This is a genomic window from Rhodococcus baikonurensis (assembly GCF_040489275.1).
In the GTDB taxonomy this organism is placed as follows: domain Bacteria; phylum Actinomycetota; class Actinomycetes; order Mycobacteriales; family Mycobacteriaceae; genus Rhodococcus_F; species Rhodococcus_F baikonurensis.
In genome coordinates this window covers 115,343-171,448 of sequence record NZ_JBEUOQ010000008.1, presented here as the reverse complement: position 1 = coordinate 171,448, position 56,106 = coordinate 115,343, and the positions used below count along the sequence as shown (strand labels likewise).

The 56,106-nt window shown below is 62.9% G+C and carries 55 protein-coding genes (2 of these 55 only partly in view); 31 read left to right on the top strand and 24 right to left on the bottom strand.

Annotation, left to right across the window (positions count from 1 at the left end; genetic code table 11):
* On the bottom strand, positions 1-9 hold the 5' portion of the coding sequence (locus ABWI03_RS19925) for a peptidylprolyl isomerase (protein WP_095973603.1). 873 nt of this gene lie to the left of the window's left edge; the window shows 9 of its 882 coding nt (coding positions 1-9); it begins with the start codon at positions 7-9; the stop codon falls past the left edge of the window.
* A gap of 194 nt (positions 10-203) precedes the next feature.
* Here ABWI03_RS19925 and ABWI03_RS19920 point away from each other — a divergent pair, with 194 nt between their 5' ends.
* The 4 genes from ABWI03_RS19920 (at position 204) to ABWI03_RS19905 (ending at position 3,846) form a co-directional block, all read left to right on the top strand.
* Complete coding sequence (locus tag ABWI03_RS19920) at positions 204-884, top strand: MBL fold metallo-hydrolase (RefSeq protein WP_235172164.1); 681 nt, start codon at positions 204-206, stop codon at positions 882-884.
* A 15-nt stretch (positions 885-899) separates the two neighbouring features.
* Positions 900-2,171, top strand: coding sequence for a histidine--tRNA ligase (gene hisS / locus ABWI03_RS19915; RefSeq protein ID WP_095973605.1), 1,272 nt, complete (start codon positions 900-902; stop codon positions 2,169-2,171).
* Positions 2,161-2,790, top strand: coding sequence for a hypothetical protein (locus ABWI03_RS19910; RefSeq protein ID WP_298781612.1), 630 nt, complete (start codon positions 2,161-2,163; stop codon positions 2,788-2,790). The genes hisS and ABWI03_RS19910 overlap by 11 nt, the downstream gene beginning before the upstream one ends.
* Before the next feature lie 66 nt (positions 2,791-2,856).
* On the top strand, positions 2,857-3,846 hold the full coding sequence (locus ABWI03_RS19905; RefSeq protein WP_298781615.1) for a malate dehydrogenase: 990 nt from the start codon (positions 2,857-2,859) through the stop codon (positions 3,844-3,846).
* 33 nt (positions 3,847-3,879) lie between these two features.
* On the opposite strand, the gene ABWI03_RS19900 is transcribed toward ABWI03_RS19905, so the two are convergent.
* Both ABWI03_RS19900 and ABWI03_RS19895 read right to left on the bottom strand, forming a co-directional pair.
* Entirely contained in the window at positions 3,880-5,109 is a 1,230-nt protein-coding gene (locus tag ABWI03_RS19900) for a hypothetical protein (RefSeq protein ID WP_298781618.1), read from the bottom strand.
* Complete coding sequence (locus tag ABWI03_RS19895; protein WP_260395808.1) at positions 5,106-5,435, bottom strand: type VII secretion target; 330 nt, start codon at positions 5,433-5,435, stop codon at positions 5,106-5,108. The genes ABWI03_RS19900 and ABWI03_RS19895 overlap by 4 nt, the downstream gene beginning before the upstream one ends.
* A gap of 176 nt (positions 5,436-5,611) precedes the next feature.
* Between ABWI03_RS19895 and otsB the strand changes: the two genes are divergently transcribed.
* Positions 5,612-6,400, top strand: coding sequence for a trehalose-phosphatase (gene otsB / locus ABWI03_RS19890; RefSeq protein WP_260395807.1), 789 nt, complete (start codon positions 5,612-5,614; stop codon positions 6,398-6,400).
* Positions 6,401-6,409: 9 nt separating this feature from the next.
* On the opposite strand, the gene ABWI03_RS19885 is transcribed toward otsB, so the two are convergent.
* The 5 genes from ABWI03_RS19885 to ABWI03_RS19865 form a co-directional block, all read right to left on the bottom strand.
* Positions 6,410-7,210, bottom strand: a complete 801-nt coding sequence (locus ABWI03_RS19885; RefSeq protein ID WP_124569680.1) for an alpha/beta fold hydrolase — start codon at positions 7,208-7,210, stop codon at positions 6,410-6,412.
* 134 nt (positions 7,211-7,344) lie between these two features.
* Positions 7,345-8,136: an ABC transporter permease gene (locus ABWI03_RS19880; protein ID WP_298781637.1), complete on the bottom strand. Its 792-nt coding sequence runs from the start codon at positions 8,134-8,136 to the stop codon at positions 7,345-7,347.
* Positions 8,136-9,110, bottom strand: a complete 975-nt coding sequence (locus ABWI03_RS19875; protein ID WP_166810242.1) for an ABC transporter ATP-binding protein — start codon at positions 9,108-9,110, stop codon at positions 8,136-8,138. Before ABWI03_RS19875 ends, ABWI03_RS19880 begins: the two co-directional genes overlap by 1 nt.
* Positions 9,111-9,191: 81 nt before the next feature.
* On the bottom strand, positions 9,192-10,247 hold the full coding sequence (locus tag ABWI03_RS19870; protein ID WP_298773918.1) for a serine/threonine protein phosphatase: 1,056 nt from the start codon (positions 10,245-10,247) through the stop codon (positions 9,192-9,194).
* Positions 10,244-10,747, bottom strand: a complete 504-nt coding sequence (locus ABWI03_RS19865; RefSeq protein WP_298773916.1) for a nuclear transport factor 2 family protein — start codon at positions 10,745-10,747, stop codon at positions 10,244-10,246. Before ABWI03_RS19865 ends, ABWI03_RS19870 begins: the two co-directional genes overlap by 4 nt.
* Positions 10,748-10,905: 158 nt before the next feature.
* On the opposite strand from ABWI03_RS19865, the gene ABWI03_RS19860 reads away from it, so the two are divergent.
* The 3 genes from ABWI03_RS19860 to ABWI03_RS19850 are packed head-to-tail and all read left to right on the top strand — an operon-like array spanning position 10,906 to position 15,008.
* Positions 10,906-11,526, top strand: a complete 621-nt coding sequence (locus ABWI03_RS19860; protein ID WP_234036687.1) for a TetR/AcrR family transcriptional regulator — start codon at positions 10,906-10,908, stop codon at positions 11,524-11,526.
* Positions 11,526-13,310 (top strand): 3-oxosteroid 1-dehydrogenase, encoded by a 1,785-nt coding sequence (gene kstD / locus ABWI03_RS19855; RefSeq protein WP_298773914.1) that lies wholly within the window; start codon positions 11,526-11,528, stop codon positions 13,308-13,310. The genes ABWI03_RS19860 and kstD overlap by 1 nt, the downstream gene beginning before the upstream one ends.
* Before the next feature lie 15 nt (positions 13,311-13,325).
* Complete coding sequence (locus ABWI03_RS19850; protein WP_235172174.1) at positions 13,326-15,008, top strand: ABC-F family ATP-binding cassette domain-containing protein; 1,683 nt, start codon at positions 13,326-13,328, stop codon at positions 15,006-15,008.
* 51 nt (positions 15,009-15,059) lie between these two features.
* Here ABWI03_RS19850 and ABWI03_RS19845 read toward each other — a convergent pair whose 3' ends face one another.
* Positions 15,060-15,707, bottom strand: coding sequence for a hypothetical protein (locus ABWI03_RS19845; protein WP_298773910.1), 648 nt, complete (start codon positions 15,705-15,707; stop codon positions 15,060-15,062).
* Between the two features lie 440 nt (positions 15,708-16,147).
* On the opposite strand from ABWI03_RS19845, the gene ABWI03_RS19840 reads away from it, so the two are divergent.
* A complete protein-coding gene (locus tag ABWI03_RS19840) occupies positions 16,148-16,702 on the top strand; it encodes a LysM peptidoglycan-binding domain-containing protein (RefSeq protein WP_095970250.1) in 555 nt (184 codons plus the stop codon).
* A gap of 12 nt (positions 16,703-16,714) precedes the next feature.
* Here ABWI03_RS19840 and ABWI03_RS19835 read toward each other — a convergent pair whose 3' ends face one another.
* Positions 16,715-17,446 (bottom strand): TetR/AcrR family transcriptional regulator, encoded by a 732-nt coding sequence (locus ABWI03_RS19835; protein WP_298773907.1) that lies wholly within the window; start codon positions 17,444-17,446, stop codon positions 16,715-16,717.
* A gap of 197 nt (positions 17,447-17,643) precedes the next feature.
* Here ABWI03_RS19835 and ABWI03_RS19830 point away from each other — a divergent pair, with 197 nt between their 5' ends.
* Genes ABWI03_RS19830 through ABWI03_RS19815 form a run of 4 tightly spaced genes read left to right on the top strand, consistent with a single transcriptional unit; the run spans position 17,644 to position 22,668 of the window.
* Positions 17,644-19,203, top strand: a complete 1,560-nt coding sequence (locus tag ABWI03_RS19830) for an amino acid permease (RefSeq protein WP_298773905.1) — start codon at positions 17,644-17,646, stop codon at positions 19,201-19,203.
* 2 nt (positions 19,204-19,205) lie between these two features.
* Positions 19,206-20,039, top strand: coding sequence for an urea amidolyase associated protein UAAP1 (locus ABWI03_RS19825; protein WP_200313898.1), 834 nt, complete (start codon positions 19,206-19,208; stop codon positions 20,037-20,039).
* Positions 20,036-20,689: an urea amidolyase associated protein UAAP2 gene (locus ABWI03_RS19820; protein WP_124568667.1), complete on the top strand. Its 654-nt coding sequence runs from the start codon at positions 20,036-20,038 to the stop codon at positions 20,687-20,689. Before ABWI03_RS19825 ends, ABWI03_RS19820 begins: the two co-directional genes overlap by 4 nt.
* Positions 20,686-22,668, top strand: coding sequence for a 5-oxoprolinase/urea amidolyase family protein (locus ABWI03_RS19815; RefSeq protein WP_298773899.1), 1,983 nt, complete (start codon positions 20,686-20,688; stop codon positions 22,666-22,668). Before ABWI03_RS19820 ends, ABWI03_RS19815 begins: the two co-directional genes overlap by 4 nt.
* Positions 22,669-22,706: 38 nt before the next feature.
* Here ABWI03_RS19815 and ABWI03_RS19810 read toward each other — a convergent pair whose 3' ends face one another.
* The 4 genes from ABWI03_RS19810 to ABWI03_RS19795 are packed head-to-tail and all read right to left on the bottom strand — an operon-like array spanning position 22,707 to position 26,303.
* Positions 22,707-23,489, bottom strand: a complete 783-nt coding sequence (locus ABWI03_RS19810; protein ID WP_095970244.1) for a Fic family protein — start codon at positions 23,487-23,489, stop codon at positions 22,707-22,709.
* Positions 23,486-24,919: a putative nucleotidyltransferase substrate binding domain-containing protein gene (locus ABWI03_RS19805; protein ID WP_235172180.1), complete on the bottom strand. Its 1,434-nt coding sequence runs from the start codon at positions 24,917-24,919 to the stop codon at positions 23,486-23,488. Before ABWI03_RS19805 ends, ABWI03_RS19810 begins: the two co-directional genes overlap by 4 nt.
* Positions 24,920-24,968: 49 nt before the next feature.
* Positions 24,969-25,868 (bottom strand): DUF5995 family protein, encoded by a 900-nt coding sequence (locus ABWI03_RS19800; protein ID WP_298773935.1) that lies wholly within the window; start codon positions 25,866-25,868, stop codon positions 24,969-24,971.
* A gap of 54 nt (positions 25,869-25,922) precedes the next feature.
* Entirely contained in the window at positions 25,923-26,303 is a 381-nt protein-coding gene (locus ABWI03_RS19795; protein WP_095970242.1) for a RidA family protein, read from the bottom strand.
* Between the two features lie 98 nt (positions 26,304-26,401).
* On the opposite strand from ABWI03_RS19795, the gene ABWI03_RS19790 reads away from it, so the two are divergent.
* From ABWI03_RS19790 to ABWI03_RS19775, 4 genes are read left to right on the top strand one after another with little or no spacing between them, the layout of a single operon-like run.
* Entirely contained in the window at positions 26,402-27,439 is a 1,038-nt protein-coding gene (locus tag ABWI03_RS19790; RefSeq protein ID WP_095970241.1) for an Rv2578c family radical SAM protein, read from the top strand.
* A gap of 37 nt (positions 27,440-27,476) precedes the next feature.
* The gene (locus tag ABWI03_RS19785) at positions 27,477-28,901 is read left to right on the top strand and encodes a 3' terminal RNA ribose 2'-O-methyltransferase Hen1 (protein WP_298773891.1); all 1,425 of its coding nucleotides are present in this window, start codon (positions 27,477-27,479) and stop codon (positions 28,899-28,901) included.
* Positions 28,898-31,441, top strand: a complete 2,544-nt coding sequence (locus ABWI03_RS19780; protein ID WP_298773889.1) for a polynucleotide kinase-phosphatase — start codon at positions 28,898-28,900, stop codon at positions 31,439-31,441. Before ABWI03_RS19785 ends, ABWI03_RS19780 begins: the two co-directional genes overlap by 4 nt.
* 36 nt (positions 31,442-31,477) lie before the next feature.
* Positions 31,478-32,146, top strand: coding sequence for a class I SAM-dependent methyltransferase (locus ABWI03_RS19775; protein ID WP_298773887.1), 669 nt, complete (start codon positions 31,478-31,480; stop codon positions 32,144-32,146).
* Here the strand turns inward: ABWI03_RS19775 and ABWI03_RS19770 are convergent.
* The gene (locus tag ABWI03_RS19770; RefSeq protein ID WP_298773885.1) at positions 32,107-33,336 is read right to left on the bottom strand and encodes an MFS transporter; all 1,230 of its coding nucleotides are present in this window, start codon (positions 33,334-33,336) and stop codon (positions 32,107-32,109) included. The genes ABWI03_RS19775 and ABWI03_RS19770 overlap by 40 nt on opposite strands.
* Before the next feature lie 70 nt (positions 33,337-33,406).
* Here ABWI03_RS19770 and ABWI03_RS19765 point away from each other — a divergent pair, with 70 nt between their 5' ends.
* Both ABWI03_RS19765 and ABWI03_RS19760 read left to right on the top strand, forming a co-directional pair.
* The gene (locus tag ABWI03_RS19765) at positions 33,407-34,462 is read left to right on the top strand and encodes a LacI family DNA-binding transcriptional regulator (RefSeq protein ID WP_298773883.1); all 1,056 of its coding nucleotides are present in this window, start codon (positions 33,407-33,409) and stop codon (positions 34,460-34,462) included.
* Positions 34,459-34,914 carry a hypothetical protein gene (locus tag ABWI03_RS19760; RefSeq protein WP_283376386.1) on the top strand — a complete coding sequence of 152 codons (456 nt, stop codon included), beginning with the start codon at positions 34,459-34,461 and terminating at the stop codon, positions 34,912-34,914. The genes ABWI03_RS19765 and ABWI03_RS19760 overlap by 4 nt, the downstream gene beginning before the upstream one ends.
* Positions 34,915-35,008: 94 nt before the next feature.
* On the opposite strand, the gene ABWI03_RS19755 is transcribed toward ABWI03_RS19760, so the two are convergent.
* Positions 35,009-35,827 carry a helix-turn-helix domain-containing protein gene (locus ABWI03_RS19755; protein WP_298773880.1) on the bottom strand — a complete coding sequence of 273 codons (819 nt, stop codon included), beginning with the start codon at positions 35,825-35,827 and terminating at the stop codon, positions 35,009-35,011.
* A gap of 89 nt (positions 35,828-35,916) precedes the next feature.
* Between ABWI03_RS19755 and ABWI03_RS19750 the strand changes: the two genes are divergently transcribed.
* Positions 35,917-36,288: a cupin domain-containing protein gene (locus ABWI03_RS19750; RefSeq protein WP_095970233.1), complete on the top strand. Its 372-nt coding sequence runs from the start codon at positions 35,917-35,919 to the stop codon at positions 36,286-36,288.
* Here the strand turns inward: ABWI03_RS19750 and ABWI03_RS19745 are convergent, their stop codons facing one another.
* The 4 genes from ABWI03_RS19745 to ABWI03_RS19730 form a co-directional block, all read right to left on the bottom strand.
* Positions 36,289-37,017: an HD domain-containing protein gene (locus ABWI03_RS19745; RefSeq protein ID WP_298773876.1), complete on the bottom strand. Its 729-nt coding sequence runs from the start codon at positions 37,015-37,017 to the stop codon at positions 36,289-36,291.
* Positions 37,018-37,225: 208 nt separating this feature from the next.
* On the bottom strand, positions 37,226-37,825 hold the full coding sequence (locus tag ABWI03_RS19740) for a CHAP domain-containing protein (RefSeq protein ID WP_166810229.1): 600 nt from the start codon (positions 37,823-37,825) through the stop codon (positions 37,226-37,228).
* A gap of 15 nt (positions 37,826-37,840) precedes the next feature.
* On the bottom strand, positions 37,841-39,412 hold the full coding sequence (locus ABWI03_RS19735) for an MDR family MFS transporter (protein WP_298773872.1): 1,572 nt from the start codon (positions 39,410-39,412) through the stop codon (positions 37,841-37,843).
* A gap of 32 nt (positions 39,413-39,444) precedes the next feature.
* Positions 39,445-40,077, bottom strand: coding sequence for a TetR/AcrR family transcriptional regulator (locus ABWI03_RS19730; protein WP_124568654.1), 633 nt, complete (start codon positions 40,075-40,077; stop codon positions 39,445-39,447).
* A 113-nt stretch (positions 40,078-40,190) separates the two neighbouring features.
* On the opposite strand from ABWI03_RS19730, the gene ABWI03_RS19725 reads away from it, so the two are divergent.
* The 4 genes from ABWI03_RS19725 to ABWI03_RS19710 all read left to right on the top strand — a co-directional run bounded on the left by ABWI03_RS19725 (position 40,191) and on the right by ABWI03_RS19710 (position 43,571).
* Positions 40,191-40,535 (top strand): zinc ribbon domain-containing protein YjdM, encoded by a 345-nt coding sequence (locus ABWI03_RS19725; protein WP_296555064.1) that lies wholly within the window; start codon positions 40,191-40,193, stop codon positions 40,533-40,535.
* Between the two features lie 89 nt (positions 40,536-40,624).
* A complete protein-coding gene (locus ABWI03_RS19720; protein ID WP_298773869.1) occupies positions 40,625-41,668 on the top strand; it encodes an ABC transporter substrate-binding protein in 1,044 nt (347 codons plus the stop codon).
* Between the two features lie 51 nt (positions 41,669-41,719).
* A complete protein-coding gene (locus ABWI03_RS19715) occupies positions 41,720-42,139 on the top strand; it encodes a DUF1622 domain-containing protein (RefSeq protein WP_214886538.1) in 420 nt (139 codons plus the stop codon).
* Positions 42,140-42,170: 31 nt separating this feature from the next.
* Positions 42,171-43,571, top strand: coding sequence for a DUF2252 domain-containing protein (locus ABWI03_RS19710; protein ID WP_298773863.1), 1,401 nt, complete (start codon positions 42,171-42,173; stop codon positions 43,569-43,571).
* A 4-nt stretch (positions 43,572-43,575) separates the two neighbouring features.
* On the opposite strand, the gene ABWI03_RS19705 is transcribed toward ABWI03_RS19710, so the two are convergent.
* From ABWI03_RS19705 to ypfJ, 3 genes are all read right to left on the bottom strand, one after another.
* On the bottom strand, positions 43,576-44,292 hold the full coding sequence (locus ABWI03_RS19705) for an SRPBCC family protein (protein ID WP_298773861.1): 717 nt from the start codon (positions 44,290-44,292) through the stop codon (positions 43,576-43,578).
* A 2-nt stretch (positions 44,293-44,294) separates the two neighbouring features.
* Positions 44,295-44,906, bottom strand: coding sequence for an ArsR/SmtB family transcription factor (locus ABWI03_RS19700; RefSeq protein ID WP_298773858.1), 612 nt, complete (start codon positions 44,904-44,906; stop codon positions 44,295-44,297).
* A gap of 74 nt (positions 44,907-44,980) precedes the next feature.
* Positions 44,981-45,904 carry a KPN_02809 family neutral zinc metallopeptidase gene (gene ypfJ / locus ABWI03_RS19695; protein WP_095970224.1) on the bottom strand — a complete coding sequence of 308 codons (924 nt, stop codon included), beginning with the start codon at positions 45,902-45,904 and terminating at the stop codon, positions 44,981-44,983.
* Positions 45,905-46,067: 163 nt separating this feature from the next.
* Here ypfJ and aspS point away from each other — a divergent pair, with 163 nt between their 5' ends.
* The 3 genes from aspS (at position 46,068) to ABWI03_RS19680 (ending at position 50,233) form a co-directional block, all read left to right on the top strand.
* Positions 46,068-47,876, top strand: coding sequence for an aspartate--tRNA ligase (gene aspS, locus ABWI03_RS19690; RefSeq protein ID WP_200313930.1), 1,809 nt, complete (start codon positions 46,068-46,070; stop codon positions 47,874-47,876).
* A gap of 18 nt (positions 47,877-47,894) precedes the next feature.
* Positions 47,895-48,860, top strand: coding sequence for a DUF389 domain-containing protein (locus ABWI03_RS19685; RefSeq protein WP_124568648.1), 966 nt, complete (start codon positions 47,895-47,897; stop codon positions 48,858-48,860).
* Positions 48,861-49,051: 191 nt separating this feature from the next.
* The gene (locus ABWI03_RS19680) at positions 49,052-50,233 is read left to right on the top strand and encodes a protein kinase family protein (protein WP_037131744.1); all 1,182 of its coding nucleotides are present in this window, start codon (positions 49,052-49,054) and stop codon (positions 50,231-50,233) included.
* 71 nt (positions 50,234-50,304) lie between these two features.
* Here the strand turns inward: ABWI03_RS19680 and ABWI03_RS19675 are convergent, their stop codons facing one another.
* Complete coding sequence (locus tag ABWI03_RS19675) at positions 50,305-50,685, bottom strand: nuclear transport factor 2 family protein (protein ID WP_095970221.1); 381 nt, start codon at positions 50,683-50,685, stop codon at positions 50,305-50,307.
* A gap of 124 nt (positions 50,686-50,809) precedes the next feature.
* Between ABWI03_RS19675 and ABWI03_RS19670 the strand changes: the two genes are divergently transcribed.
* From ABWI03_RS19670 to ABWI03_RS19655, 4 genes are all read left to right on the top strand, one after another.
* Complete coding sequence (locus ABWI03_RS19670) at positions 50,810-52,222, top strand: replication-associated recombination protein A (protein ID WP_095970273.1); 1,413 nt, start codon at positions 50,810-50,812, stop codon at positions 52,220-52,222.
* A gap of 77 nt (positions 52,223-52,299) precedes the next feature.
* Positions 52,300-54,972, top strand: a complete 2,673-nt coding sequence (gene alaS, locus ABWI03_RS19665; RefSeq protein WP_124568647.1) for an alanine--tRNA ligase — start codon at positions 52,300-52,302, stop codon at positions 54,970-54,972.
* 2 nt (positions 54,973-54,974) lie between these two features.
* Positions 54,975-55,508 carry a Holliday junction resolvase RuvX gene (gene ruvX / locus ABWI03_RS19660; protein WP_003944838.1) on the top strand — a complete coding sequence of 178 codons (534 nt, stop codon included), beginning with the start codon at positions 54,975-54,977 and terminating at the stop codon, positions 55,506-55,508.
* Positions 55,505-56,106: the beginning of an endolytic transglycosylase MltG gene (locus ABWI03_RS19655; protein WP_298773848.1), read on the top strand. It continues 709 nt past the right edge of the window; 602 of the gene's 1,311 nt are visible here — the first part of the coding sequence; it begins with the start codon at positions 55,505-55,507; the stop codon falls past the right edge of the window. The genes ruvX and ABWI03_RS19655 overlap by 4 nt, the downstream gene beginning before the upstream one ends.

Sequence of the window (56,106 nt, the reverse complement as noted above, 5' to 3'; positions counted from 1 at the left end):
ACTCGGCACTGCTGTAGTCCTCCGTATCGCGGGTGGATCGTGGTCGGCCGGCCGAGCGACACCCTGGGGTCGGCTTCGGCAAGCGGCTCTACTCGTCGTCAGAGTCTCCCATTGCAACCTGAGAACTTACTGGCGGGGCAGCAGCTTAGGCTGTAACCGACACCGTGTTGTTCGTTTCCACCCTTCGAAGAGGAGTTGCCCCCGTGCTCGTCACTGGTTTTCCGGCCGGGATGTTCCAAACCAACTGCTACATACTCGCCCAGGACGACGCGTGCGAATGTGTGGTCGTCGATCCAGGGCAGGACGCGGCCGAGCCGCTCTTCGAATATCTCGACTCCAAAGACATGACGGTCAACGCGGTCCTGTTGACACACGGCCATCTCGATCACGTGTGGTCGGCCCGCGAGGTCTGTGAGCGGTACTCCGTACCCGCGTACATCCATCCCGAGGATCGCTACATGCTCAGTGATCCGGCACGGGGAATCGGCCCGACAATGAAGGAATTCATCCAGGGCATGACGTTCGTGGAGCCGGACGAGGTGATCGAACTGGCCGATGGAGACAAGATCACCGAGGCCGGAATGTCTTTTTTCGTGGACCACACACCCGGGCACACGCAGGGATCCGTGGTGTTCCGAACCCAGGCGAACACGGAGAACGGACCCGTGGACTTGGCGTTCACCGGTGACACGCTGTTCCAGGGTTCGATCGGACGCAGCGACCTGCCCGGCGGAAATCACGAGCAGTTGCTCGCCTCGATCGCCCGCAAGCTACTGGTACTCGGCGACGAGACAGTGGTCCTGCCCGGGCACGGTGGTAACAGTTCGATCGGAGCCGAGCGAAGCTCGAACCCGTTTCTCGTTGGACTCAGCGCACAAGAATAAGGAAAAGTACCTCTCGTGAGTAAAGCCAGCACCTTCTCTGCACCCAAGGGTATTCCGGACTACGTTCCGCCGCAGTCAGCCGAATTCGTCGCCGTTCGTGACGGTTTGACGCGCGCCGCCAGATTGGCCGGATACGGCCACATCGAATTGCCGATCTTCGAGGACACCGGATTGTTCGCGCGCGGCGTCGGTGAGTCGACCGACGTCGTGAGCAAAGAGATGTACACGTTCGCCGACCGTGGCGACCGTTCGGTGACGTTGCGTCCCGAGGGAACCGCCGGTGTTATGCGTGCGGTCATCGAGCACAGCCTCGATCGTGGACAGCTGCCGGTCAAGGTCAGCTACGCGGGCCCGTTCTTCCGCTACGAGCGTCCGCAGGCCGGTCGTTACCGCCAGTTGCAGCAGGTCGGCGTCGAGGCCATCGGGATCGACGACCCCGCACTCGACGCAGAGGTCATCGCGATCGCCGACGCCGGATTCCGGTCATTGGGGCTCGACGGCTTCCGCCTCGAAATCACCTCGCTCGGCGACGACACCTGCCGACCGCAGTACCGCGAACTGCTGCAGGAGTTTCTCTTTGCACTCCCGCTCGACGAGGACACGCGTCGACGCGCCGAGATCAACCCGCTCCGTGTGCTTGACGACAAGCGCCCGGATGTGCGTGAGATGACTGCGGGCGCACCGCTCATGCTCGATCACCTGTCGGAGAGCTGCAAGGCGCACTTCGACGAGGTACTCGCGCACCTGGACGCCTTGGGTGTTCCCTATGTCGTCAACCCGCGCATGGTTCGCGGCCTCGACTATTACACCAAGACGACCTTCGAGTTCGTGCACGACGGACTGGGCGCGCAGTCCGGAATCGGTGGCGGTGGTCGCTACGACGGTCTGATGGAACAACTGGGCGGACAGCCGCTCTCGGGGATCGGATTCGGAATCGGCGTCGACCGCACTGTTCTCGCGCTCGAGGCCGAGGGTAAGTCGGTAGCACCACCGGCACGTGTCGATGTGTTCTGTGTGCCGATGGGTGCCGAAGCGAAGGCAGCGCTGGTGAAGATTGCACACCAGTTGCGTGCCAACGGAATTCGAGTTGACATCGCCTACGGAAATCGTGGCGTGAAGGGCTCGATGAAAGCGGCCGACCGCTCGGGTGCCGCAATCGCGTTGGTCCTCGGCGAGCGTGAACTCGAAGAAGGCGTGATCGTCGTCAAACAGTTGGCGACAGGTGAGCAGGAGTCGGTGGCACTCGACCAGGTCGTCGACAAGCTCGGGGATCTCGTTGAGCACTGAGGCCGAACCGGTTTCGCTCGATCTGGTTCCCGTGGCGTTGATCGCGCCGCGGCTGAAGAAGTTCGCTGTCGTCGTGGTGGTGTTCGGTGTTGTCGTCGGGTTGATCGTCAGTGTTTTCTCGACGGCGACCGTGGGAGCGATCGTCGGTGCCGTCATCGCGGTGCCGACGGCGCTGGCCATTCTGATGACGTTGCGCCGACACATCACCCTGTACGGCAACAGGATTCGGGCGCAAGCCGGCTTCCGAACCAACGACGTCGACGTCGCCGAGGTACTCACGGCGGCGCTGACGGTGCGATCCGGCCGGATCAGCGAGGTCAGCCTGACGCTCGGCGACGGGCGGTCCACCGTGCGAATCCCGCTCGCGTTGTATACCGCGGGTGGCGGGCGGGAGTTGGAGATCTTTGCGCTCCGCAAACTCGCCGACGCCCTGGCAGCCAGCGAGTTGGTACCGGCGGCCGCGTTGTCTTCGGTCCTGATCGAACAGTTGCGTGCCGAAGCCCGCGGCGCCGGGCTGGAGGAGCGTCCGCTGTACCGCGCCGTCGAACTCGTGACGGCGGCGGGACGAGTGCCGAGAACCACACTGACAGACCACGAAGTGGCCGGATTACTCGACTAGCGTGGAAACCGTTCTTACAGCGTTGTAGAACGGACAGTCGTGAAAACGGCAGGTGAGGAGTCGGCAATGAGTATTGCGCCCGTAACCGTCACGGTGACCGGAGCGTCGGGTCAGATCGCATACGGAATGCTTTTCCGCATAGCTGCGGGGGAGATGCTCGGCGCTGACGTACCGATCAAACTTCGACTGCTCGAGATTCCCGCCGCCGTGTCCGCTGCCGAAGGCGTTGCGATGGAACTCGAAGACGGCGCATTTCCGTTGCTGAGCTCCATCGACATCACCGACGATCCCGATGTCGCCTTCTCCGGTGCGAACGTCGGCATGCTGGTCGGTGCGCGTCCGCGGAGCAAGGGCATGGAGCGCGCCGACTTGCTGAGCGCGAACGGCGCGATTTTCACAGCGCACGGGAAGGCGATCAACAACAACGCCGCCTCGGACGTCAAGGTGCTGGTCGTCGGAAACCCGGCCAACACCAACGCTCTCATCGCGATGAACAACGCGCCGGATGTACCCGATACTCGGTTCAGTGCGTTGACGCGTCTCGACCACAACCGAGCGATTGCGCAGGTGGTGAAGAAGACCGGCGTTCGTGCGTCGTCGGTGCACAAGGTGTCCGTCTGGGGAAACCATTCGGCGACGCAGTACCCGGACCTGTCCCACGCGACCGTCGCGGGTGAGCCTGCGCTCGCGGTGATCAACGACCGTGGCTGGGTGGAGAACGATTTCATCCCGACTGTGCAGGTACGAGGCACCGCCATCATCGCTGCGCGTGGATCGTCCTCGGCGGCAAGTGCGGCCAGCGCGTCTATCGACCACGTCCGCGACTGGGTGATCGGAACGGCCGAGGACGACTGGGTGTCCATGGCCGTGTGTTCGGACGGTTCCTACGGAGTGCCCGAAGGATTGATCTCGTCTTTCCCGGTGACCTGCGCCGATGGCGAATTCACTATCGTTCCCGACCTCGCGATCGACGACTTCTCACGCGAACGGATTGACCTGTCCGTCAGCGAATTGGAGCAGGAGCGCGCGGCGGTACGGGAGTTGGGCTTCGTCTGAGGTTGTAATGCCGCCCCGGCCGGGAAGTCCCGATCAAAGATCTCGGAACAGATACTGATCGGGATTCTCGGCACCGAGCACGGGCGGTGACACCATCGGTAGGTCGTCGACCATCGAATTCTCGTCGCCGGCAGTCACGAGATACCCCGGGGTAGTGCGTGACGACTCGTCGTCACGAGATCCGCGGGGTCCACCGCCCAACATGCCGCCCGGCGACATGCCAGCATTGGCGGCCGCCGACGATGGTGCACCCAGGCCGGGCGTTGCTATCGGGACCGGTTGAGCCGCAGTAACTCCCGCTGCGCCTCTTGCAATTCCACCGATAGTGCCGCTTCCACCCACCCATGCTCCACCGGAGCTAGTCGTCGCACTGGGTGACGGCGACCCGCCAGCTGTGAGTGACGTCGACGAATTGCCCGCGCCCCACAGCTTGTCGACGCCGGTCGCAAGTCCGGCGCCTGCCTGCGCCGCCGAGGTCCGGACTGCGTCGGTGACTGGCTGAGTGGAGTCCTGGTGGGTGGAGTACGCGTCACCGGCATCGGTTGAGGCAGACAGAGGTTGGGCGATCTGACGGGCGGCGTTGTTGATTGCCTCCGGAGTGACCAGGTTGGATAGTGCCTCACTGGTCGGTGGAGTCGGAACTGGGATCGACCCGGCAAGGGCGTTCATGGCTGCGGTGTGCCCGAGCATCTCCCCACGAGTCCGAGTCACCGACGCGACGGCTGCCTGCATGTGTTCAGCTGCCGAGGCAAGCAACATCGCCTGTCCTGGTGGTGTCCACGCGATCGGCGCAGCAGCTACAACCGTGGTGGCGAAGGACTGCGCGATTGCCGCGAGATTCGCGTTGCCTCGCTGCACCGATTCCGCGGCGGCGGCAGCAGTTTTCGATATCGCGGTTCCGCGTTCGCTCAATTCGGCGCCGCTGTTCTGGGCGGATCGCGACAGTTCGGTCGCGGCTTCACTGCCGGTGCTGTTCCAGGTCTGGCCCACCTCGGCGACCGCGCTTTGGGACAGTCCCATGGCGTGGTCGATGAGAGTGGACGCCTGATTGAAGATGCCGACGGGATCGATGCCCGCAAAAGTGCCTGTGCCGAGACTCTTCCCGAGTTCGATCAAGGGCGCGAACAGATCTTCGATTCCGGGTAGCGCCGGTACCGGTATGCCGGCGAGCATCGATTCGACCGCGTTGTTCGGCAGTACCGGGGCCGGAGCACCACCGTGAAGGAATTCGATGACGGTCGTCGAGTCGTCTTCGGTGCTCACGCGGTCGCGCCCGTCGATCCAGCCGCAGCGGTCAGATCTGTTGCGATCGCTTGATCTGTGGTGTCGTAGGCCTGCGCGGCTGCACCGGCCGTTGCGGCGTTGCCGGCGTAGAACGTGGCGAGTGCTGCAACATCTTTGGTGTGTGTGACCTGAGCGCGCGCGAATGCTTCGAGAAATTCGATCCCGACGGGGCCCACGGCCGGTGCGACTGCTGCGATGTTTGCATCCAGATCGACGGCGGCGGCCTGCGCGATGCGTCCTGCCGCTTCGGTCGACGTCGAGCCGTACTTTCGGATGTCGTCAGTGACGACAGTCAATTCGCTCATCATTACCCCCCCCAGTTTGGTAAGCGTCGTGAGAACTTTAGCGGACCACTGTGGGCCCTTGCAGGGAGAGGACGCGACCTACTCAGCGGTTCCGGACAACCTGGACGAAGTGGCAGAGATTACATTCGGCTCCGGTGTTGGTATTGCGAGTGCGATCGATTTGGCACACTCGAACCATGCGAACCGCTTCGGACGTCATCCTCCGACTCACGTCCGATCCAGCTCGTGCGGGACTGGTGATGGATTTCGACGGCGTGCTTGCACCCATCGTCGACGATCCGTCGGCGAGTGCACTCCTGCCCGGCGCCGAAGACGTGCTCGCGACCCTGGCGGAGCACCTCGGTGTGGTCGGCTTGCTCTCGGGACGGCCGGTGTCGTTCTTGCGAGAGCGGCTCAGCTTGAATTCCGTTGTGCTCATGGGTTCCTACGGTGTCGAGACCTGGACGGACGACGGAATCCAAGTGCTTCCGGCCGTCGCTGCGTTCAGTGATGCTGTCGCCGAAGCAGAAGCCGAACTGCGCCGCTTGTTCGACTCTCAGGCAGTTCCTGGCATCCACGTCGAGAGCAAAGGCCTTGCGGTAGCAGTGCATTGGCGTCGGGTCGCGGATCGAGCGGCCGCGCAGCGCCTGGTGGAAGCGGCGACAACAGAAATCGCGAGCCGGACCGGGTTGCGTCGTGAGCCCGGCAAGTTGGTCGAGGAATTGCGCCCACCCGTTGAGGAGGACAAGGGGACAGGCCTCCTTCGCGCGATCGCGGCCGCGGGGGTCGACGTCGTCGCGTATGCGGGCGACGACCGGGGTGACCTACCCGCCTTTGCTGCTGTCCTTGCCTCGGGTGGAGAAGCGTTGGTGGTCAAGGGCGATGACATTGCACCGGAGGTGGCTGCTGTCGACGGCGTCCAGTTCGACGGCCCGCAGGCGTTCCTGGAGTGGATGAAAGAGCTTGCCGCGCAACTGGAACGCTGACACGTAAGGTCAGTCTGCCAGGAACTCGGCCAGCGCGCGGTTGACCTCTTCCGGGTTGTCCTGTGTGCATTGATGTCCGACACCGCTGATCACCACCCGGCGAGTCAGGTCGGGGAGTTGTTCACTCAGCGCGTCGTAGATGCGATCGAGTTGGCGCGCCATGTCTACCTCTCCCCGCATCAGGAGGGTCTCCTTTCGGGGTGCCGTATCCACCGGGCAGAGTGACGTTAACCCGCTTGTTCCCAAATCCAGCCATGTCTGCCGTCCGGCGGCCAGCATGCAGTCGGCAACGTATCTGCGAGTTGCGGGATTTCGACTCGACCACCGACCACTGTAAAAGGCAAAGGGGCCCCACGGAATTCGTCGATACAGATGTGTGCCGATCTTGATCGCCGAGGCAGCGGCGCCACTCATTTCCCGGTGCTGTCCAGGGCTGCCGATCATGACGAGTTTGTCGACTCGATCCGGATGGCGGTGGGTGAACTCCTGCGCAATGTTTCCGCCGAACGAGTGTCCGACGATGCTTGCCCGATCGATTCCGAGCGAGTCGAACATGACCTTCACGTCGTCGATCACAGTGTCGAGAGTGGCGCGGTGTCCTTCCTTCAGGATGGACAGCCCTTGACCGCGTAAATCGGGTAGCACCAGGGAATAGGCCCCCGCGAGTTCCGCGACCTGGTCGTCGAACATTCGATGATCAACTCCGGCGCCATGCAGGAAGACCACGCATTTCCGGTCGAGCGCCGACGTGCGCCACACACGCATCTCGGTGCCCGGAGTGGAAATCGTCTGGGTTGTCAGAGTCTGCATCGCTGTCCGTTGCCTCAGTTCGTTGCCGAATCGAATAGAAGTGAGCCTATCCTAAGTTATGTGAACTTCGGTTGTGGCAACGAGAAACTGGCCGTACCGGAACCATCTCCGGTACGGCCAGTCGTGGTGTTCGGTCAGGCGTCGCGCTTGTTGACGACGGCGATGCTGATTCCGAAAACCACCAGAACAAATGCGGCGAAGTAGAACAGGCTTCCCCAAGGGCCCCAATGAAAATTGGCGCTCGAACCCGAAGAGAGGAAGTGGTCGGCGTTGGCGAACGGTAGGAACGGTGTGACGTTTCTACCGAAGGATCCGAACATGCCGAACAGGCTCTCGATGAGCAGTGGCCACAGCAGCAGTAGTGCAATAGCTCCGGCAGATTGACGGAGGAGTGCTCCGACGGCGATAGCGAGGACGACGCAGAGGAACGCGAAGATCGGTACGCCGTAGACGGCGCGCCAGGCATCGGCGTTGTCGAGTGCCAGGTTGGTGGAACCTTCAGTGCCTGCAGCAGCTTTGGTGATGAAGACTGCGCCGAGCATGAGGACAAAGGACAGCACCGCTCCGAAGGCTCCGATCAGGCCGGCTTTCGCGATCAGAACCGACGCCCGACTCGGGATGGCTTGGAAGGTCGTGCGGATGATGCCGAAGCGGTACTCGCTGGTGATCGCGAGCGCCGCCATGATCATCAGGACCATGACGCCGAAGCCGGAAACTCCTAGCCCCGCGTCGTTGAACGTGGGGAGGAATTTCTCGAAATCAGGAGTTCCTGATGCGGCTTCGTCGTTGTACGCCTGAATGCTCGAACTCGACGAACGCCCGATCATCCAGGCGACGCCCAACCCCAGGACGATGATGGTGATCGTGCACCACAGCGGGGACTTGGTCGTGGTGATCTTGATTCGTTCAGCACTGAGAACAGCCATTACAGTGCACCTCCCATAGCGTGCTGTGTGTTTGCGTGGTGGGCTCCGGCACCCGGATCGACACCGGATGCGTGGTACTGGACATCGTCTCCGGTCAACTTCATGAACGCGTCCTCGAGCGATCCCTGCTGGGACGCCAACTCGTGCAACACGATTCCCTGCGAGCCAGCCAGACCACCGATCACATCGGTGGTCGAATCCACGACCACCAACACCGGCTCCGATCCTGAATGCTCCTCGCGGACAGTCAGTCCGTGGGCAGTCAATGCGGCATGGAGAGCGTCGAGTTGTGGGCTACGCACGCGCACCGTCGACTCCGACGAACGATCCACGAACTCCGCCACCGTCGAATCCGAGATCAACCGACCCCGACCGATCACCACCAACTGCTCCGCCGTCAACGCCATCTCCGACAGGAGGTGACTCGACACCAACACCGTGCGGCCCTCGGCCGCCAACCGCTGCATGAACTTACGAATCCAGACGATGCCCTCCGGATCGAGACCGTTGACCGGCTCGTCGAACAACAACACCTTCGGATCCCCCAACAACGCACCCGCCAACCCGAGACGCTGCGACATACCCAACGAGAACCCGCCGGCCTTCTTGCCCGCCACCTCGGACAACCCGACCAACCCGAGCACCTCGTCCACCCGGGACTTCGGAATGCCGTTCGAAGCAGCCATCCACTGCAGATGCGCCCGCGCACTGCGATTGGGATGCACCCACTTCGCATCCAACAACGCACCGACAGTTCGCAGCGGTGTCTTCAGCTCCCGATACGGCTTGCCGTCGATCAACGCCGCACCCGACGTCGGCTGATCCAAACCCAGAATCATCCGCATCGTCGTCGACTTACCCGCACCGTTCGGGCCCAGAAAGCCCGTCACGATGCCCGGCTTGACCGTGAACGACAAATCGTCCACCGCTTTCGTCGGTCCGTAAACCTTGGTCAATCCCCTCAGTTCAATCATGAGGAGAACTGTGCCCTACCGGCACTGACCAGCACATCCGTCCGGAGGATGACATGAACCCTGAGATGCGGAGACGGTAGTTCAGGGAAAACCCTGTCCTCGACCGGAAGTCGGAACTGCCGCGGCATGAGGGTAGGGCGCATCGAAGTCGCCGTCGAACAATCGCCAGTAGAAGTCGTTCATCCTCGCAGCGGCGGGCGCGTGCCGGGTCAAGATCGCGGCCACCTCCGGTGCCACATCACCTGGGATATGACCTGTGGCGCATCGTCGTACGTACTGGTTGCGGGTGACTGGTCCGCCGTGTTTCGGTCTCGGTACGCCGCAGACCTCGGTCACCAACCAGTTGACCAGAAGCATGGCGGCATAGTCGGCGTCATGAGTGGCATGGCGCCGGGCGAAGTCGTGCTCGACAGTCGACAGGTCGAAGTGTGGGGATGTGGCCAGTCCGAAGTCGGTGAGATAGATCCGCTCCAAATCGGTGCGCATGTTGCCGAAATGTCCGTCCATGTGCAGCAGCTGTCGATCTCGCAAGAACGCCGCGATCTCCGAAAACTGTCGCTCGAGGTCGGCAGCTTTGGCGGCCGGGTTGTCTTGCAACCAATCCGAGATCGGGTGTGCGATGTACTCGCAGAACAGTACGAGGCTGCACGGTGCAGCGGCGAGCGCTTCGAGGCGGACCCGCACTTCACTACTGGCGCGGGCGGTGTGAACGGAATCGATGTCGGCGTGTTCAGGCGCAACCGGCGATCGGCCGGGCAGCACTCGCCAGTGGTAAAGCATTGGGAACGACTGTGTTTCGCCGGCCAGGACGGCCTCGGTGACCATGATGTTCGCGGCCAGCTCTCGCCAGGCGTTGAAGCTTGGGCCGCCAATGCCGTACTGGCAGAACATCGGCAAGTCGAAATGATTGGAGGTACAGCCGACGTCGGCGAGTTCCCGATCGCTCAGTGGAATGCGTTTGGTGAATATCGGAACACAGTTGAGCCTGTGGTCGCAGACATTGACCACTCCTGCTGCGCCGCCCACGCCGATGCTCGAGACTCGAGCGGTGTCGGTCAGTCGGGCCAGTTCGACATCGTTCTGGGAAGACAGGAATGTCGACAGTTTTCGGTGGCGGTCAATCCTGACGTGCGTCACTCCACGACTGTGCCACAGGATCGTCCGGCTTCGATCTCGCGGAGTCGCCTGTCGAAGTCACCGATTCTGGCGGTGTCCTCGTAGTAGTCCTCCTGCTTGATGATTTTGCCCCACTTGGTTCGAACGAGAAGCACTGTTCGATTGCGGTAGATGACGGAGCCGTCGGGGCCAAGGGCTCGGTCGTCGAAACGGGCGAGCAGAGTCATCCGCCATGGTGGACCGCCGAAATACGCTTCGGTGACTTCGCCTTGAAGTCCGGCAGCGACAAATTCCTGGAGAAAGTTCTCGATTCGGTCCCGCCCGGCGTGCTCCCCGGCCCACCGATGATCGCCATCTGCGAATCTCAGAACTGCGTCGCGGTGATAGGACCCCAACAATGGGCGGTAGTTCCCGGAGTTGAGCGCCCGGACGTCGCGCCCGAACTTGAAGATCAAGGCTTTGTGGAGCAGCGACCGCGAGACGATCGCCGTTGCGAGGCCTGCCGCGAACCAACTTTTCATCTTCGAAGCTTGTCGTGGCACCGAATGCCCTGTCAACGAAACGCCGAGATCTGCTGATACCTGACAGAGAATTGGATATTGACAGTGACTGTCATAATAGGTGAGACTCGCACTATCGAGGAAGGTCGGATTTCGGCCGCGGTGAAAGGACGTTGCTGATGTCACTACGAGAGAGACAGCGGTTGCAGGTGCGAGCAGACATTCAACGTGCGGCATTCGATCTGTTCGCGCGTGACGGATTCGAGGACGTGACCACCGAGCAGATTGCGGCGGCGGCGGGAGTGTCGGCAAGTACGTACTTCCGGCACGTTCGCAACAAGGAGGATCTGCTGTTGGATCCGGTCAGGCAGGGCGGCGCCGGAATCGTGACGTTGCTCGAGGATCGCCCGGCATCCGAGTCGGCTGATCTTGCGATCTCGCGGGCGATCCTCGAACGCTCCAATGCATTCGAGTCCTCGGAGATCGATCAGTGGCGGGCAGCGTTTCGTACCGCGCCGCATTTGATGGATCGAGTCGCGCTCATCGCGCCCGAGCATCGTGATCGGTTGGTCGAGTTGGTGGCGCACCGGATGCACCTCGATCCGGAAAATGACAGCCGCCCCGGACTTCTCGTTCATCTGATGTTGGCGGCGGCGGAGTTCGGTTATCGCCAATGGATACGCAACCCCCAAAAGCGCGGCGCATCACTTCCCGTGTGCGTCGAGGGGGCGCTCGACGCGGTCCGGGGATCCCGGTGGCGCACGCAGGACGTAGACGACACGAAAGGTAGTGACCAGTGATGACCGAGAACCCTCAGGACACCGTGCCACCGGTAGCGGATCTGCCCGCGGTGGATGTGGTTGTTGTCGGTTCGGGGGCTGCCGGTATGTCCGCGGCAATCACCGCCGCCCGAAACGGACTCTCGACGATTCTCGTGGAGAAGTCCGAATACTGGGGCGGTTCGTCGTCCCGGTCCGGGGGTGGAGTGTGGATTCCAGGAAACTCGATACTTCGCCGCGAGGCGCCGGCGGATGATATTGACTCTGCGCGAACATATCTGAAGAGCATTGTCGGAGAGGATGCAGACACCGACCGTATCGACACGTATATCGATCGAGGCCCGGAAGCCCTCGATTTCCTGATTCGGCACTCTGCACTCGAGCTCGAATGGGTGAAGGGTTACTCCGACTACTTTCCCGAGGCACCCGGCGGACTTGCAAGCGGCCGCTCGTGCGAGCCGCGCCCGTTCGACGCACGAGCACTGGGCGACGATCTTGCGACACTTCATCCGCCGTACATGAAGGTTCCGCTCAACATGGTTGTCCAACAATCTGATTACCGTTGGCTGAGCACGGGGATTCGGCATTGGCGCGGGCCGGTGCGAATGCTGCGGGTGGGTATGCGCTCGCTGGCCGCGAAGGCCAGGAAGAAGAAGTTGATCGGGCTCGGCCCAGCGCTCATGGCGGAACTGATGCTCGGAGTTCGGGGAGCTGGAGTGCCGGTGAAGCTCGGAACGAAGCTTGTGGATTTGATTACCGACAGTGACCGTGTCGTGGGCGTGCGACTCGAGTCCGGGGGAGTGCAGACAACACTGCACACTCGATGCGGCGTCATCCTCGCGTGCGGTGGGTTCGACAACAACGACGACATGCGAGGCGAGTACCAGCGTCGGCCGAGCAGTGCACAGTGGACCCTCGGGGCACCGACCAATACCGGGGACGGGATACGGGCGGCACTGCGGGTCGGCGCGGCAATTTCGTACATGGACGACGCGTGGTGGGCCCCGTCGATCCCGCTGCCCAAAGGCCCGTGGTTCGCCTTGGCTGAACGCTCGTTGCCGCGCAGTCTGATGGTCAACGCCGGCGGCAATCGCTTCATGAACGAGTCGCTTCCCTATGTCGAAGCGGCGCATGCGATGTTCGGCGGAAAGTACGGCCGAGGTGAAGGACCCGCTGAGAACATCCCGGCTTGGCTGATCTTCGATCAGACGTACCGTGACCGTTACCTGTTCGCGGGAGTTCCGGCGCGCAGGCCGATTCCTCGGTCCTGGATCGAATCGGGCGCGATCGTACGAGCTGGATCGATTGCCGAACTCGCTGCCGAGATCGGCGTGCCAGGTGACGCGTTGTCAGCGACGATCACACGATTCAACAGTTATGCCCGCGAAGGCATCGATCGCGACTTCGGCCGTGGGACAAGCAGATACGACCATTACTACGGCGACTGCACCAACAAGCCCAACCCCAGCCTCGGAGAACTTACGAAGGGTCCGTTCTATGCCGCGAAAATGGTGCCGGGAGACCTCGGGACCAAGGGCGGCATCGATACGGACGCTTGCGCGCGGGCGTTGCGCGCGGACGGTTCGGTCATCGACGGGCTCTACGCAGCAGGTAACACCAGCTCGCCGGTGATGGGTCATACCTATGCCGGTCCAGGTGCAACTATCGGTCCCGCAATGGTTTTCGGCTATCTGGCGGCGCTCGATGCGGCCGGGCGCTTGCCCGAGGGCAGAGGCCAACAGGCCGAGGGTAGAGGCCAAGAGGCCGTGGACCGCAATAATGGTTTGGCAGAACGCCGTGGGTAGGGTTCTCTTGAGAGCGTGACCCACCTCAACATCGCCGACGTCGACTACTTCCTCCCTGATGGTCGACAACTGCTCAGCGGTGTCAGCTTCCGGGTCGGAAACGGTGCAAAAACTGCACTGATCGGCCCCAACGGCACTGGTAAGACGACGTTGCTTCGCATTATCGCCGGAGACGCCGTCGCCGACGAGGGCGCAGTCACTCGATCCGGCACACTGGGCGTGATGCGGCAATTCGTCGGCCAGGTTCGCGACGAGTCCACCGTGCGAGATCTGCTGTTGTCCGTGTCTCCGGCGCCGATCCGCGACGCAGCGCTGGCGCTCGATACAGCCGAAAACGCGATGATCGAGCGCGACGAAGAATCAACTCAGATGAAATATTCACACGCACTGGCCGATTGGGCTGACGTCGGAGGCTACGAGACGGAAGACTTCTGGGACAAGGTCACCACCGCGGCTCTCGGTGTCCCGTACGACCGTGCGAAGTGGCGAGCGGCCAACTCGCTGAGCGGGGGCGAGCAGAAGCGGTTGGTCCTCGAAGCACTGTTCGCTGGGCCCGACGACGCACTTCTGCTGGACGAGCCGGACAACTACCTCGATGTTCCGGGTAAGCGGTGGCTCGAGAAGACCATCTCGGAATCGTCGAAAGTCGTCTTGTTCGTCAGCCACGACCGCGAACTGATCGCCAATGCAGCTACCCACATCGTGACGCTCGAACCCGGAATCAGCGGCGCGACGTCGTGGACCCACGGCGCTGGGTTGGCCAGCTACCACCAGGCCCGCGAGGATCGCAACGCTCGATTCGAAGAACTGCGTCGGCGCTGGGACGAGGAGCACGCGAAACTTCGTGCCCTTGTTCTGCGATTACGTGAGAAGGCCAAGTTCAACGACGGCGTCGCGGCGCGGTATCACGCTTCGCAAACCCGGTTGGCGAAATTCGAGGAGGCCGGACCGCCCGAGGCGATCCCCCTCCAGCAGAAGGTGACAGTACGGCTGGAGGGTGGGCGAACCGCCAAGCGGGCCTTGGTATGTCAGGATCTCGAGCTGACGGGGCTGATGAAGCCTTTCGACACCGAGATCTGGTACGGCGACCGCGTTGCCGTGCTGGGCTCCAACGGTTCCGGAAAGTCGCATTTCCTCCGTCTGTTGGCGGGCGGTGGGACCGACCCGGGGACGGAGCATCTACCCGTCGAGGCGCTCGACATCGCGCCGGTCGAGCACGGTGGTACCGCGACGCTCGGTGCCCGGGTACGTCCCGGATTGTTTGCGCAGACCCACTCCAGGCCTGATCTGACCGGAAATACGCTGCTCGAGATCCTGCACATGGGCGACGAACACCGAAACGGAATGGGGCGTGAAGCGGCGAGCCGCGCGCTCGACCGTTACGGACTGTCCCGAGCAGCCGAACAGAAGTACGACGACCTGTCCGGCGGACAGCAGGCGCGACTGCAGATTCTGCTCCTCGAACTCTCCGGCGCGACGATGTTGTTGCTCGACGAGCCGACCGACAACCTCGACCTCCATTCGGCGGACGCGCTCGAGCAGGGCATCGCACAATTTGCCGGGACCGTCATCTCGGTCACCCACGATCGTTGGTTCGCGCGCGGGTTCGACAGGTTCCTCGTGTTCGGATCGGATGGGCATGTGTACGAGAGCGAGTCGCCGGTGTGGGACGAGGCCAGGGTCGAACGAGCACGCTGACGCTGTGTCTCGGTGACGCTGTGTCTCGCTGACCGAGTGCGCATCTGCCGGCTATTTGGGAAGAGGCGGCAACTCGTTGATCACGGCGTGAAGGAGACTCAGATCGCTGCGATCCGATCGAGGCGGTGGACACTGCGAAAGATCGAGCTGTGTCGGGAAGTGCCACAGAACGCGACCTGGATCTACTCGGTCGATCGCCGCGTACCAGTGGGCGAGTGGCCCAGCGAGCGCTGCATGAAGCTCGAAGTGCCGTCGTCGGCGGCTGTGGTCTCGCTCGCGTTGCAGCCGAAGTTGTTCCGGTGACGGCATCGAAATGACGGTCAGGTCTGCGAAACCCAGTTTCAGCTGTTCAAAAGCGCTTTCCACTGCCGAAAGCTCGCGCTCGAATCGCTCCGCTGGTGCCGCACCCACTGCGGCGAGGCACCAGCTGTAGTGCAGTTTCAACGGGTCGCTGTCGCAGATCGCGATGCCGGATCTCACTTCGAGTTCTTTCGCTTGCGACCATCGGTTCGAATTGACCGTTGCCCAGTAACTTGCCTGCACTTCGAGGTTGGTTCCGTCCGGTTCGAACCCGGTGGGCTGATATTCGGCCACGAATTCCTCGACGACCGATTCATTCGTCATCTGGGCTCGGCACCAAGTGGTCTTGCCGGCGGCGCTGGGTCCTTCCACTGCGATGATCACCAGTTGATTCTCCATAACGATTGGGGCGGTTGGTTTTTGCCCGTTGCCAGGAATCTCTTAACATCCGAAGGGGGCTCCTTCGTGGTCCGACACGGCCTTTTTCGGTGCGGTGGGTCACAAAATCGCAGTGACGGTTGCCACATAACGGACGGATAACGATCGGTATGGTTGAACCTCGAATCAATCGGTTGACCTGTGGCTATTGCTTGAATTACGAAAGAATCTGGTACATCAGTACCGGAAAAATGCCCCGTGACCAATCCGTGACCATCGCCTACGGTCGTTGACAGCCCGAAACTACCGGGCAAACACCGACCCGCAACTGCGTGCTTCTGCCCCGCGGGTCCGGTACTCCCGAAACCTTCGCGGGGCAGGAGTGAAACAGACGAGTCGATCGACGAGACGTGCAAGCGTCCGGACCGACCTCGTCCGCGGTGGCGGAGAGGATCTACCCAATGACCAGCATTACCTTCAAGCGCGCCCTCGGCGCAGTTGCAACCGCAGGCGCAGTCGTCGCGATCCCGCTCGCCATGAGCACCGGTACCGCTTCGGCAGCCGGCCACGACTGGTCCGGAGTCGCGAACTGCGAGTCCTCCGGTAACTGGGCCGCCAACACCGGCAACGGCTTCTACGGCGGTCTCCAGTTCACTCAGAGCACCTGGAACGCATTCGGTGGATCGGGCAACGCTGCCAACGCCAGCCAGGCTGAGCAGATCCGTGTCGCCGAGAACGTTCTCGCAGGCCAGGGCGTCGGCGCATGGCCCGTGTGCGGTCAGTACCTGACCACCGGCACCACCGCAGGCAACTACGAGGCCGCAGCAGCTCCCATTACCGCTGAGGCTTCCGTCGAGTCGGCTCCGGCAGCAAGCACCGGAAGCGGCAACTACGTGGTCAAGGCAGGCGACACCCTGTCGAAGATCGCTGCTGCACACGGCATCTCGCTCGAGAACCTCGCCAGCCAGGTTCCGAACATCAACCTGATCTTCCCGGGACAGTCCCTCTCGGTCTAGTCTCGTGGCCGTTCAGGTCTTCATTGCGTCGACATTGTCCGGAGCTGATGCAGCTCCGGACAATGTCGACGTTTCTGCGTTCGCAATGAGCTCTGCTGCTTCCGTGTGGATGGGATCAAGATCCTGGCGCCACCCCAGAATGCGCAGTGCGGACCCGGCGATCACCGCGGCGTCGGGGATCGGTGTTCCTTCGAGCGCGTCGGCTCTTGCGCTGATCACGCTTTCGACCAGACGAAACGGCAACTCGGCTAGTTGTGTCGACGCAGGATCACCCAGCGCGTCGAGAACTGCCTGGGCGAGTGCCCGGTACTGCTCGCGAAGCCGATCGCGATCAGCCCGGAACGACATGAATCTGTCGCTTCTCAGTTCCGGCAAGAGGTAAAGGACGCCCAGGTTCCACCGACCGGTGATCAGTTGCGCCGCGTCGAGGTACGACAGTGCATACAGCTTCACCTCGGGAGAGGCGTCGAGAGGCCTGAGATTCTCGGCGAAGTCGAGCGCCGGAGTCACTGTGTCGGCGAGTAGTGCAACGAGGATGTCGTCCTTGGTGGCGAAATGGTTGTACAACGACGCCTGACGCATCCCGACAGCTTCGGCAATGTGGCGAGTCGACGTCGCGGCAAAGCCTCGCGTGGTGAACAGTTCTGCAGCAGCATCCAAGATCTCCGCCCGGGCGGTCCCACCCGGGCGTCGGCGAGCTGTCAGGCGGGGTCGTCCGGGGCCGGCGTTGGTCACGCCTTCCATAGTGGCAGGCGGAGGCCTTACGTGCGGGGTGGACGGCCCTGTGAGCATTCGGTCACGTGCTCGAAACGTACTCAACGAGCCTGTTACAGAATCGGGCGAATCGTATACGCGGGCGTCACCTGCGACGAGTTGATTTCGCGAAAACTGTCAATCGACAGTTATTCGCCTCTGAATCGCCTCGCCGAAGGAGTACGCCGTTGAGTGCAACAACCCCGGCTGCGCAGCCCACCACCGCATCCGCACTCGCCTCGTCACCTCACGACGACGGCGACTTAGCGGAGTTCGGTTACGAGCAGCAGCTGCATCGATCGCTGGGAAAGTTCGCGTCGTTTGCTGCGGGCTTCTCCTTCGTCTCCATTCTGACGACGATCTTCCAATTGTTCGGCCTCGGTTTCGGTTTCGCGGGTCCGGCGTTCTTCTGGACGTGGCCGGTCGTCTTCGTCGGCCAGTTCATGGTCGCGCTCAACTTCGCGGAACTTGCTGCCAGGTATCCGATTTCGGGAGCCATCTACCAGTGGTCGCGACGGATGGGCGGTGAGATAGTCGGCTGGTTCGCGGGGTGGTTCATGATTCTCGCTCAGATCGTCACTGCATCGGCTGCTGCCATCGCCTTGCAGGTCGTGCTTCCCAATGTGTGGAGCGGGTTCCAGATCATCGGCGAGGACAGTGCGCTCACCTCCTCGAGCGGTGCTGCCAATGCCGTGCTGCTCGGTTCGGTACTTCTGGTTCTGACCACCTTCATCAACTGCATCGGCGTCAACTGGATGTCGCGTATCAACAATATCGGTGTGACCTGCGAAATCGTCGGTGTCATCGCAGTGATCGGGATGTTCTTCACCCACGCTCAGCGCGGACCGGACGTCGTCTTCGACACCGGCAGTGCCGGCGGTCAGCCCGGATACGCCTGGGCGTGGATCATGTCCGGACTGATGGCCGCTTACGTCATGGTCGGCTTCGGTTCGGCAGGGGAGTTGGCGGAGGAGACCCGCAACCCCCGACGCGTCGCACCTCGTACGATCCGCCTTGCACTGTCCGCTTCCGCACTCGGCGGCGGCTTGATGATCCTCGGCGCGTTGATGGCAGCCCCCTCACTCGCCGACGGACGCCTGGCCACGGAAGGTTTGCCGTACGTACTGACATCGATTCTGAGTTCGCCGTGGGGCACGGTCCTGTTGATCGACGTCTCGATCGCAGTGTTCGTGTGCACCTTGGCCATTCAGACTGCTGCGTCACGGCTGATGTTCTCCATGGCCCGCGACGGCCGACTGCCTGCCTCGCAGATACTGGCAAAGGTCAATCCCCGCACCGGAACACCTATCGCACCGTCCGTCCTCATCGGCCTGATCTGCATAGCCGTTCTGGCCGTCAACGTGGGCAACTCGGCAATTTTCGCGACCCTGTCCAGCGTATGCATCATCTTGATCTACTTGGCCTACCTCATGGTGACCGTGCCGCTGCTGGTTCAGCGTCTCAAGGGTTGGCCGCGCACCGCTGTCGGCCCCAAGTTCGACGCCGAAGGCAAAAAGCTTTTCTCCCTGGGTATCTGGGGAGTCCCGGTCAACATCGCCGCGGTTGTGTACGGCGCGCTGATGGTGATCAACCTGTCCTGGCCACGAGCCGAGATCTTCAACCCCACGGGGGAGTACCCCATTCTGCAGTGGGCCGCGCCCATCACGATAGCGCTGGTGGTGGTGCTGGGAGTCGCCTGCTTCCCGCGCGGCCGTGCCACCCCGAATCCCGTCACGATCGGAGCCTGACCATGAGTACTCAGACCACCGCCGGAGCGCGCGAGCATGCCCGGTCCCAAGCTGGAACGATCACCGATTCCATGCCCGTATTGCCTGCAACGCATTGGCCGAACCCACCCGAGGACGTCGCTCCCGAACGTCTGACCTGGGCTGAAACCGTGCCGGGTGGGCGGTACACGACCAAGGTTCTCGCCCGTGGAACCCGATTGCGACTTCGCGACATCGCCGGCAGCGCCTGCGCAAACATCTTGCTCTATCGCGCCGACGCCCCCTGGGAGCGTCTCAACGTCGCCGATACCGTCAAGGTGCCATGGCAGGCCTATCTCGGCGTCGGGCACCCGTTGCTCTCCGATCAGGGGCGAGTACTTGCGACCGTGGTCGCAGACACGTCGGGTCACCACGATGCGTTCTGCGGAACGACGTCACGTGCCACCAACGAGGCGAAGTACGGGCAGGGTTCGTTGCACAGCGCCGCACCCGCCGGACGCGAACTGTTCACCGTCGCTGCCGCGAAGAACGGACTCGGGCCGCAGGACATTGCGCCTCCGTTGTCCTTCTTCCACGGTGTCCGCGTCGAGGCGGACGGCGCTCTCACCAGTACCGGATCCGCCGGCGCAGGCGCAACGGTCGATCTTCTCATCCACCTGCCGGTCATCGTGATGATCGCCAACACCGCGCACCCACTTGATCCGGCGCTGGAGTTTCCCACCACGTCCCTCGAAGTGCTCGCGTGGAATGCGGCCGACGAACTCGGCAGCCTTGCCGGCGGCGGGCCGGAATACCAACGCGCAGTGCTCAATACCGAAGATGCCTGGACGGCTTCGAACCTGGAGGAGATCGTATGACCACCACCTTGGATGTGCCCGCCCTCGTTCCCGGAACGGTGATCCTCGACGAGATCGCCGATGCATTCGGGCCGTGGTCCGCAGTTGTCCGCGCCGGTGACGTCCTGACCGTTGTCGATCTGCACGGAAACCAAGCCGTCGACACACTCGTCTACGCCAGTGACGATCACAGCGTTCGGTACTCGGCAGCAGCGACGGTCGCAGCCCAGAAGAACCTGTTTCTGTCCGTAGGCTCCGTGCTTCGCAGTGACGACGGAACTCCACTCATGACCCTGGTCGCGGACGAGGTCGGAAACCACGACACCGTGGGCGGCGCGTGCTCACAGGAATCGAACACCCTGCGGTACGGCCACCACACCAAACATCAGCACGCGTGCGTCGAGAACTTCCTCGTCGAGGGCGCCAGATGGGGGCTCGGTAAGCGGGACCTGGTGTCCAACATCAACTTCTTCATGAACGTCCCGGTCGACCCCGACGGCACGCTCGGGATCGTCGACGGGCTTTCAGCGCCAGGCAAGCGGCTCGCGTTGCGTGCCGAACGCGACGTGCTCGTCCTCGTGTCCAACTGCCCGCAGATCAACAACCCGTGCAACGGCTTCGATCCGACTGCCGTCCGCATGATCGTCACACGGCCGGAGGCAGACGAATGAACGCAAAACTGACCATCGTGCGTCCCGGAATGTTGACGACGGTTCAGGACTATCCAGGACGCGTCGGGTACTGGCAGATCGGAGTCCCACCGTCGGGCCCGATGGACGACCTGTCGTTTCGGTTGGGAAACACCGCAGTCGGAAACCCCGAAGGTGCCCCCGGCATCGAATGCGCGATGGCCGGACCTGCGATGACGTTCGACGAGGACACCACGGTATGCGTCACGGGCGCCCCGGTGTCGGTGACGGTCGACGGCGTCGCACACGGTCAGTGGCGTCCCGTTTTCGTCCCCGCTGGAGCGGTGCTCGATGTCGGAACGGTCAGCGGCCCGGGACTGCGCATCTACGTACTCGTCCAGGGCGGAATCGAGACCGACGACTATCTCGGCAGCGCGTCGACCTTCACCCTCGGCAGGTTCGGCGGACACGAAGGGAGGACCCTGCGGGCGGGGGACGTTCTCAAACTCGGACAGGCGACCGGCGCAGCGGGAGCTGTTCCCGCCGAGCATGTTCCGGCGATACACACCTGCTGGGAACTTGCGGTGACCGAGGGCCCGCACGGGGCGCCGGAGTTCTTCACCCGCTCCGACATCGACACGCTGTACGCGACCGAGTACGAAGTCCATTTCAACTCCGACCGCACCGGAGTCCGGTTGATCGGTCCGAAACCTGACTGGGCCAGAACCACCGGCGGCGAAGCGGGACTTCACCCTTCGAATATCCACGACAACGCGTATTCGATCGGTGCACTCGACTTCACCGGTGACACGCCCATCCTCCTCGGACCCGACGGACCGAGCCTCGGCGGCTTCGTCTGTCCGATCACGGTCGTGTCCGCTGATCGCTGGAAGCTCGGACAGTTGGCACCCGGGAACAAGATTCGCTTCGTACCGATCCGCGCCGAACGCGCAGCCTCCCGCCGTGACCTCGGAGTATCGCGTCGAGCGTCCAATTCGGTTGTGCATTCCTCCGGTGGTGACGGCGACGACGGCGTCATAGCCCGCCGTGACGGCGACACCGCGGTCACGTACCGGCGCTCAGGCGATGACAACGTGTTGGTCGAATACGGCGACATGAACCTCGACCTGGCCCTCCGTGCGCGTGCACATGCACTGCATCAGCGACTCGAAGCCGAGAAGCCGGCCGGACTACTCGATCTCACGCCGGGAATCCGCAGCCTGCAGGTTCGCGTCGACCCGGACGTCCTGCCCGTCCGCAAGCTGATGGGAATGCTCGCCGAGGCGGAGGACACCTTGCCTGCTGCCAACGAACTCGTGGTGCCCAGTCGCACTGTGCGGATGCCACTGTCGTGGGACGACCCGGCTACGCGCGAAGCGATCCAGCGGTACATGCACGGCGTGCGTGCCGACGCGCCGTGGTGCCCGTGGAACATCGAGTTCATCCGCCGGATGAACGGTCTCGAATCCGTGAACGACGTGTTCGACACCGTCTTCGGCGCCGAATACATGGTGCTCGGACTCGGCGACGTCTACCTCGGGGCTCCGGTCGCGACGCCGCTCGACCCACGTCATCGTCTTGTCACGACCAAGTACAACCCCGCCCGCACCTGGACCCCGGAAAATGCCGTCGGGATCGGCGGGGCTTACCTCTGCATCTACGGCATGGAAGGCCCAGGTGGATACCAGTTCGTCGGACGTACGACGCAGGTGTGGAATCACCGTCATCCCGCGAAGTCCGGGCCGTTCGAGGAGGGCACTCCGTGGTTGCTGCGATTCTTCGACCGGATCTCCTGGTACCCCGTCGAGCCGGACGAGTTGATGGATCTGCGCGCGGACACCGCCGCCGGCCGCGGCGGGGGCGTCGAGATCGAGGACGGCAGCTTCTCGCTGGCCGAGCATCAAGAGTTCCTCGCGTCGAACTCGCGCTCGATCGAGGAGTTCCGCGCGATGCAGTCCGTCGCATTCGGGGCCGAGCGTCAACGCTGGTCCGACGCAGGGGAGTTCGCGCTGCCCGGTTGATGCTCGATCCCAGCGCGGACCACCGGCAGTCGTGTGCGTCAGCGAGTCAGAGCGCGATTGAACAGATCGATGAACGGGCGAGGCGACGGGGTTCCGGTGGGCCGGAAAGGCGCAGAGTCCCTCGACGCCGATACCCACTCGATTCTGCTCACCCGCGACAAGTCGAGCTGATGCCGGGTGTCGGCGGAGAGTCGGTGCAGGAAGAGGGTTCCGGTTCGCCCGTTTCCTTCCCGAAACGGGTGGGCATGATTGAGCGTCGAGTACACCGATGCGAGCGCGAACGACGCAGCGCCGTGATCGAGCGCTACCCAATCGACGGCGGCGATGATCTCTTCCACCTCGGACAGATAGTTCCGAATCGCCGAGACCGGCGCAAACGTCGCCGCACCTTTCCTGATGTCGACCGTTCTGATGTGGCCGGCCCACTGATACAGGTCTTGGAAAACGTGCTGGTGAAGCAAGAGTAGTTCGGCTGTGTCTCGCGTGTGCGGTACGAGGTCGCTGCCGAGATGCGCCTCGCCCAGGCGAAGCGCGGTCGCCGCGAACTCGAGTGATTGCAGGGCAGCGGGATCCCGCACGTCGAAGTTGTTCTCGAGTACCGACGTACCGCGATAGACGTACGGCGCTGATCTTCGCCAGCGGATCCGCGGGGGAATCGGTGACGACAGGCCGACAGCCCGCGCCAATTCCTGCTCGAAATATTCACGCCGAGAGAGTGTTCCGACGAGGACGGCTTCGAGTTCCGCGATCTGCTCATCGCTCGGATCCCAGCCTTCGAGGCGCTCCGCCGCCAGAACCTGTTCGAGCGCAGTGCGATTCACGGGTCGATGTCGGGTAGCGCCGACGCGGACGCGGCATATTCGAGTCGTCGTTGCACACCCGCGACTTCGCGCACCGCATTGCTCAGCAAGCTACGCGAGAGGGGAGTGAGTTCGGCGATCACGACTTCGTCGGTCGGGGGCCTACCCGCGGAGAATTGATCGGTCTGGTGGCGGACACGAATCTGCTGCAGCACCTCGAAAGATTCGATCAGTACCTGGGCGTCGTCGTCGAGTAGGAAACCACTTCCCGCTGCGGCTTTGAGGCGTTCGAGGGTCGAACTCGTGCGGGCGCCCACGGAAATCCCCGCCCATCGAGCGATGTTCACGATCGGTTGGACGGCGCTGGCTTTGAGGTCGACGGTTCCGGTCCGACGCGTCATCACGTCCTTGAACGAATGGAGCTTTGCCTTGTCGCCGACCGCTTCGCGAAGGAGCAGGCGCATCACTGCCGGGTGCAGTCGCAGTTGATCCAACGCCGCAGGACGAGGATCCAACGCAGGATCGCCCGCGACGACGCGGGCATCCGCGAGCATCGACAACATGACCAGGGCTTGGTCCTGATACGGATTGGACACCCATTTCCGCAGCGCAGTGCGCCATTGTGGGAGCGTCCGAGCAAACCTGGCCTGGGTCGCGACGGCGTTCTTGGTGTCGCGAGGGAACCCGCAGAGATCGAGGATGTCGTGGATTGTCTTCGCGGCGTCGGCTCCCTCGTGATGTGATTCGCCGCCCCACACCAGCGCACTGTCGATATCCGAAGAGGGGAGCGCTTCACGTCTGGCGACGCTGCCGAGCGACAGCCACGCGAAATCCGGTCGCTCGTCTCCGCCCACTACCAATTCGATCGCTCGCCTGACCGTCACGTCGATCAGCACCGCCAGCGTCGCACCGATGTCGAGCGGTGAGACCCGTGACGCCACCAATTCCGTCACCAGAACAGGGACCGCGCGGGCTGTTTCGATGAGGTGGGAGTCGTCCTGTGCCGTGGCGAGCGCTGCGCGCAGTTCGAAACCCTGATTGGTGGCCGAAGTCAGGAGGTCGCTGAGTTCGAGCACACCCATCAGTGCGCCTGCCTCGGTCACGACCGGGAGATGGCGCAATCCGTACTCGAGCATGTCGGTCACGGCGTCGGCGCCCAGTCGATCCGGATCGACTGTCACTGCTGACGGCGTCATCACCGTTGATACCGGCTGGTTGCTGTCGATACCACCGACTACCACGCGAGCGCGTAGGTCACCTTCGGTGAAGATTCCGAAACCGGTTGTCTCCGTCGGGATCACAACAGCGCGGCGGCCCGCATCGGTCATCAACTTGGCGGCATCGCGGATGGTTGCCCGGCCGTCGCAGACAATTGCGGGCCCGCGCAACAGGTCTCGCACCCGGCGCATGGCGGGACTCTGCATGCCTTGCCCCGCCGAGTGCCCCGTCATGGGGTCATTGTCGCAGGTGTGTCCGTTTCAGGCAGCGGAGGGGGAGATGTCAGAGACCACCGAGTCGCGAGAGTACGTCGAGAGCGGAATCTGTAGTACGCCAGAGCGCGTCGATCTCCTGTTCTGCGCCGGGACATGTCTGCGGATTCTGGAGGGCGAACCCGTTGGCCAGTGTGATGGTGTTGTATCCGCTGTCGGCGGCGCGGAGCAGTAGTTCCGAGGGCTGCGAGTTTCCGGCCAATCGGTCGAGTCCTTCGCCGACGAAGTAGAACCGCCAGAGCGGCCCGAGATCGGCGTCGTACTCGGCCTTGGTGAGGGTCACGATCGAACCACCCTTGACGGCAATGGAATCGACGATCTTGTAGAAATCGGGGACATCCTCCGCAGTGGTTCCGGATGTGGCGACGGCGTGAGCGAGGTCGACGGTGAGATGGGCGTTGTAGCCGGCCATGGCGACTCGTGCCGGACTGGCGTCGCACTGACGCGTCAGGGCGAAGTAGTTGCTCCACGCCGGATCGGTGGGAGTGCCGGTGAACTCCGCATGGACGTTCACCAGGTACCTGCGCAGCAATTCGTAGCTGACCGAATGGGCCCACTCGTCATCGTCGAAGGCCGCAGGGTCTCGCTGCAGCGGCATCACCGCCTCGTGCTCCACAGCGTCGAGGCCGACGGAGAACAAGCCTCGCCAATCATGGTGTGAGACGAGGATCGACGTGATCTCCCGATGACGTTCGACAGCGGTCTCGAGACGCGATAGTCCAGCGCCGGTCAGCGTCGTGACGTCACTGAGTTCGGCAACCCGATCCACCTCGGCATTGCTCAGCGGGCTGCCACAGGCCGTCGAAAGACTCTCGCCCGGATCTGCGAGTGCAGAGCCGGGCGAGAGGAAGGTGGACGCGAGGAAAGTGACGGTGATGCCGAGCGCGAGCGTCAACGGATACAGCCGCATCGGTGTCATCGGCTCAGACTAGGCGCCCACTTTCGCAAATGTCCGGATTGGCGATCAGCTGATAACCGCATCGGCCTCGATCTCGATGAGCAGAGCGGGGTCGATCAGCGAGCTGACCTCGAGGATCGTGGTGGCGGGACGAATTTCGCCGAACACTTCGCCGTGGGCGAGAGCGGCCTGCTCCCACTGCGTCATGTCGCGAAGGTACATGCGAGTGCGGATGACGTCGCCGAGGGTGGCGCCTGCCTCGGCCAGTGCTGCCTTGATGGTTTCGAGCGCTGCGCGAGTCTGATCGGTGAGGGTCTCACCAGGAGCGGTGGTGCCGGAGACTGCGATCTGGTTACCGATGCGCACGGCGCGGGAGTAACCGATCTTCGGTTCCCATTCGGAACCGGACGAAATGTTGATTCTGTTCGGCGTGCTTGTGTTCGACATGCGAGGAATTGTGCCAACAACTCACCGGCCGTGGTGAGGCACGGTCGGCTATTCGCTTCATCTTGACATAGCTTAGAACAAGTGTTCGACTTGGGGCCATGAGGTGGTCGGGTCAGGCATTGGATGCAGATGACGGAGCGCTACCCGGACTCGAACGGGCCGGGTTGGTGCGCTCCGTGCAGACTCCCGAGTTCGAGGGAATCACGTTTCACGAGGTGCTCTGCAAGAGCGCGCTCAACAAGATGCCCGAAGAGTCGACGTTGCCGTTCAGCTTCACCGTCAACGCTTTTCGTGGTTGCTCGCACGCATGCCGATATTGCTTCGCGAGACCGAGTCACGAGTATCTCGACCTCGACGCCGGCGCGGATTTCGACTCCCAAGTGGTCGTGAAGACGAACATCGCCGCGGTGCTCCGCAAGGAGTTGGCGCGAAAGTCCTGGAAACGGGAGGCGGTGGCACTGGGCACCAACACAGATCCCTATCAGCGAGCCGAGGGCCGATACCGCTTGATGCCCGGCATCATTCGCGCGTTGACCGAATCGGGAACTCCCTTCTCGATCTTGACGAAGGGAACTCTGCTCCGACGGGATCTGCCGCTGTTGAAAATGGCGGCGGCGCAGGTCGACGTCGGAATCGGAGTGTCGTTGGCGATCAACGACGCAGCCCTTCAGAAGCAGATCGAGCCTGGTACCCCGTCGCCGCGGGCGCGTCTCGAGATGATCCGCGCCATCACCGATGCCGGATTCTCGTGCAATGTCATGGTGGCGCCGGTCATTCCGTTCCTCACCGATTCCACCAGTCACCTCGACGGTCTGTTCGAGGCACTGTCGGAGGCAGGCGCGAGCAGCGTGACGGTCTTTCCGATGCACCTGCGCGGGAGTACTCGGGGTTGGTTCATGAATTGGCTTGCTCAGGAACACCCGGCGCTCATCCGTCGCTACCGCGAGCTGTACGGGCGGGGTGCGTATGTCACGCCCGAGTACAAGCGCTGGCTTGCAAGCCGTGTCGAGCCACTGGTCGAGCGTCATGGGTTGGGTGGTCGCTCGGAGCATCGAGACGTCAGTGCAGCCGGCATCGAATCGCGCGAGGCGCCTCGGGAACTGGTGGGTGCGGGAGCAGCTCTTACCTTGTTCTGACGGCCGTGGGCGCGTAAATCGGAGGCGCCCCGGACGTTTGCCGGGCTACATTCGCCTGGTGCTACTCACACTGACGTCCACCCCGACCTCGCAGACTCCTGATGCGACCGCGTTGAGCTACCTGCTGCACAAACATCCCGACCGCGTGCAAAGCTTCGACTTGGCGATCGGCACCGCCACGGTTCTGTACCCGGAGTCCTCGGCCGAGAAGACAACTGTGGCAGTGATTGTGGACGTCGACCCCATCGAACTTGTGCAGAGTAGGTATCGACGCGGCAAGAGTGGCGACAACTTTTCGCTGGGGGAGTACGTCAACGATCGGCCGTATGCGGCGTCGTCCATCCTCTCGGTTGCCCTGTCGAAGCTGTTTCGCACCGCGTTGACGGGAACGTGCAAGTCACACCCGGAACTCGTCGGAGCCGAACTCGCGTTGACCGTCTCGATTCCGGTGGTTCCGTGTGGCGGCGATGCGGATTTGCCTCGTCGGCTGTTCGAGCCGCTGGGCTGGGATGTAACCGCGATACCGGTGCAGCTTGATCCGCACCTGCCGACGTGGGGAAACTCCGACTTCGTATCGCTGACGCTCACCGGGGAACACACGGTGCAGAGCGCCCTGCGGCACCTCTACGTGCTGTTGCCGGTCCTCGACGACGTGAAGCACTACTGGGTGGGACCCGACGAGGCAGACAAATTGATCCGCGTCGCTGGAGAGTGGTTGGCGTCGCATCCGGATTCCGCGCTGATCATGTCCCGCTACCTGGCTCGTCGACGCGACCTGGTCGAATCGGTTGTCGATCGACTGATTCCCGAACAAGCCGAGGCGCAGATCGAAGTACCGCGACCAGATCCGCCGCTGGCGAGGCTTCGCATCGACGCAGTGTCGGCGACGCTTCAGCGACTGCCCGTGCGAACGATCGTCGACATCGGTTGCGGCGAAGGGAAACTGATCGAGGCACTGATGCCGCACGCTCGATTCGACAAACTTGTCGGGGTCGACGTGAGCGCGCGCGAACTGACGCGTGCGCAGCGGAGATTGAAGTTCACCGAAATGTCCGACGTCCAGCGTGAACGGGTGTCTTTGATGCAGTCGTCGGCGACTTACCGCGATGCACGGATGAAAGGCTTCGACGCAGTCGTGCTCATGGAAGTGATCGAGCACGTCGATGCTGCGCGGTTGCCTGCCCTGGTCAGATACGTCTTCGTGGACGCAGCACCGCAGTACGTGCTGATGACAACTCCGAATGCCGACTACAACGTGCTGTATCCGGCGTTGGCGGAGGGAGAGTTCAGGCACCCGGACCACAGGTTCGAGTTCTCCCGAACCCAATTCGGCGACTGGGCCACCGAAACGGCCCGAGCCCACGGGTATTCCGTGGAGTTCGAATTCGTCGGAGCCATCGATCCGGCCCTCGGCGGGCCGACGCAGATGGCGATCTTCACGAAGGAGGCACGAACGTCATGACGGTGTACGAGATTCCAGACCTCGCTCTTGTAGTACTCATCGGTGTCAGTGGCTCGGGAAAGTCGACCTTCGCGGCGCGTCACTTCGGTGACTTCGAAACTCTCTCGAGTGACACCTTCCGCGGGTGGGTCAGTGACGATCCGAACTCACAGGAATCGACGTCCGACGCGTTCGAAGTGCTGGAGTTCGTCGCAGCCAAGCGTCTGCGACGCGGACGTCTCACGGTTGTCGACGCGACCAACGTCCAGCCCGCTGCGCGCAAGCGGCTCGTTGCGTTGGCACGCGAGCACGACATACTGCCGGTGGCAGTCGTGCTCGATGTTCCGGAATCGGTGTGTTCGGCACGAAACGACGCTCGCTCTGATCGGACGTTCGGACGCGACGTCATTCGCCGCCAGCACCAACAGTTGACTCGCTCGCTCCGAGGTTTGGGTAAGGAAGGTTTCCGTTCGGTTCACATCCTCAGAGGTGAGGACGAGGTTTCCGAAGCCACATTCTCGCGCCACCCGCTGCGCAGCGATCTGCGTGTCGAGCATGGCCCGTTCGACGTCATCGGCGACATCCACGGATGTCGAAGTGAGCTCGAGTCGCTCCTCGTGAAACTCGGCTACACCCTCGACTACGGGACGGATGGCCGCGCTGTCGACGCGGTGCCGCCGGACGGGCGAACTGCCGTCTTCCTCGGGGACTACGTGGATCGGGGACCGGACTCGGTCGGTGTGCTGCGTCTGGTCATGGGGATGGTCGCGGCGGGACATGCGATAGCAGTTCCGGGTAACCACGAAAACAAACTCGTCAAAGCGCTTCGGGGTAAGAAGGTCACGGCCAGTCACGGACTGGCCGAGACGCTCGAGCAGCTTGCCGCCGAGTCGGCGGAGTTCCGCGAAAGCGTCGTCGACTTCTGCGACGGCCTCGTGGCGCACCTCGTCCTGGACGACGGCAAACTCGTCGTCGCACACGCCGGTCTCAAGGAGGACTACCACAACAGGGCGTCCGGCCGGGTGCGAAGCTTTGCGCTCTACGGTGAAACCACCGGTGAGACTGACGAATTCGGCTTGCCTGTTCGATACCCGTGGGCGCAGGACTACCGAGGATCAGCCATGGTCCTCTACGGTCACACGCCGGTGCTCGAGGTGGAATGGATCAACAACACCGCGTGCCTCGATACCGGGTGCGTCTTCGGTGGATCCCTCACCGCTCTTCGATACCCGGAACGAGAGATCGTGTCGGTTCCGGCGGAGCGGGTTTGGTACGAGCCGGTGGTGCCGCTGGCTGCGCCGACTCGCGATCCGGATGTGCTCGATCTGGCCGACGTCCTCGAAACGACCGGCGTCGACACCGAACTGCGAGGGAGAGTGTCCGTTCGCACCGACAACGCCGCCGGCGCCTTGGAAGTGATGAGCCGATTCGCGGTCGCCCCGCAATGGCTGCGGTACCTACCGCCGACCATGGCGCCCTGCGCGACGGCCCAATCCGACGACTATCTGGAACACCCGTCGACCGCGTTCGACGCATACCGGGCCGGCGGAATCGGAACAGTGATCTGCGAAGAGAAGCACATGGGTTCGCGGGCAGTTGTGCTCGTGTGCCGTGATCGATCGGTTGCTCAGTCCCGCTTCGACGCACCGGATTCGCTCACCGGGATGGTGCACACCCGCACCGGCCGTCAGTTCTTCGGCGACGGCCTGACTCAGCAGTTGATCGACGACATCGCCGCCGCAGTCACCGCAGCGGGGTTGTGGGAAGAGTTGGGCACCGACTGGCTGCTCCTCGACTGCGAACTGTTGCCGTGGAACGTCAAAGCGGAGGGTCTGCTGCGCTCGCAGTACGCGTCGGTCGCGGCGGCAGGGCGATCAGACCTCGCCGCTCGCAAGGCCGTGTTGGCGCAGGCAGGTTCGCGGGGCCTGGACGTGGCGGAAATGTTCGAACAGACAACTGTTCGGGCTGCCAGTATCGACCGCTTCGGTGAGGCCTACCGACGGTACGTGTGGCCGACGAACGGACTGGACGGCGTCACCATCGCGCCCTTCCAGATTCTTGCGACCGAGGGCCAGTCGTACGGGGAACGGGATCACGAATGGCACCTCGGTATTTCGGACCGCCTGGCCGCGGCCGACCCGAATCGATTTACCACCACGCGTCGACTGGTAGTCGATCTCGGTTCCGAGGACTCGGTGTCCGAAGCGACGAAGTGGTGGGAGTCGCTGACCGCTGACGGTGGTGAGGGGATGGTCGTCAAACCTCTGGCGAATCAGATCCACAGACCGCGGGGGTACAACGCGAAGGTACAACCGGGCATCAAGGTTCGCGGCCGGGAGTACCTGCGATTGATCTACGGTGCCGACTACCTCGAACCGTCGACGCTTGCTCGGCTACGCAATCGCAACCTCGGGCACAAGCAGTCGATGGCGCTGCGCGAGTACGCGCTCGGCATGGAGGCAGTCTCCAGGCTCGTCGACCGTGAACCTTTGTGGCGAGCGCACCAGGCCGTGTTCGCGGTGTTGGCTCTCGAATCGGAGCCGGTCGACCCGCGGTTGTGACGGCCGGTGCCGGGGCTCGGATTGATACCGTCGGGTATGGGCGTAATTACTCGCTTGGACGGTTTCAACCGACGCCATCCCTGGAGTCACAACGATCACTACGGCCGATGGATTCTACGTAATCTGCGCGGGGTCAGGTCCGCTCGTGCTCTCGACGTGGGGTGCGGGACGGGCAATCTGATCGAACTCTTGCGTCGGCGGTTCGACGTGGTGGTCGGTGTGGAACCCGACCCCACGACCTCGGCCGACGTGCTGGCAAGGTTTGTCCACGACGAGAACGTGATCATCGAAGCACGGCGGATCGAGGACTTTGCATCCGAGGCGAAGTACGACGCGATCACGGTCGTCGCGGCGCTGCACCATCTTCCACTCGACGAATCGATGAAGCGGCTGCGCGGCCTGCTCGAACCGGGCGGCCGGCTCGTCGTAGTCGGGTGTTATCGATCGACCACAGCCACCGACGGGCTCCTGTCGGTGTTGGCGACCGTCTGCAATCCCGTCGTCGGCGTCGTCAAGCATCGACGGGTTGCCTCCGAGTCGCTGAAGGCGATGACGGCTCCCACCGCTGACCCGGGTGAGTCGATGGCTGACGTCCGGCGCGCGGCCGCGTCGTGTTTGCCAGGGAGCAGGATCAGGAGACGACTGTTCTGGCGATACACCCTGATCTACGACGCGATGCCCGCGGGCGCGTCGGTGGGGGAGTGAGTAGACCGTTCCGGTTCCTGGGGAAACGCGCGTCGCCCGAACCCGACTATCACCAAGGAACCGATCATCAAGGCGACCCCGATGCCCGCCAGATGTGAGAGCCCACCACTGTCTACGACGGCCGCACCGAGCAGCGCGCCCGTTGCAATCGCGATCTGGAACACGACGACGTAGATGGCGGACGCGCGGTCGGTCCCGATCGGGACGGCGCGCAGAACCGAGGACTGGAGACAGATCGGAACAGTGGTGAACGCCGCGCCCCACAAGATCGTGGCGACGACGGCGAACGCTCCCATCGACGGCGCCAGGAGCCAGAAAATGGCCAGCGCGCCGGCCACCGTCGCGATCGAGATGAGCGTGAAAAGGCGCGATCGGCGGTCGTAGTACTTGCCGGCGACCCACACTCCGACGGCGCCCGCTGCGCCGTACACCAGAAGCATCGCGGTACGGATGCCACCGGACGAGCCGAGGCTTTCCTCCACCAGAAGCGTGAAGAACGTGTACGACGCAAACTGTCCCAGGGCGGCGAACAGCGTTGCCGCGCAGATGACGGCGAGTGCCCGTCGCATCTCCGGTGTCGGCTTCGGTTTGTCTCGCTTGTTCCGATGGCGCTGGTCGACCGGCATCTCAGGCAGCGCACGATGCAGCGAGAAAGCGATGATCACTGCCACCACACCGATTGCCGCCGACGCAGTTCGCCAACCCCAGGATTGGCCGATCGCCGAGGAAAGTGGACCCCCGAGAACAAAAGCGAGAGACGTTCCGGCATACACCATCGCGATTGCCTTGCCCTGTTGTCCGCGCGGAACCAGGGTGGCTGCGACCGGGGCAACGACAGCCCAGAACACCCCGTGCGTCGCAGCGCAGAGCAATCGTCCGATCACCAGCATCGGATAGTTGACGGCGCACGCTGCGACCAGTTGCGACACCGCGAGGGTGGCCACCGTCAGAACGACAACGCGTCGGCGCGGCCAGGTTTTGACCGCTCCGATCAGCGGAAGAGTCAAGACCGCGACACCGTATGCGTAGAAGGTCAGCAATAGGCCGACACGCCCTTCGGTGACGTCGAGGTCCGTCGAGATTTCGCTGAGCAGTCCGACGGGGAGCATTTCGGCCGTCACGTAGGCGAAGGCTGCTCCGGCCAGGGTCATCAGCCGGAGCGTGGTTGCCTTGGGCACTCGAGCGGTCATGTTGTGTAACGATACATGTATCGATACACACCTGCGCAATCGATATTTTGCACTCGCTATGCTGATGCTCATGGCCACACGTGCGCAGCGTTCGAGTCGACCGACGATGGCCGACGTCGCCAAGGCCGCAGGGGTGTCGGTGATGTCGGTGTCGTACTCCTTCGCACAGCCCGAGCGCGTGTCGGAATCAACGCGGGCCAAGGTGTTCGCGGCTGCTGAAGAACTCGAGTACGCGGGCCCCAACCGGGCGGCGCAGTCCTTGCGAAGCGGGAAATTCAACAACATTGCGGTCGTCTTCAGCGAGAAGCTGACTTACGCCTTCGAAGACGCAGTAGCCCGGCGGTTTCTCTCGGGAGTGGCCGAAGCGTGCCTGGATGCGAACGCCGGATTGATGATGCTGCCGAACTCGGGGAAAACTGGAGACGTCGACAGAGTTCGCGACGCAGCAGTAGACGGCTTTGTCGTCTGGACCACCGTCTTCGACGATCCCATCCTCGACGCGATCGTCGGCACCGGAAAACCCGCATGCATCCAGGGTGGGCCCCTGCACGAGGGTGTGGATCTCGTCGGGATGGACGATGTTGCCGGCGCCGTTGCGATCGCGGCGGTCGGGTTGTCGGGGGCGCAGCGGCCTGTGGTGATCAGCCTTCCGTGGGATCGTGAGCGTCGGTCCGAGATTCGGATGGACGTGGATCCAGGTGAAGCGTTGTTTCCGGTGTCCCGCCATCGGCTCGAGGGCTACGAACGCGGCGTCCGCAACGCAGGCCTCGAGTGGTCATCGGTGCGGGTGGGGGTCGTCACCGTCAACGAGCGGAGCGAAGGGTCTCGGATGGCTCGGTCCCTGCTCGACGTTCCCGTGAGCCGAAGGCCCGATGTCATCCTGGCGATGAGCGACGAACTGGCTCTGGGGGCTCTGGACGCGATCCGTGAACTCGGCCTCGCGCTGCCCGACGATGTCGCAGTCGTCGGATGGGACGACACAACAGCTGCATCGGACGCCGGCTTGACCACAGTTCGCCAGTCCCTCTTCGATCAGGGACGTAACGCAGCTCGCGTGGTTCTCGGGCTGGACGATGCGGTCGAGCCGGTCGAATGGTCGGTGCGTCGGCGAACTTCGACACGATGATCACGCCGGTAGTGGTCGACGCTCTGCGTCTTCGGTGGTTTGTTCCTCCCGAAGTGGGGGAGACCGTCCGGTGGGGACTCTCGTGGAATGTCGACAGCCCGCGCAGATGGGCGGTCGCCGAAGCCGCGGGCGCTTTGCAACTATGTGCCGGAACTCCTCGTGACGGCACAAACGCCCGTCAGGCGTGGACCGATTTCGACGAGAATGCTTCCACCACCGGAGTGGTTCGCCGTCTTCGGCTCATGTCGTTGGAGTCCGACATGCTGCCCGACCCGAAGTTTCCGCACGGCCCGAGCTGGGGCTGGGCTACGAGGCAATTCGTGCCCGGGTCCGAGCGGTTCTACGAGTTGGCCCGTGCGCCTCGCGCGTTGCGCTCGTATCAGCTGACCGATCGTGAATGGGGGCCGCGGCGCGAGGACTTCTTGCTCGTCGACCTCGAGACGGCTTCTTGATCTCTGGACCTGGCACCGTTTTCATCCATTGAGCACAGGCTCCAGCTGACCGGAAACAGTCTCTGCTCGATTAAACCGGTGCCAGCTGCTGTGGCTAGCCCGCTCTGCCGACCACGTTCCGTGCGTACCTGCCGGGCGGCGCCCCGACGTGTTTCACGAAGTGCCGCGACAAGTGGGATTGATCGTGGAACCCGACGTCGACGGCCACGTCCGCCAATTCGCGCCCCGCCAGTATTGCGCGTCGTGCCAGATCGATTCGGCGTCCCGTCACGTACTTGTGAGGCGGAAGCCCGAAATGCTTCGCGAAGTTCTTGATCAGATACGTGGAGTTCCGCTGCAGGATGTTCGACGCTTCCCGCATCGTGATTCCCGTTGTGAGTCGCGCATCGAGCAGGTCTCGCAGTTGATCGGCAACGCGTTCGTCAACGGTGGGCGTGTGACGGGCTCGGCCTGTGGCCGGTGCGAGGATCTCGTTCAATCTTTCAGCGAGGAACCCCAGGCGACTTTCGGCCTCGAGTGATTCGCCGCCTGGGCCGAGTGCAGAGTGCAGTTGATCGATGCGGTGGCGCAGCAGAGGGTCTCGAATCTCGGGACTGTCCACTGCCGGGCCTATGAGGACCTCGCCGAGAACTGACGTGTCGAGGTAAAGGATTCGTTGACGAAATCCGGCCTCGGTGACCGGAACTCCGTCGTGTGCGATGCCTGGCGGCAACAGAGTCACGATCTCGGGTGCTGCGCCATGAGCGCGATGATCGAGGTCGTATGCAATCGTGCCGCGGTCGACGAGCATCAGAGACCACTGATCGTGCGTGTGTTTGGGATAGGCGTGTCCGACGAAATCGGCATGGAAGACCTCGGTGATTCCCGCGAGGCCCGGTGCCCACGCGGTGATCTGTGCGCCGTGGGGATCCATGTCAGAAACGTACAAGACGCAGCTGCCGCGGGTGACGAAGAGTGGCGGGGTCGTCATCGCGGTGGTGGCGCGCCCGAGGGAGGAACAACATGAACAGTTCGGCAACAGCGGTATCGCTTCGCGAGAAGTTCGGTCAGTTCACCGAGCACTGGTCGCCCAAGAAGATTGCGGCGCTCAATGACTACGAGATCAAGATCGTCAAGATCAAAGGTGAATTCGTCTGGCACTCCCACGCCGACACCGACGAGATGTTCCTGGTGACGAAGGGGCAGATTCGAATCCAACTGCGAAACGGAGATGTTGCACTGGGGCCCGGTGAACTGTTCGTGGTACCTCGCGGCGTCGAACATTGCCCGATCGCCGAGGAGGAAGCGGAGGTGATGTTGATCGAACCCGTCGGCGTGGTGAATACCGGGAACGTGGGAGGTCCGCGAACCGCAGTGCTCGAGGACTTTTCGTAGTTACCGGCTCTTCCAGTCCAGGGGATTGGTACGCAACGGCAGGGCCATTCCCGATCTCCAGAGCGTCGCCGCGCGAGAGTGCGGACGGAACTCGACCTCGCGCCGCATCGACTGCGCGAACTCGTCGGTGAATCCTGTTCGGGGGTACTCCGCGATTGCTGCATCAACAGTTGCTCGCGGAATTTCGGCCGCACGCCGACCGGCAACATCGAAATGCGCTGCGGCGTGCAGGAGATAGGCGTCAGCGCCCGCGCTGCGGTCGACGGTCAGATCCATGTGCAGACGGATCGCTGCGCCGATTCGCTCTACCGACTTCTCCGAAGTTCCCACTCGGGTCGCGAGTTCTTCCGCGTCTGCGGCACTGATGTAGGTGAAACACCCATGCTCGGCCGATCCTTCTGCGCCCAGTCCGACATCGTGAAGGGCGCACGCAGTGAAGAGATCTTCGGGGTCATACTCGATCGCGTCGATCTGTGCGAAGGTGTCGGCCCAGATCCAGCAGCGGAGACTGTGGTTCAAGACCGCGGGGGAGAGGGTTCCTCTGGCGTGATCGAGCGCTTCCCTGCACAGTCTGGTGTCGGGGAGTGGGCATTTGCGCAGGTCGGGCGTGTGAGTGGGGTAGCGGCCGAGCCGCAGTCGAAGCATCGACGGGGTACTCATGGCCTGCGCAGCTGCCGCGCGGGCCATGAGTTGCATCTGCTCGAGGGTGGTCAGCTCACCAGGGCGCATCGAATTCCTGTCTGAGGTAGGGGACAGCTGAATACGAATCTAGTTGGCGAGGAAAATTCTTCACGCTTGCTCAATATCTGTCGACGACGGAAACACGGAATTATCCGAATATTGGCTATACCAAGTGCCATCCAACGGCAACGCCAAATCAGCAACCTCACCTCTGCACTTCGCACTATCTCGACAAGCAACGACGGTGGGGGTCGGCTCAGATGACGCCGAACCCGACTATTCCCGGAACTTCCGAGGGCTTTATGCGATGAAGCATGACTTTGTTGTTCTCGTTGCCGCCGACGGTCGTCAGAGTGCCGACGTCATTGACCAGAACGACGTTGACGTGTTGACCGAATGGGCTCGAGTCGCCGTACAGGATCGTGTCGCCGACTTTGGGTTGGTAGTCCTGACCGTAGGGGACAAACGCGTCGACCGACTCGTAATACTCCTGCAGCGTGTACACCCCGGGGATGCGCCACGAGCCTGAGTTGGGGTTCGAGAACGGCGTGCCGATCTGGTTCATCGACCAGCTCACGAAATCGGCACACCACGATTCTTCGACACCTTCGGCGTACTTGGTGCCGGGGCTCCCTGACTCCCATTCCTGTTCGAGGACGGTGAGCAGCGCACTCTGCTGAGCGGTCAGTGCGCTGTGGTCGACAGCCGGGAACGAATCCAGGTTCTCGCCGGCAAGGGCGTCGTCGCTGCGGGCGAACCACCAGAAAATGCCGGCGACTGCTACAACCACTACAACGCCGAATACGCCCAGAACGGTGAGAGTGCGTCTGGACGTATTCGGTGCGTGCGACATCACGCCACGATAGTCAAATTACTCGAGCGGGGGCGCGGAGCGATCGATCGTCGTCGCGAGGGGCTTCTCCTTGACGAAGAGCAACAAGACGACCGCCGCGATGACCAGCGGTGCGAGATAGAGGAAGATCGGCGCAAGCGCATCGTTGTATGCGCCGACGATGATCTCGCGAACCTGGCTCGGCAACTTCCAGAGAATTGCCGGCGTCAAAGAGTTCTCGTCCCCACCCGCTGCGCCTCCGTTTGCCGGTAGTCGTTCGGACAGCAGATTGGTCAGGCGCGAGGCGAACAGGCTGCCCACGATAGCGCTGCCCAACGAAGCGCCGATCTGACGGAAGAAGTTGTTCGACGCGGTGGCCGTTCCCACTTCGGCCGCAGGGAAAGTGTTCTGCACGATCAGGATCAAGATCTGCATGACGAGGCCGAGGCCGATACCCATGAGGGCGATGTAACAACCGAAGACCAGCAGCGAGGTCGACGGCGTCAGACGTGAGAGCAGGACCAGAGCAACGGCGACGATGGATGTTCCGACGATGGGGAAGATCTTGTAGCGACCGGTTTTGCTGACCAGCTGACCGGATCCGATGGAGGCGACAAGTAGGCCCGCCATCATCGGAATCATCATCAGTCCTGCTTCGGTGGCGTTCTTTCCGGTCACCATCTGGATGTAGGTCGGCAGGTAGGCGAGCGCACCGAACATCGCGATTCCGATGATCAGACCCGCGACGGTGGTCAACACGAAGTTTCGCTGAGCGAACAGGTGCATCGGAATCACTGGTTCGTCGGCACGCTTCTCGACGAAGACGAACGCCACGGCGGTCACGATGCAGCCGACGATCAACCCGATGATGACTCCGGAACCCCAGGCGTAAGTGCTTCCGCCCCAGGTGGTGAACAGGATCAGGCACGTCGCTGCCGTTGCGACCAGGATCATTCCGAGGTAGTCGATGCGAGGCTTGCCGAGATTCGGTTTCCGCAAGTGAAGGAATGCCATCGCACTCGCGATGGCGAGTAGGCCGAGGGGGATGTTGATCCAGAAAGCCCAACGCCAACCGATGCCTTCGGTGAACCAGCCGCCGAGTAGGGGACCGGCAACCGAAGCCAGGGCGAACACACCGCCCATCGCGCCCATGTACCGGCCGCGTTGCCGGGCCGGAACGACGTCGGCGATGATCGCCTGGGACAGCAAGATCAACCCGCCGCCGCCGAGTCCTTGAACAGCGCGCCCCGCGATGAGTGTGGTCATGTCGTGGGACAGGCCGCCGATCACAGAACCGACGATGAAAATGCTGATGGCGCCGATGAACAGGCCCTTGCGGCCGATCAGATCACCGAGTTTCCCGTACACCGGCATCATGACGGTCGAGGCGAGGATGTACGCCGTCGTCACCCAGACCATGTGGTTGACGCCGTTCAATTCACCGACGATGGTGGGCAACGCGGTGCTGAAGATCATCTGATCGAGCGATGCCAGAAGCATGGTGATCATCAACCCGACAAAAACGAGGATGATCGATCGCTTGTCTGGCGTGGATTCGGTGTCGGTGCGCGTGTCGTCTGGGCCGACGGTCGCAGCTTCTCGAGTGGACATGGAATTCCTTAGTTGAGTGACAGCTGGTGAAATCAGTTCGCGGAGCGGAGAATTCGAGCCATCAGAAGTAGTGCAGGATCGAGCAGTTCGGTTCTGGGGCTTGCCCGTTCGCTGTTCTGCCACTTTCGGAAGACGTAACGCATCGCTGCGCCCGCTGTGATGACCGTCGCGGTGGCCTCGTCTTCCGCGGCGGTGTCTGCCGGAAGCTGTCGATACTCGGGGCGACCGCGCAACTCACGCGTCAAGAGCCTGGTGAGTGTGTCCTCCAGATCGTGAAACGTGGCCAGGTGCTGCTGCAAGAGTGTGGGATGCCGTTCGAACAATTCGCGGCGGTACGCCAGCAGGTCGGGCCGTTCGTCGACGATCTGCATCGCCTCTTCGAAGACCGCGAGAGCCCCTCGGAGAGGGTCATCGGGGTGTTCGTTGATCAGCGTGATCATGGTCGTCTCATTCGGTACGACGAGCATGAGTCCACCGATGGCTGCGTCCTTGGTGGGGAAGTAGTTGAAGAACGTGCGGGTCGACAGATTGCAGGCTTCGCAGATCTTTTCGACGGTCACTTCGTCGTATCCGAGGTCGAGGACGAGTTCGACCGCGGTGTGCTCGATCAGCTGCCTCGTAGCGATTCGCTTTCGTTCGCGCAATCCGAGTGTTTCGGTTCCCATTTCATCCATAATTGCACAGAGTGCAAAGTTTCATCGAATGCAATATTTGTCCCAAGAATGACCTATGAAGTGCAAAAATGGGTTTCCGACACCCGCTGGATAGGATGATCCACGTGGAAGACACCTTGCCTCCTTGTCCTGAATGTGCCGGCGAATACACCTACGAAATGGGTGCCTTGATGGTGTGCCCGTCCTGTGCACACGAGTGGGCGCCGGCCGATGGCGCAGGGGATGCTCCGGGAGTGGTGAAAGATTCGGTAGGAAACGTCCTTGCGGACGGAGACACTGTGACGGTCGTCAAGACGCTCAAGGTGAAGGGCAGTCCGACCGGTATCAAGTCGGGCACGAAAGTGCGCAACATCCGCCTTGTTCAGGGCGTTGGGGACCACGACATCGACTGCAAGGTCGACGGCATCGGGCCGATGCAATTGAAGTCGAGCGTCGTCAAGAAGGTCTGACCGGATAGCAATAGAAGTCGGCTCGAGATCCTGTTCAGTTTCGACGGTTCGACAGCCACAATCGAGGAGATTCTCGACCTCTCTAACGAATGGACCGAACTGTGTCGCTCTCGATCTGCCTTGACCCTGCTCCCGATAGCACCGCACTCGATACAGACGAGCAGTGGAGCCTCATCGTCGATGCGCTGACGCGCAGGGGATTCCTCGGCGCCGGGCTCGGTGTCGCGGCCGCGACCTTGCTGGCAGCGTGCAGCAGTGACGAAAACGGCGTGGAGTCAGGTGGTTTCGTCACGGTGCAGGACGAGACGGGCAGTGTCGAGATTCCTTCGGATCCGCAGCGAATGGTCATCGCCCATGTCAGCGCCATGGCGACGGTGCTCGACCTCGGTGTGCCGCCGGAGAAGATCGTCGGCGGCTTCTTCGGTCTCGAGGGTGTGAGCGGTGACGCGGTGTTGCGCACGATGCCGGAGGCTGCGAACATCCCGAACCTCGGCACGGCGGGAACGTGGAACAAAGAAGCTATCATCGGCGCATCGCCCGACCTGATCGTCATGCTTCTGACGGCCGGAAATGCCTATGCCGCAAAATCTTACGACGAACTCTCGGCGACCGGAGTGCCGGTGTTCGCCGGCTTCAACGGATTCCTCACGTGGGACGAGATGAAGAAACTGGTCACCTCGATGGGCGTCGCGGTCCGGCGCGAAGAAGCGGCAGCCGAATTGAACGCGAGAACGGAAGAGCGCCTCCTCGCAATCAAGGATCGACTCTCGGCCCTCGGCTCGTTACCGTCGGTGACGCTGCTGCGTACCGGTGAGAACGGTGTCGTCTACAACCAGGTCGACGCACTTCTCGACGCCCTCGAGTTCCCCGGCGATCGAGCCACGTCGGAGGAGTTCACGCGCACACTCACCGCGGAGCAACTCGATCAAGTCACCAGCGACGTGATCATCGTGGGCGCCTTCCAGGATCAGCAGGACGTCCGCGCACAGTTGGCGACGAACCCGCTCTGGGAGCGCCTTCCCGCTGTCCGCTCGGGAAACGTCCATTACGTCGACGACAGCCTGTGGGGCTCGGGCTATTCCCCTCGCGCGACTCAGCTGCGGCTCGACGACATCGAGCGGATCTTCAGCTGACTCCGTCGTGTCACCTCGACTTATCGGTGCATTACCTCGAGAATCATGACCATGGACAAAATCAGGTTCTTCGAGCTTGTCACCGAATGGTTCGAAGTGCTCGGTGTTGTCGCCATGGTTCTCGGGTTCGTGTTCGCATTCGTGATCGCGGGGCGGGCGTGGACTCGAACACGCGACGGTAGTTCGGCGTTTCGCACGCTGCGCGAGACCATGGGCGCGGTCATCCTTCTCGGACTCGAGATCCTCGTCGCCGCTGATCTGGTGAAGACTGTGACGTCTTCTCCGTCACTGACCGACGCCGCAGTTCTGGGCATGATCGTGCTGATTCGAACTGTGCTGAGCCTGTCGATTCAGATCGAGATCGACGGGGTACTTCCGTGGCGCAAGGCGTTGGTGTCCAGTCCGGAACTCCTGGTACGCGCGGCGCGCGGATCAGGAGGCCGAGCGATGCCCGACGCGTCGAGTTCGTAGCGATAGCCGTTGCGAGTGAAAGGTCGGGCAGATGACAGCAGTGCGCACCGAACATCTCTCTGTCGACGAGCGGCGGGCGCGCGGCCGCCAAGCGCGTAGAGACACCCCGCTGGCAGCGCTCGCGGATCTCGCGGACAGCGACCGCGACCCGATTTCGCTGCTGGAAGTACAGGCGAAATCCCGGGTGCAGGACCTGGTACCCATTCGCTACGGGCGGATGTCGGCGTCACGGTTCTCGTTCTTCCGTGGTGCCGCATTGGTGATGGCGGACGACTTGTCTCGCAGCCCGGATTCGGGCCTCGGCAGTCAACTTTGCGGTGACGCACATCTGAGCAATTTCGGCATCTATGCGACGCCGGAGCGGAAGTTGGCGTTCGACATCAACGATTTCGACGAGACATACCCGGGCCCGTTCGAGTGGGACGTCAAGCGGCTGGCCGCGAGTTTGGTGATCGCCGCGAAGGACAACGGGTTTTCGGGCAAGGAGCGAAAGAAGATCGTTCGCGGATGCGCGGCCGAGTACCGGGAAACCATGATCACCCAGGCAGGGTTGGGAAATCTTGCGGTCTGGTACTCGCACATCGCACCCGAGGACGGGCTCGAGGATCTCCAAATCGACCTGAAGAAGCGAATGGTCGCGCGCACGCAAGCGACGCTCGACAAGGCCCGTCGCCGCGACAGTGTGCAGGCCGCCGGCAAGTTCACCGAAATCGTCGACGGCCGTCGGCGATTCATCAGTGATCCGCCTTTGATCGTTCCGGCAGACGAGTTGTTCGCGGGCACCGATCTCACGCAGATCGAGGACTTGTTGCGTCAGCGTGTCCGGTCGTACCGCAACACTCTGCAGTGGGATCGGCGCGTTCTCCTCGACGCCTTCGAGATGACGCACATCGCCCGGAAGGTGGTGGGCGTCGGAAGCGTCGGAACCCGCGCGTGGATGATCCTGATGAAGGGCGTCGACGATGGCGACCCGCTGATTTTGCAGGTCAAGGAGGCGCAGCCTTCGGTGCTGTCCGGCTACGTCGACGGTCCGACCTTCAAGAACGAAGGTGAGCGCGTCGTCAACGGGCAGCGTTTGATGCAGGCTACGAGCGACATCTTCCTCGGCTGGGAACGCGGGCCGGGACTGGACGAGGGTGAGCACGATTTCTACATTCGTCAACTGCGTGACGGTAAGGGATCGGCAGTCATCGAGGAGATGGTTCCGGAGGGTCTGGAACTCTACGGGCGCTTGTGTGCGAGGGTCCTCGCCTATGCGCACGCTCGCTCCTCCGACCGGATTGCGATTGCTGAATACCTTGGTGAGGGAACCGAATTCGATTTCGCGATCGGAGAGTTCGCGGCTGCCTACACCAAGCGCAACGCACGCGATCACTCCGCTCTGCTGACCGCGATCGACGACGGTCGCGTGTCAGCAGAGCGGGGAGTGTGACGGCTCAGGCGAACGCGCCGGAGAGCCAGGCCTGCCATGCCGCCGTCGCTGCGTCTCCGTCCGCATCCGCGGCGAAGAGGTGATGCGCTGCATCGACGTTGCCGCCGAAGGCATTTCGGCCGTAGAACCGCAGCAATGCGTTCTCGGTGCGCAGGCCGACGAACCAGTCGTCGATGTAGTCGATGATTGCTTCGACGGTTCCGATTCCGGGGACATCCACCGTCACCGTGTCTCCGGCGGTGGCGCCCGAAGCGATTCCGAGGGCGCCGCGAAGTGCTCCCATGGCCTCCGGTGCGGAAGAGGCTTCCGGCCCTTCGGCTGAGACGTAGGTGACGGGTCTGCCGGCGAAGTACTGAACGTACTGGCCGAGACTGTGCAGGTAGAAGTCTGTGTGCTTACTCGCGCCGTCGTACTGGTTGTCCCAGTCCTCGGCAAATACTCCGGCGTGGACGTAACGGACGACAGCGGTGCTCTCGTCGCGGGCCTCGACGACGTACTCGAGGTTGTTGAACCAGCCGTCGGGGCCCTGCATGTGGATGGCTAGTTCGCGGGGCGGTTCCCAGTCCGCGATGATCGGGCTGTCCGGGCGACTGCCGTCGGCGGGGATCTCTAGAGGGGACGGGAACATCCAGCCGGCCGTCTCTGCCGAGATCGCGGCCCAGATCTGTTCGGGAGTTCCGGGGACGACCACCTCGCGGCGGATTTCGAATTTCTCGGACATTGCTACTGCTCCGTTTCGGGTGTGGTGACGTGCGGTGTGGTGAGGCTGGGATGCAGGGCGACAACCAGGCGGTGTTTGCGTCCACCTTCGGAATCGCCGTCGTGGTACTTGGCCACGAGTGAGTTGATCGACTCGCCGAGTTCGCCGGCGAATGCGGCGCGGTCGGAAGCAGTGGCGAAGGTGATGTCACTGTCGATGGCAAAGGAGGCCAATGGTTTTCCGGCCGCAGTTGCTCCGGCGATCAGCTCACCGACCTCTCGAACGATCCGTGCCGCGAGAGTGACGAGCCAACGTGCCGAGAGTTGATCCGGAAACCGACTCGGATCCGGGGCGAGTGCGGACATCGCGGCGGGGGAGATGACGTACGACGCGGCGCTCGCCTGCATGATGCGCTCGGTCATGTTGCCGCGCTTGCGTTCCTCGACCAGCTCTACGAGTCCATGTTCTTCCAGAGTGCGCAGGTGGTAATTCACCTTCTGGCGTGTCAGTCCGATCCGGGGTGCCAGCGAGGATGCTGATCCCGGAACTGCCAGTTCAGCCAGAATCCGTTGCCGGATCGGATCGAGAGAGACCTCGGCAGCTGCGGGGCGGTCGATGACTGCGACTTCCAACATGAGAAAACCATCCCACCGACAACTTGATCTGTCAAGAAAGAAAAAGTTGTCGGCGGGATGGTTTCGTGGTTTCTCTACCGCTTCAGATCGGGCGGGTTGTTCAAATCCCTCGCCGAGTAGGTGTCGCACGAGGAGACCTGGCCCGTTTGGTACCCGGTGGCGAACCACGCCTGGCGTTGCGCGGAGGAACCATGTGTCCATCCTTCGGGGTTGACTCGACCCGTAGTCGACTTCTGGATACGGTCGTCGCCCACCGACGATGCTGCTGACAGAGCGTCGCGAATATCGTTCTTCGACAGTGGCTTCAAAAATGGCTGACCGGTTGCCTCGTCGGGAATCGTGTCGGCAAAATGAGCCCAGACGCCGGCATAGCAATCGGCCTGGAGTTCGGTGCGAACCGCGCCGGACTCCTCACCCTGCGGGTCGGCCTGCGCGCGGCCGATGTCGCCGAGCTGATTCTGGATGTGATGTCCGAACTCGTGAGCGACCACGTATTCCTGTGCGAGCGGTCCGGCACTGGAACCGAAACGGTCGACGAGCAATTGGAAGAAACTCGTGTCGAAGTACGCCGTCTGATCGGCCGGGCAGTAGAACGGACCGACATCACTCGACGCCTGGCCACACCCGGTGTTGACCGAACCGCTGAACAAGACAACTTCGGGGCGCACGTACGCCGTGCCGGTCTGCTTGACCAACTGCTGTTCCCAGACGTCGTCGAGGCTTCCGACGGTTAGTGTGACGCGGCAGTTCACATCGGCGTTTGCCTGAGCGCCGGTGCACTCGTCGACCGACGACAGTCCGGTCGACGAACTCGAAGTCTCGGTAGACGTGCCCAGGAGTGAGCCGGGGTCACCGCCGAACAACAGCGCCAGGATCAGAACGATGATGCCACCCGCGCCACCGCCGATCGCGATTTTGCCGCCGCGGCCGCCGCCCCCGCCGCCGCCTTGAACCTGAACGCGTCCCGCTTCGCCGCGGGCCCCCTCGTTGAAGGTCATCTATGTCCGCTTTCTGCTGTCGTGAACAAGTGCTTGCCGTCACTTCTGGAGATAGCTTCGCATGCGATGCGGGTCCGCGTTTCCGCTCTGCGCAGTTCGCTCCGTAGGATCGCAGGCAAAGTAGTCGGTCGTCGGTTATTGGAAGTAGTTCGAAAGGAATCCCGTGCTGCGCACACATCTCGCCGGTTCATTGCGACCCGAGCAGGCAGAGCAGACCGTAACGCTCACCGGTTGGGTAGCCAGGCGTCGTGATCACGGCGGAGTGATCTTCATCGATCTCCGTGATGCATCCGGAGTTGCGCAGGTAGTTTTCCGGGCAGGTGACGTGGCCGAGCAGGCCCACCGTCTGCGCGCGGAATACTGCGTCCGCGTGACCGGAACGGTCGAGGTTCGCCCCGAGGGCAACCAGAACTTCGAGATCCCCACGGGAGCAATCGAGGTCAACGCCACAGAACTCGAGGTTCTCAACGAGAGCGCACCGCTGCCGTTCCAGCTCGACGATCAGGTCGGCGAAGAAGCGCGCCTCAAGTATCGATACCTGGACCTGCGTCGTGAAGGTCCCGGCTCCGCAATTCGCTTGCGCTCCAAGGTGAGTGCTGCTGCGCGCGGCGTTCTCGCACACCACGAGTTCGTCGAGGTCGAAACTCCGACGCTCACGCGCTCGACGCCCGAGGGTGCCCGCGATTTCCTCGTGCCGTCACGCCTGCAGCCCGGTAGCTTCTACGCACTGCCGCAGAGCCCGCAGCTGTTCAAGCAGCTCCTCATGGTCGGCGGCATCGAGCGCTACTACCAGATCGCGCGTTGCTACCGCGACGAGGATTTTCGCGCCGATCGCCAGCCGGAGTTCACCCAGCTCGACATCGAGATGGCCTTCGTCAACCAGGACGACATCATCCTGCTCGCCGAGGAAATTCTGACGGCGCTCTGGAAGCTCGTCGGCCACGAGATCAAGACGCCGATCGACCGCATGACCTACAACGAGGCAATGCGTCGTTACGGCAGCGACAAGCCGGACCTGCGTTTCGACATCGAACTGGTCGAGTGCATGGATTTCTTCAAGGACACGACCTTCCGTGTGTTCCAGGCCGAGTACGTCGGCGCCGTCGTGATGCCCGGTGGCGCAAGCCAGCCGCGCAAGCAACTCGACGCTTGGCAGGAATGGGCGAAGCAGCGCGGGGCCAAGGGCCTGGCGTACGTGTTGGTCGGTGAAGACGGCACTCTCGGTGGTCCCGTTGCCAAGAACCTGACCGACGCCGAGCGTGAGGGCCTTGCTGCTCACGTCGGGGCTCAGCCGGGCGACTGCATCTTCTTCGCAGCCGGTGCAACGAAGCCTATGCGCGCTCTCCTCGGCGCGGCCCGTGGTGAGGTCGCACGCAAGAAGGACCTCATCGATCCTGACGCATGGGCCTTCGTGTGGATCGTCGACGCTCCGATGTTCGAGCCGACCGCAGACGCCACTGCATCCGGTGACGTCGCGCTCGGCCACTCCGCATGGACGGCGGTGCACCACGCCTTCACGTCGCCGAAGCCGGAGTTCTTCGACACATTCGACACCGATCCGGATTCCGCTCTCGCCTACGCCTACGACATCGTCTGCAACGGCAACGAGATCGGCGGCGGCAGTATTCGTATCCACCGCAAGGACATTCAGGAACGAGTGTTCAAGGTGATGGGCATCTCCGAGGAAGAGGCGCAGGAGCAGTTCGGCTTCCTCCTCGACGCCTTCGCCTTCGGTGCGCCGCCGCACGGCGGAATCGCATTCGGCTGGGACCGCATCACCGCGCTCCTCGCCGGTATGGATTCCATCCGTGAGGTCATCGCGTTCCCGAAGTCCGGCGGCGGCGTCGACCCGCTGACGGATGCTCCGGCACCGATCTCGGCTCAGCAGCGCAAGGAATCGGGTATCGACGCGAAGCCCGAGAAGAAGTCAGAGGACAAGAAGTCCGAAGGCGACACCGGCGAAGCCAAGTAGAGCCGACACCGGATCGCCATGCTGCATTTGCGGGTGATCTGCCCGACCGAGCGCACCGAGCAAGTTCTCGGTGCGCTCGCGTCGCAGCGGGGCGCGACACACATCGTCGTGATGCGCGATGTCGCGGTTCATCCTGCCGGAGACATGGTGGAGGCCGACGTCGCCCGTGAGGCCGCAAACGACGTCGTCGACGCCCTGAACGAACTCGGCGTCGCCGAGGACGGCGGAATGACGCTCGTACCGGTCGAGACTGTCTTGTCGGCGGCGGCCCGCAAAGCCGAACACGACGTGCCGGGTGATCCCGCGGACTCCGTCGTGTGGGAGGAATTACTGTCCCGCACGCGCGAAGAGTCGACTCTCAACGGCTTGTTCGTCGCGTTCCTGACGATCGCGTGTCTGCTGGCCGCGATCGGCGTCGTCACCGACTCTCAGATCACGATCGTGGGCGCCATGGTCGTCGGCCCGGAGTTCGGTCCGCTGGCTGCTTTGGCAGTCGCACTCGTACGGCGGGATCGACGGTTGCGCCGACGCTCGATTCTCGCCCTTGCCGTCGGATTCCCCATCGCGATGGGAGTGACCCTTGCCGCCACGTTCGTGGTGAAGTTCTTCGGGTGGATGGACGTCGTCAGTCTCGAATCACTCCACGAGGTCGATTTCGTCTACAAGGTCGGGCCCATTTCGTTTGTCGTCGCGCTTCTTGCCGGTGCGGCTGGGATGCTGGCACTCGTCTCGTCGAAGTCCGCTGCCTTGGTCGGGGTGTTCATCTCGGTCACTACCGTTCCTGCCGCCGGTTTCGCAGTGGTGGCAGCAGCAAACGGGGAGTGGCGGATCGCCGGGTTGTCGTCTCTGCAACTGGCTGTCAACCTGCTCGGGATCGTCATTGCCTGCGTGCTTGTTCTCTGGGTCAGAACGCGAGCCGACGAGGAGTTCGAAGCAGCGTTGAAGGGTATTTCCCGCTTTGTCGACGAGGACAAGACTCCGTGAATTCGCCGGTCCGGAGTTCTGCTCGTCGACAGCAATATTCTCGCGAGAATTGTAAACCGGTGTGGCGATTAGGGACTTTTGTCATCACCGCAGGTAGACGGCAACTTCTGTCGCTGCGATTACCTGAATTCTCCGCTGTGAGCGGATGAGCCGGGCATGATCGGAGTCACTAACGGGTAAGTTGGTCGGTGATGACCGCATTACTGGCAGACCCCGTTTCCGAAGTCGTCGCAGCTGCTGAGCAGTTGCTGACACGCCGCACAGGGGCACCCGTAACCCTGGTGGATCCAGTCGATCTCGGGGGGAGTGGCCGCACCGTCGTGCTGCGCGTACGTGTCGCCGAGAACCCGTTCTCCCTGCCTCGGACGCTGGTGATCAAGCAGGTCCGCGACAACTTCCAGGGAGCTACCAAAACAGCGATTGCGCTCCCGGCCGCGTCCGAAGGCGACTTCGACGTCGAGACCGCTTTCCTTCGTGAAGCGGTGTCGTATCAGTTCGCCAACGCGCTTGCCAAGGACGCACGCCCCGGTGCCGAACTGTTGGCCTCCGACCTCGATGCTCGCCTCCTGATCCTGAGTGATCTCGGCGACGCCACCGCAATCAGCGTCCGGCTCGAAGACTCCGACCCGGACACCGTCACACACACGTTGATGGCCATGGCGCAGGCCATGGGCCGCATGCACGCCGCGACCGTCGGCCGTGAGGACGACTTCACCGCGCTTCTGCGTCGTGCCGAAGTTGCACATTGCTCGGACGAAGTGGCGGATCAGGTGGGCCGCGCAGTGGCCGGTGTTCCCGCGATGTTGGTGGAAAGTCTCGGCATCGATGTGAGTTCGGACATTCTCGAGCAGGTTCAGCACGCGCAGACACTGTTCAGCGGCGGTCGATTCCGTGCCTTCAGCCCGTCCGACCTGTGCCCGGACAACATCATCGTCAACGACGACGGCGTGCAGTTCCTCGACTACGAGTGGGGTGGCTACCGCGACGCGCTCCTCGACATCACCTATGCACTGGTGTCGTTCCCCGGTTGCCTGTGCAACATCGACCTGACCGAAGAGCGGGCGTCGGCGATGGTCGACGCCTGGCGCGCCGAGGTCGTGGGGATGTGGCCCGCCCTGGCCGACGAAGCCGAGTTGGGGCGCAGGATCGTCGAGGCCCAACTCATCTGGGTCTGGCTCAGCACCTATCTGTATCTGCCCGAGGATCATTCGCGTATCGCCGCCGTCCGCGAGCATTATCTCTCGATCCCGCGCGCCGACGCCTTGGTCGGCCGTTGGGCCAGGCTTGCACGTTCGGCGCAGCTCGCCGGCAACGACGCCGTCGAGGCACACGCCCGCGACGTCGTGGCGGCGCTGCGCACCGAGTTCAGTTGAGTCTCTGACCGAACACACGCAGAAGGGCGCCCGTGCACGCAGCACGGACGCCCTTTCTCGTTCGAGTCACCTCAGTTGTCGGAGACCAGATCGTTCTCGGACAGGTCCGTCGCCGCGAGCGCGGTCTCGAGATCAGGATGTCGGAACGTCGACGTGACCTGGTCGGCCACGACTCGGAAAGCCGAGGCCAGAGTCGCGGACTTGTCCGGTTCGGCCGCCCACGTTGCAGTCTGTTCGACGACGACCACGCCGTGGTGGACGTACATCTTGCCGGGGACGAGGGTGATGCCGGCGTTGGTGGCCCACTCGCGCAAGGCTGCGAGTCCCTGGCTCGCGCCCTTGGGGCCGCCTACCTCGATGTCGTCACTCGACAACTGCAGCAGTGTGTCGATGTCTTGGGAGTTGAGTGCATCGTGCCACGCGAGGACGGTGGCGATCTCGGAGGTGCTCATGGCGACAACGCTATTACAGCGCCTCCGCCGAGGACGTTCGGGCTGGCTGGAACTGCGGGTTGTGTCCGGCGTCGGTGGTCTCTAGTAGCGTCGATTCGTGAGCGATTGGCAAGCGGAAGACAGTGTGGGGGCGAAAGACGGCGTGGTGGCGGAAGACGGCCTGTTCGAGGCAACTCCGGAGGAATCCGCGATCGTCGACGAACCAGATGTCGTGTCGGTAGCCGAGCGTGCCTTGTCCTCGGTGCCGCCCGGGGCTCCACTGGCTGTCCGCATGCGTCCGCTCACCCTCGGTGAGGTTGTCGGTCAACAGCACCTGCTCGGCCCTGGCGCTCCGCTGCGCAGAATGGTCGAGGGATCCGGTGCAGCATCGGTCCTTCTGTACGGACCTCCCGGCACCGGCAAGACCACTCTCGCCTCGTTGATCTCGGGCGCAACCGGCCGCCGGTTCGAGGCTCTGTCTGCTCTGTCCGCCGGCGTCAAGGAGGTTCGCGGTGTCATCGAACTTGCGCGCCGTCGTCTGCTGAACGGCGAACAGACCGTCTTGTTCATCGACGAGGTTCATCGTTTCTCCAAAACCCAGCAGGACGCCTTGCTCGCCGCGGTCGAGAACCGGATCGTGCTCTTGGTCGGCGCGACCACCGAGAATCCGTCGTTCTCCGTCGTCTCCGCGCTGTTGTCGCGCTCGTTGGTCTTACAACTGCAATCGCTCACCGCTGCGGATGTCCAGGAACTGCTCGAACGCGCCGTCGCCGACGAGCGCGGGTTCGGGGGCGCGATCACGATCGACGACGACGCGATGGAACACCTCGTTCGTCTGGCGGCCGGCGACGCACGCCGAGCCCTGACGGCACTCGAGGCCGCCGCCGGAGCTGCACTGGACACGGCAGGTGACGCGTCGGGCCCGGTGGTGCTCGACCTCGCGACCGTCGAGGCCAGTGTCGACAAGGCCGCGGTTCGGTACGACCGTGCCGGAGATCAGCACTACGACGTCATCAGCGCCTTCATCAAGAGCATTCGTGGATCAGACGTCGACGCCGCCCTGCACTACCTCGCACGGATGCTGACAGCGGGCGAAGACCCTCGTTTCATCGCGAGGCGGCTGGTGGTTCATGCCAGCGAGGACATCGGGATGGCCGATCCGACGGCACTGCAGACTGCCACCGCCGCGGCGCAAGCAGTGCAGCTCATCGGTATGCCGGAGGCTCGTCTGGCGCTGGCACAGGCCACCATTCATCTGGCGACGGCTCCCAAATCGGGTGCGGTCATCGCCGCTCTCGGTGCAGCCATGGCCGACGTGGCCGCCGGAAAATCCGGACTGGTACCGCCGCATCTGCGTGACGGGCACTACAAGGGTGCCGAGCAATTGGGCAACGCAGTCGGATACAAGTACCCGCACGACACACGTGATGGTGTTCTGCGGCAACAGTATCCACCAGACGATCTGGTGGGTGTCGACTATTACCAGCCCACCGCGCACGGCAACGAGCGAGAGATCGCCGATCGGGTGAGCAAACTCCGCCGAATAGTTCGTGGCTGACGCCTGCCAGGTTCCACCGGCCGACGCGTTAGTCTGGACACCCATAGCTCGACGCTCTTGAAGGTAAGGACCGGTTAGTGCAAACCCACGAGATCCGCAGGCGATTCCTCGACCACTTCGTCAAGGCCGGCCACACCGAGGTGCCCAGCGCCTCGCTGATTCTCGACGACCCGAACCTTCTGTTCGTCAACGCGGGCATGGTTCCGTTCGTGCCGTTCTTCCTCGGGCAGCAGACGCCGTCCTACTCACGGGCGACGTCCGTGCAGAAGTGTGTCCGCACCCTGGACATCGAAGAGGTCGGCATAACCACCCGCCACAACACCTTCTTCCAGATGGCGGGCAACTTCTCCTTCGGTGACTACTTCAAGAAGGAAGCCATCTCCCACGCCTGGCAGTTGCTGACAGGTTCGGTCGAGGACGGCGGATACGGCATCGATCCCACGCGCCTGTGGGCAACCGTCTATCTCGACGACGACGAAGCATTTTCGATCTGGCGCGACGAGGTCGGAGTGCCCGAAGAACGCATCCAGCGCCGCGGGATGAAGGACAACTACTGGTCCATGGGTATCCCCGGACCGTGTGGACCCTGCTCGGAGATCTTCTACGACCGCGGCGCCGAATACGGCGTCGAGGGTGGCCCCGAAGCCGACGAGGATCGCTACATCGAGATCTGGAACCTCGTGTTCATGCAGAACGAGCGAGGCGAGGGCACCAACAAGGGCGACTACCCGATCCTCGGACCGCTGCCGAAGAAGAACATCGACACCGGCATGGGCGTCGAGCGCGTCGCGTTCCTCCTGCAGGGCGTCGAAAACGTCTACGAGACAGACCTTCTCCGCCCCGTCATCGACAAGGCCGCCGAACTGACCGGCAGTGTGTACGGGACCGATCACACGTCTGACGTTCGTTTCCGCGTCATCGCCGACCACGCACGCACCGCAGCGATGTTGATCGCCGACGGTGTGAACCCCGGTAACTACGGCCGCGGCTACGTCCTGCGCCGGTTGCTGCGTCGCATCGTGCGCTCGGCCAAACTGCTCGGCAGCGAGCAGCCCACCATGCGCGAGTTCATGATCGTCGTCCGCGACACGATGGCGCCGTCGTACCCGGTTCTGGAAACCGACTTCACGCGCATCGAGAACGTTGCCGTCGGTGAGGAGACCGCGTTCCTCAAGACGCTGGCATCGGGATCGGCCCTGTTCGAGAATGCTGCCGAGACGGTCAAGTCGTCCGGAAAGTCGGTCATCGCCGGCGATCAGGCATTTGCACTGCACGACACCTACGGCTTCCCGATCGACCTCACGCTCGAAATGGCGTCCGAGGCCGGTCTCACAGTCGACGAAGACGGCTTCCGCACGCTGATGGCCGAGCAGCGCAAGCGCGCCAAGGACGATGCTCAAGCGCGTAAGCACGCGCATGCGGACCTGACGGTCTACAAGGAACTGCTCGATCGAGGCGCCACCGAGTTCACCGGTTTCGACGAGCTCGTCTCCGAGGCTCACGTCCTCGCGCTGATCGTGGACGGCGTCCGTGTGCCGGTGGCGAAGGCAGGCCAGGACGTCGAGGTCATCCTCGACAGAAGCCCTCTCTACGCAGAGTCCGGTGGACAGATCGCCGACATCGGTTCGCTCACCGCTCCGGGCCTCGAAGCCAAGGTCAACGACGTGCAGAAGATCGCCAAGAAGGTCTGGACGCACAAGGTGACGGTCAAGAAGGGCGAGATCACCGAGGGTGACGTCGTCCTCGCGCACGTCGATGCCGAGTGGCGCAAGGGCGCAACCCAGGGGCACTCCGGTACCCACATGGTGCATGCGGCGCTGCGTCAGGTGCTCGGCCCCAACGCGGTGCAGGCGGGCTCTCTCAACAAGCCGGGATACCTCCGCTTCGACTTCTCCTGGCAGGGCGCGCTGTCCGATTCCCAGAAGCAGGACATCGAGGCACTCACCAACGAAGCCGTGGCGTCGAACTACGCGGTCAACACCTTTGTCACCGATCTCGACAAGGCCAAGGCGATGGGTGCGATGGCACTCTTCGGTGAGAACTACGGCGACGAGGTTCGCGTCGTCGAAATCGGCGGTCCGTTCTCGATGGAGCTGTGCGGCGGCACTCACGTCGGAAGCTCCGCTCAGATCGGTCAGGTCACGCTGCTCGGTGAGCAGTCGGTGGGCTCCGGAATCCGACGCGTCGAGGCGTACGTCGGTTTGGACTCTTACCGCTACCTCGCCAAGGAGCGTGCGCTGCTGGCCGGACTGTCCTCCTCGCTGAAGGTTCCTTCGGAAGAGGTGCCTGCCCGAGTCGAGGCTCTCGTCGAGCGTCTGAAGGTGGCCGAGAAGGAACTCGAACAGACCAAGGCCAAGGCTGTGCTGGCATCGGCGGGCGAGTACGTCGCCAAGGCCAAGCGGATCGGCAGCGTCCTCGTCATCGCCGAGCCTGCTCCCGCGGGCGTCGGCGGCAACGATCTGCGCAGCCTCGTCACGGACATCAAGGGTCGTCTCGGCTCCGAACCTGCCGTCGTAGCTCTCCTCGGTGACGTCGACGGCAAGGTCCCGTTCGTGGTCGCATCCAGCAAGGCAGCCCAGGGTCTCGGTGTGAAGGCCGGTGAGCTGGTTGCGTCCTTCGGTCCCAAGATCGGTGGCCGCGGCGGCGGAAAGCCCGACATGGCCCAGGGTTCGGGTTCGGACTCCGCAGGAATCCCGGCGGCGCTCGATGCGATCCGGGACAGAGTCGGAGAGCTGGCGGGCGGCAGCTGACGGTGGTGGCTACGCAGCAGGGTCCCGATCGCCCCGGCATCGACGACCCTGGTCGCGGGCGGCGCATCGCCATCGACGTCGGCAGCGTTCGCATCGGCGTCGCGTCCAGCGACCCCGACGGCATCCTCGCGACACCGGTGGAAACGGTTCCACGCTCGAAGGAGCGTGGGCCCGACGCGCCGGATATCCGGCGCATTATCGCCATCGTGTCCGAATACGAGGCCGTTGAGGTTATCGTCGGACTGCCACAGACGCTGCGCGGTGAGCAAGGTAAAGCCGCCGGTATCGCGACTGCATTCGCCAAACGACTGCAGCGGGCCGTCGAACCGATCCCGGTGAGACTGTCCGACGAACGACTGACGACCGTCACGGCTGCGCGCAACCTCCGCGAAAGTGGAGTCAAGGCACGCGGTCAGCGACCGATGATCGATCAGGCTGCGGCGGTGGAAATCCTGCAAGGCTGGCTGGACGAGCGGAGTAGAGCTGTGAAACCAGGGGAGTCGTCGAAGGACGCTGCACTGGAGGGCGATCTGTGAACGCGCGGTGGGATGAGGGCGGCGGAAGCCGGCCCACCAGTTCGTTCGACTTCGACAACGACGAGACCATGGTCATGCGGGCGCTGCCGCAGAACATCGATCCGCCGCACATGTCGCGAGCGGAGGCACGCAAGCAACGCGAAGCGCGCAACAAGCGCGCGAAGCGAGGTAAGAAGGTCGGTGTTCTCGCTCTCCTGGTGTTGGTGATCGCGGTTCTCGGTGTCGGTGCATACGGTGCCCTCTGGTACATGGATCGCAACAAGGCCGCGGAGGACTTCGCCGGCCCGGGCGGCGCACCCGTGGTCATCCAGATCAACAGTGGAGAAACCGCATCGGAGATCGGTGCGACGCTGGAAGCGAAGAACGTCGTCGCGAGTTCCGCTGCTTTCTACAACGCCGCGATCGCCAACCCGTCGGAGATCCAGAAGGTGCAACCAGGCTTCTACCAGGTGCCGGTGCAGAGTAGCGCCGCGAGCGCACTCGACACCTTGGTTGCCCCGGACTCCCGAGTCGGCAGTGTCGTCATCGCCGAGGGTCGTCAGCTGCACGACAGTTCGGACGCGCAGACGGGCTCGCTCAAGAAGGGCATCTACAACCT

What these genes read in the sequence shown, in the direction of transcription:
- ABWI03_RS19825 (WP_200313898.1), top strand. Translation starts at nt 19,206, where the DNA reads ATGAGTACTCAGACCACCGCCGGAGCGCGCGAGCATGCCCGGTCCCAA.
- ABWI03_RS19705 (WP_298773861.1), bottom strand. Translation starts at nt 44,292, where the DNA reads ATGTCCGAGAAATTCGAAATCCGCCGCGAGGTGGTCGTCCCCGGAACT.
- ABWI03_RS19760 (WP_283376386.1), top strand. Translation starts at nt 34,459, where the DNA reads ATGATCACGCCGGTAGTGGTCGACGCTCTGCGTCTTCGGTGGTTTGTT.
- ABWI03_RS19865 (WP_298773916.1), bottom strand. Translation starts at nt 10,747, where the DNA reads ATGAAAAGTTGGTTCGCGGCAGGCCTCGCAACGGCGATCGTCTCGCGG.
- ABWI03_RS19770 (WP_298773885.1), bottom strand. Translation starts at nt 33,336, where the DNA reads ATGACCGCTCGAGTGCCCAAGGCAACCACGCTCCGGCTGATGACCCTG.
- ABWI03_RS19845 (WP_298773910.1), bottom strand. Translation starts at nt 15,707, where the DNA reads ATGGAGAATCAACTGGTGATCATCGCAGTGGAAGGACCCAGCGCCGCC.
- ABWI03_RS19875 (WP_166810242.1), bottom strand. Translation starts at nt 9,110, where the DNA reads ATGATTGAACTGAGGGGATTGACCAAGGTTTACGGACCGACGAAAGCG.
- ABWI03_RS19715 (WP_214886538.1), top strand. Translation starts at nt 41,720, where the DNA reads ATGGACAAAATCAGGTTCTTCGAGCTTGTCACCGAATGGTTCGAAGTG.
- kstD (WP_298773914.1), top strand. Translation starts at nt 11,526, where the DNA reads ATGACCGAGAACCCTCAGGACACCGTGCCACCGGTAGCGGATCTGCCC.
- ABWI03_RS19880 (WP_298781637.1), bottom strand. Translation starts at nt 8,136, where the DNA reads ATGGCTGTTCTCAGTGCTGAACGAATCAAGATCACCACGACCAAGTCC.
- otsB (WP_260395807.1), top strand. Translation starts at nt 5,612, where the DNA reads ATGCGAACCGCTTCGGACGTCATCCTCCGACTCACGTCCGATCCAGCT.
- ABWI03_RS19815 (WP_298773899.1), top strand. Translation starts at nt 20,686, where the DNA reads ATGAACGCAAAACTGACCATCGTGCGTCCCGGAATGTTGACGACGGTT.
- ABWI03_RS19800 (WP_298773935.1), bottom strand. Translation starts at nt 25,868, where the DNA reads ATGCGGCTGTATCCGTTGACGCTCGCGCTCGGCATCACCGTCACTTTC.
- ABWI03_RS19700 (WP_298773858.1), bottom strand. Translation starts at nt 44,906, where the DNA reads ATGTTGGAAGTCGCAGTCATCGACCGCCCCGCAGCTGCCGAGGTCTCT.
- ABWI03_RS19710 (WP_298773863.1), top strand. Translation starts at nt 42,171, where the DNA reads ATGACAGCAGTGCGCACCGAACATCTCTCTGTCGACGAGCGGCGGGCG.
- ABWI03_RS19805 (WP_235172180.1), bottom strand. Translation starts at nt 24,919, where the DNA reads ATGACGGGGCACTCGGCGGGGCAAGGCATGCAGAGTCCCGCCATGCGC.
- ABWI03_RS19750 (WP_095970233.1), top strand. Translation starts at nt 35,917, where the DNA reads ATGAACAGTTCGGCAACAGCGGTATCGCTTCGCGAGAAGTTCGGTCAG.
- ABWI03_RS19780 (WP_298773889.1), top strand. Translation starts at nt 28,898, where the DNA reads ATGACGGTGTACGAGATTCCAGACCTCGCTCTTGTAGTACTCATCGGT.
- ABWI03_RS19680 (WP_037131744.1), top strand. Translation starts at nt 49,052, where the DNA reads ATGACCGCATTACTGGCAGACCCCGTTTCCGAAGTCGTCGCAGCTGCT.
- ABWI03_RS19775 (WP_298773887.1), top strand. Translation starts at nt 31,478, where the DNA reads ATGGGCGTAATTACTCGCTTGGACGGTTTCAACCGACGCCATCCCTGG.
- ABWI03_RS19895 (WP_260395808.1), bottom strand. Translation starts at nt 5,435, where the DNA reads ATGAGCGAATTGACTGTCGTCACTGACGACATCCGAAAGTACGGCTCG.
- ABWI03_RS19745 (WP_298773876.1), bottom strand. Translation starts at nt 37,017, where the DNA reads ATGCGCCCTGGTGAGCTGACCACCCTCGAGCAGATGCAACTCATGGCC.
- ABWI03_RS19675 (WP_095970221.1), bottom strand. Translation starts at nt 50,685, where the DNA reads ATGAGCACCTCCGAGATCGCCACCGTCCTCGCGTGGCACGATGCACTC.
- ABWI03_RS19735 (WP_298773872.1), bottom strand. Translation starts at nt 39,412, where the DNA reads ATGTCCACTCGAGAAGCTGCGACCGTCGGCCCAGACGACACGCGCACC.
- ABWI03_RS19685 (WP_124568648.1), top strand. Translation starts at nt 47,895, where the DNA reads ATGCTGCATTTGCGGGTGATCTGCCCGACCGAGCGCACCGAGCAAGTT.
- ABWI03_RS19730 (WP_124568654.1), bottom strand. Translation starts at nt 40,077, where the DNA reads ATGGGAACCGAAACACTCGGATTGCGCGAACGAAAGCGAATCGCTACG.
- ABWI03_RS19885 (WP_124569680.1), bottom strand. Translation starts at nt 7,210, where the DNA reads ATGCAGACTCTGACAACCCAGACGATTTCCACTCCGGGCACCGAGATG.
- ABWI03_RS19820 (WP_124568667.1), top strand. Translation starts at nt 20,036, where the DNA reads ATGACCACCACCTTGGATGTGCCCGCCCTCGTTCCCGGAACGGTGATC.
- ABWI03_RS19860 (WP_234036687.1), top strand. Translation starts at nt 10,906, where the DNA reads ATGTCACTACGAGAGAGACAGCGGTTGCAGGTGCGAGCAGACATTCAA.
- ABWI03_RS19905 (WP_298781615.1), top strand. Translation starts at nt 2,857, where the DNA reads ATGAGTATTGCGCCCGTAACCGTCACGGTGACCGGAGCGTCGGGTCAG.
- ABWI03_RS19765 (WP_298773883.1), top strand. Translation starts at nt 33,407, where the DNA reads ATGGCCACACGTGCGCAGCGTTCGAGTCGACCGACGATGGCCGACGTC.
- ABWI03_RS19755 (WP_298773880.1), bottom strand. Translation starts at nt 35,827, where the DNA reads ATGGATCCCCACGGCGCACAGATCACCGCGTGGGCACCGGGCCTCGCG.
- ABWI03_RS19835 (WP_298773907.1), bottom strand. Translation starts at nt 17,446, where the DNA reads ATGGAAGGCGTGACCAACGCCGGCCCCGGACGACCCCGCCTGACAGCT.
- ypfJ (WP_095970224.1), bottom strand. Translation starts at nt 45,904, where the DNA reads ATGACCTTCAACGAGGGGGCCCGCGGCGAAGCGGGACGCGTTCAGGTT.
- ABWI03_RS19720 (WP_298773869.1), top strand. Translation starts at nt 40,625, where the DNA reads ATGGACCGAACTGTGTCGCTCTCGATCTGCCTTGACCCTGCTCCCGAT.
- ABWI03_RS19790 (WP_095970241.1), top strand. Translation starts at nt 26,402, where the DNA reads ATGAGGTGGTCGGGTCAGGCATTGGATGCAGATGACGGAGCGCTACCC.
- ABWI03_RS19840 (WP_095970250.1), top strand. Translation starts at nt 16,148, where the DNA reads ATGACCAGCATTACCTTCAAGCGCGCCCTCGGCGCAGTTGCAACCGCA.
- ABWI03_RS19795 (WP_095970242.1), bottom strand. Translation starts at nt 26,303, where the DNA reads ATGTCGAACACAAGCACGCCGAACAGAATCAACATTTCGTCCGGTTCC.